This is a genomic window from Rufibacter sp. JT20002 (genome assembly GCF_056491185.1).
In genome coordinates, this window is sequence record NZ_JBSZJY010000001.1 from 519,044 (window position 1) to 576,714 (window position 57,671).

Here is a 57,671-nt window from a genome sequence, read left to right on the forward strand (position 1 = left end):
GGCTGTTCGGTTTCCAGTATCTCGCTTAGGTTCGCTAGTTTGCTTACCAGCGTCTCATAGCCTGCAATGGCGTTTTTGCCTTCTACCAAACGCACGTATAGCGCCAGCTTTTTAGCCGGAGAGATATTCTTGCTGTTCCGCTGATTCCTGATTTGCCCTACTACGTTCAGCACGTAATCGGTTTGCTTGAGCAAGTCTGCATCTACGCGGCCTTTTTCTGGCCAGGCAGCAACTACCAGGCAGTTTTTAGGCGCACGCTCTGCCATGGAGTTCCAGATTTCCTCGGTGATAAACGGCATAAACGGATGCAGCACTTTCATCAGCTTCTCCAAGAATTCATTGGTGGCCTGCAACGTAGCCGCATCAATGGGTGACCCGAAGGCGGGTTTAATCATCTCTAGGTAATTGGAGCAGAAATCATCCCATACCAGTTTATACACTGTTAGCAACGCATCCGAAATGCGGAATTTGTCAAAGTGGTCTTCCAATACGTTCAGCGCCTCGTTGAACTTAGAGTCAAACCACTTGATAGCTTTCTCGTTCGGGTTGGCCAAAGTCTCGTCTACTTCCCAGCCGTTAATCAAGCGGAAGGCATTCCAAATCTTGTTGCTGAAGTTACGGCCCTGCTCGCAGAGTTTCTCGTCAAACAACAGGTCATTACCGGCCGGTGAGCTGAAGAGCATGCCCGCACGAACGCCATCGGCGCCGTACTGCTCAATTAACAGCAGCGGGTCTGGCGAGTTACCCAGGGATTTGGACATTTTGCGTCCCTGCGCATCACGCACGATACCGGTGAGGTAAACGTTCTGGAACGGCAGCTCCTTGCGGAACTCATAGCCGGCCATGATCATACGCGCTACCCAGAAGAACAGAATTTCAGGAGCCGTTACCAGGTCATTGGTAGGATAATAATACAGGATATCCTCGTTGTCCGGGTCTTTGAAACCGTCAAATACTGAGATAGGCCATAACCACGAAGAAAACCAAGTATCCAGCACGTCTTCGTCCTGGCGCAAATCAGTTATTTGCAGTTCTGGGTTGCCGGACTTGGTGCGGGCTTCTTCCAGGGCTTCCTCAGCGGTGCGGGCTACTACAAACGTGCCATCGGGCAGGTAGTACGCCGGAATCTGTTGTCCCCACCACAGTTGGCGCGAGATACACCAGTCGTGCACGTTCTCCATCCAGGAACGGTACATGTTCTTGAACTTGGCCGGGTGCAGCTTGATGGTGTCGTTCATCACGTTTTCCAGTGCGGGCTTGGCCATCTGGTCCATTTTACACCACCACTGCATAGAAAGCTTGGGCTCAATCACGGCATCGGTACGCTCAGAGAAACCAACGTTAGAAACGGAATCCTCTACTTTCTCTAACAGACCTTGAGCATCCAAATCTTTGGTGATTTTCTTGCGCACCACGAAGCGGTCTTCGCCTACGTAGAGGCCAGCACGCTCATGGATGGTTCCGTTGTCGTTGAGTACGTCAATGCTAGGCAGGTTATGTTTCTGGCCCAGTTCGTAGTCATTGATGTCGTGTGCCGGGGTTACTTTCAGCACCCCCGTTCCGAACTCGCGGTCTACGTATTCGTCAAAAATGATAGGAATGGCCCGGTTCACCAACGGAATAATGGCTTTCTTGCCCGCCAAATGCTTGTAACGCTCGTCTTCGGGGTGTACGCAGATGGCCACGTCGCCCATGATGGTCTCGGGGCGCTTGGTAGCTACCGTTAACACTTCGTCAGAGCCCTCAACCCCGTAGCGCAGGTAGTACAGTTTGCCGTTTACTTGCTTGAAGTTTACTTCCTCGTCAGACAGCGCGGTGAGCCCTTGAGGGTCCCAATTCACCATGCGTACTCCGCGGTAAATCTGGCCTTTGCGGTACAGGTCTACAAATACCTGGATTACGGCATCGGTCAAGGCAGGCTCCATGGTGAAACGGGTACGATCCCAGTCGCAGGAGGCGCCTAGTTTTTTCAACTGCTCCAGAATGATGCCGCCGTATTTCTCTTTCCACTCGAAGGCGTATTGCAGGAACTCCTCGCGGGTCAAGTCACTTTTGCTGATGCCTTTTTCCTTGAGCATGGCTACTACGCGAGCCTCCGTAGCGATGGAGGCGTGATCCGTACCAGGTACCCAGCAAGCCTCTTTTCCTTGCATCCGGGCCCGGCGTACCAATACATCCTGAATGGTATTGTTGAGCATGTGGCCCATGTGCAGCACGCCAGTTACGTTGGGCGGCGGAATTACCACGGTATAAGGCTGCTTTCTAGGGTTGGGTTTGGACTTGAAAAAGCCGCGCTCCAGCCAGGTGGCGTACCACTTGTCTTCTACTTCTTTGGGGTTATAGGTCTTCGGAATGGACATCTTAGATACTATGCTAATGTGTTAATGTGCTGATGTGCTATGCTCACAGCACCGGCACAAATCACGGGTAGCTGCAAAAATAGCAAATTAGCCGATGTGAGTTATCAGTTATTGGTCGGCTCTGCGGGAAAGCTCCTGTTTTCAGGCGGTTTTCGGAAAAACAGGGAAGAAACGTAGAAGTTGAAGTCATTCGAAGGACCTTCGGACACTACGAAGTCTTCTTCCGCTTGCGAAAATGCCGGCAAGCGTTTCGGCCTATTTTTGGTAAAACAGCCACATAAGGCAAGAAAACAAAAAACCCGCACGAGGCGGGTTCCTGAATAGCTTTCAAGAAAAGATTAGCTTGCGGCGTGCAACCACTCTTTCTTGGCTAACAAGGCTTCCTCGGTCTCGCGGTAGTCCGGGTCATCGACGCAGCAGTCTACAGGGCAGACGGCCGCGCACTGAGGTTCCTCGTGGAAACCGCAGCACTCGGTGCACTTGTCAGAGACTATATAATAGAATTCGTCGGAAATGGGCGGTTGCGGGGCTTTGCCGTCTACCGTTTCTCCACCGTCAATTTCTACCTTGGTCAGAGATGTACCATCACCCCAGGTCCACTGAACACCACCTTCGTAGATGGCCGTGTTGGGGCACTCCGGCTCACATGCGCCGCAGTTGATACACTCATCCGTGATCATTATTGCCATAATCGTATCTCCTGTTTCTTTTTTGTAATTTTGCACCTCTATATAGGTACGCCATTATACGCGCAAAAGTAATACGTAGCGCGCATTGTATCAAACGTTTCTCACGCACCCACTGTTACCTCTTCATGCTAACTTTAGAAAATAGACTTTCCGCATTCATAAAATTAGGCGATTACCTCCGGAATCTTCCGCAGGAGGAGCGCGAATACCTGGCCCGCCGGGCGGGTCAGCACAATAACTTCTTTGACTTACCTAATGTTTCAGCGGCGTTGGAAGGAATTGCCAGCATGCTGGAAGAAGACCAACTGACTGCTTGGGTAGCCCGCTACGACTTGCCTCAGGTGAACGATGCTCATAAAAAAGTAGGCGTAGTGATGGCCGGGAACATTCCGGCGGTGGGTTTCCATGACGCGCTGTGCATTCTGCTGGCTGGGCATATTCTGCAGGCAAAACCAAGCTCCGATGATCCTTTCCTGATGCCCCACCTGTTGAACAAGCTGACCGAGATTGAGCCCGGCTTCCAGGAGCAGATTCAGTTGGTGATGATGCTGAAAGAGTCAGATGCCATTATTGCTACTGGTTCTGACAACACCGCCCGCTATTTTGAATACTACTTCGCCAAGCGTCCGCACATCATCCGGAAGAACCGCACCAGCGTGGCCGTGCTCACCGGAAAAGAGACCAAAGAAGAATTGACCGCCCTGGGCGATGACATACTGCGCTACTATGGGCTAGGCTGCCGCAATGTGGCCAAGGCGTTTGTGCCTGCCGAGTATGATTTCACGCCGTTCTTTGAAGCCATGGAGTACAAGAAAGAGGTAGTGAACCACCACAAATACCAGAACAACTACGACTACAACAAGTCTATTTACCTGGTGAACGGCGTGCCGCACCTGGACAACGGCTTCCTGATGGTGACCGAAAGCCAGCAACTGGTCTCCCCTATTTCGGTGCTGTTTTATGAAACCTACGCCAATGACGAGGACCTGACCCAAAAGTTGGAGACCATCCAGGAGAAGCTACAATGTGTGGTTTCGCAGGAGGCGCTTTGGCCCAACAGCTACGCCTTCGGGCAGGCACAATGCCCGTCCGTAAGCGATTACGCGGATGGCGTGGACACCATGGAATTCCTGAAGAACCTGTAAATTATTTTAGGGCTATTTTCCAGAAAATAGCTTTATAACACCATTTTGGACTCGGTTAACTGTTTTTACGTAGACTTATTGTGTTAAATACCGTTTGTAGATGTAAGAAATTCTTTCTTCATTGGTCCACAGACTAACACCAAACACGCGTACCATGGAAAATAACACCGTGCTCCATTATCAACTGATTGAGAAGGAAAGTATTCCGCAATTACAATTTGGTCATGATGATGTCTTACAGAGTAAAGAGTTGAAAGTAAAACGCCAACATGACCTGGACCGGGCCAGTAGGCTAGGAAACGGCTACCAAGGCAAAGTGGAACTTACGTTTCAGGTCGCTACCGGCGATATTCTGCGCGTACAAACCACTATCTGGCAAGCCGACAAGGAATTCACCACCATCAAATCAGGGGTCACTTTGCCTACCCACTCCATTCTAGGGGTAGAATTCTTCTAGAGGAGAAGTACCTGGCTCCCGTAGGCAGGTTTATCACTTTCTCTTAAAGCGATCAGTTTTTCTCTAACCTCATACATGCGAAAGGCCTTTGGTGCAGAACCAAAGGCCTTTCGCATGTATGAGGAAATGCATTAAATCCGGTCCAACACTTTCAGGATCAAATCATCAATCACCTGGTCGGCGTTTTGGGCAAACTGATGCGTGATGCGGTTGGCCACGATGGCGTTCAAGGACAACACCTCATGGCCCAACAAACGGCCCAGGCTGTAGATGCCGGCGGTCTCCATCTCAAAGTTGGTGAACATTACATCTTCAAACCGGAAATTGCTCAGTTTTGAGATCACATCCTCAATTTTGGGCTGTAACCGCAGCAACCTTCCTTGTGGCGCATAGAAGCCGGGGCACGTAAAGGTGTTTCCGTGGATCATGTCAAACCCAATCTGCTCCCGCAGGATGTCAGAGCCCTTGGCGCAGTACGGTAAAAACCCTAGACCCAAGGCTAACTGTACGTTCACCGCGATCTCTGTTTCGTAGCCAGTTTCCATGAGCGGGTAAAACTGCATGAGCGTGTCCAGTCCCAGCGCATACTCTGTGGCCAGATGGCTCCCCAGCGGAACATCTTCCTGCAGGGCTCCGGAGGTACCAATACGCACAATCTTCAGGGAAATGCGATCATCATGCTCCAGCGGCTCCCGATTCACAAAGTCAATGTTCACCAACGCATCCAGCTCGTTCATGACAATGTCAATGTTGTCGGTCCCGATGCCGGTGGAAACTACCGAGATGCGTTTGCCTTTGTAGTAGCCGGTGTGGGTCACGAACTCGCGCTTGGCTACCTCCACCTCAATAGAATCAAAATGGTGGCTCACGCGGGCCACGCGGTCCTGGTCACCTACGGTGATGATGGTATCAGAAATCTGCTCAGGCAACAGGTTCAGGTGGTAAATGCTGCCATCGGCGTTCAGGATCAATTCAGACTCAGGAATTCGGGCCATAGTTTCATAGTTTAAGGTGGGACAAAAGAACAATGCGTTCTATTCAAGCAACCGCTTTTCAGCACCGCCGCTTTAAGTAAATGTATAAAAAAAGCGCCACTTGAGCCTTGCAGCAATAAGTGGCGCTTTCCTATAAAGTAGTATCGTTTACACGGCCTTTGGTTGCTCCGTTTTGCGGCGGTTTAAGCCTTTGTACGGGTTGTAGCCGTTCGTGTTCTTCTGGTAATAGCCCGTTCCGTCATACGGACGCTTATCTGGGTGCTCCTGGCAGGTAGTAGAGCAGGCACCGTCCATTTTGGTACCGCAGCTCTCGCAGATGGGCACGTGCAGGTTACAGTGTGGGTTGGCGCAGTTCACCATCCTGGCCGAAGGCGTGTCACACACGTGGCACTTGGAAATCACCACGGGGTTCACGGTATTCACATCCACAGCTACGCGGTTGTCAAACACGTAGCACTTGCCCTCGAAGTCTTCTCCGCCGGCTTCCATGCCGTACTTGATGATGCCGCCGTGCAGCTGGTACACGTTCTCAAATCCTTTCTCCAACAGGAATGCGCTGGCTTTCTCGCATTTGATGCCGCCGGTGCAGTACGTCAGGATCTTCTTGCCTTCGTACTTCTCTTTCAGCTCATCAATCTTCTCCGGAAACTCCCGGAAGTTCTCAATGTCCAGCGTGACGGCGTTTTTGAACTTGCCCATGCTGTGCTCATAATCTGAGCGCACATCCAACACCACTACGTCTTCCTGGTCTTTCATCTCTTTGAACTCCTGAGGCGATAGGTGCACACCGGTACGTTCTGTTGGGTCGATGTTGCGAAGACCGGCATGCACGATCTCAGGCTTGTGGCGCACGTGCAGCTTGGTGAAAGCGTGCTCATCGGCGTAGTCCACCTTGAAGTCGATGTCGTCAAAACGGGGATCAGCTTTCACAGCCGCCATGTAGGCTTCGCAGTCTTCTACCAGGCCAGACACCGTTCCGTTTAACCCCTCTGGGGCGACGATGATGCGGCCTAACAAATTCAGTTTAAGACACAGCAAGTGGTGCTCCTCGCGGAACAACTCTGGGTCTTCAATCTTAGTGTAGTGGTAATAGAGTAAGATACTGTACTTTTTCATACGGCTTAGTTTCAGACTAAGTGTAAACTGGATGTTATTGGATACTTGATACTAGACGTTAGACTTTGTCATTATAGTTCCTCCGTCATTTCGAGGCAAATTTAGGGAAACCACTCCTAAACAGAAAATGACGAAAATCAGTCCTAAGTTTATCCTTTCAGAACTGCAGGAATCTAACAACGACCGTCCCATTTAAACAGGCTTGGCAGGATTACCGAAAACGGTTTGCTTTGCAGCGACATCCGCTATCACCACGGCTCCGGCACCTACGCGAGCGTTTTTGCCAATCTTCACGCCAGACACGATCACCGCTCCGGTTCCAATGAAGGCTCCCTCGGCGATGGTCACTCCGGCGTTTACCATTGCCCCAGCGCCTAACTGCACATGGTCTGCTAACTCGGCATTGGCATCTACCACGGCCCGTGCCCCAATGATGCAGTTATCGCCTACTTTGGCATTGGAGTTGACGATGGCACCTGCCTGAATGAAGTTTCCGTGCCCTAACCATGCGTGTTCTGAGACATAGCTGAACTTATGGATGGCATTCACCGGAACCACTTTGTAGTCTTCCTTCAGCATGTTGGTCAGACTTTTGCGGGCGGCGTTATCCTCGGCGGCCACAAATACATCGCACTTCTTCCCTAACAGTTTCAGGATATTTTCATCCTCGGTGTTGCCCATCACGGTGATTTCGTTCACCTCCTTCTGCTGCAGGGCTACCTGATCATCCAGGAAACAATACACCACTACGTCGTTGCTCTGAAAGGCATCCAAGGCCAAAACTCCCAGTTCCTGGGCACCTAATATGATTACTGGATTTTGCATAAGCTTCTTTTACAAATCGATTATTCTTCAAGGCGAATTGCCCTCCCCTTCTATACTTAAGAAGAGTACCGCTTTTGTTTAGAGTTCGTTTTGAAGAAACCGCGCTGAAAACAAAAGGATTGCAAAAATAGGCAAAGAAAACGGAATAGCTTACCCCTAGCGTTTGTCCAACCGACCTATCCACCCTGGCAATGGTCCCCAGGTTAAAACCACCACAAACAGGAAAGGAAGCAGCGGGGCCCTGTACCGATGCAAGGAACCCAAGTTGGGCGTGGGCAAGGTTACCAAAACAGCCGAAATACAGAAAAACACCAACAAAACCGCCAGAAAAGAAGGAAGCGCAGGAGCCTTCCTGGTGCGCAATAAATGAAAGATGGTCAGTAGAACCAACAGAAACAGAACCAGGTTTTCCGCTCCCATCAGTTTATACACCAACGGACCATTTTCCCACAGAAACGGCCTGAAGAGCATTTGCCACACAGCTTCAGGAGCATGCTGAATGACGGAGAACACAGAAGGCTCAAGATCAGGAAATAAAAGATGTGGTTTAGTTGGATCTGAAATGGCTACTATGTTTCTGTAATTCCAGAGAATATGCCGGGTAAAAAAGCTGAGATTAAAGGTAGGATGCGCAAAAGAAGCCACAAACGCCCCAATGCCAAGAGTGCTTATCCAGGTCATTAGTTGGGCTACTCTGGACTGAAGCAAAGGAATTTGGCTGGCCAACCATTTGGTGAACAGGAAAGCTCCTATCAGAACAATGAGCACTGCCGCTAAAAAGAATTTAATACGCCAAAGCAGGTAAAGGCACGGGAGCAGGAGCAAGCACCTTTTGATTGCTTCAGAGCTTTTAGTGGATTTATAAAGCTGAAGAAACAAACCGATGGAAAGACAAAGGCTGCCCATAAACACCGTATCTTTCAAAAGGCCGCTTGTCCAGAACAACACCGAGGGAAAGAAAAGAAACACCGTGGCCGCTGTCGTACCATACGCCGGATAATACGATTGCACTTGCCGCACCAAGAACCAGCAACCCAAAAAACTGAACAAGGATAAATAGGCTCCTGTCCACCAATAGGAATTATGGGTAAGCAGATAAAGCAAACTTAAGGGTTTCAAGAAAAAGAGCGAGTTAGAGTACTCACTTCTGAAGGTGACAGGGATTCCGTTAACGTCATTAAAAAGCAAAAATCTCCCAAACCAGCCCGGGTTTTGCTTTGCTGCTTCCACTACCTTCAACGTCTCGGCATGAAAGCCCCAGGTATCTCCAAAACCTAAATAGTTCTGGTAAGCCCACCCCAGCAATACTCCACTAGCCAGTTTGAATATAAGTGCAAACCAAAAGACAAGCTTGAACCGAGAATCATTAACTGGTCGCCAGAGCAGGTAAATGAAATATAGGAAAACCGGGAGATGCAGCCAGTTTAGGGGATTCATGCAGGAGAAAGGTTCTGTTTTATCAGGCGGTGCCCAATGACGCAATGTACGCATTTTCTGGGAGCACAGTAGGTTTGGTACAACCCCAACAAGGCCTGCGAATCTGCCGCATTGGAATTAGGAAAGCCAAGCCCCGGATACAACCGTGTAATCCTGTTTTGCTCTTTAGCAAGGTCTTCCAGGAGCTCCACCGCTTTCTCTTGGTAGGCAGCATTATCCATGCGGCGGCTGTAAGCTACCAATAGCGGGGCCACCACGTTGATCAGCAAGCCTTGGATACTCTCATCCCCAATTTTGGAAAAGGGCTGTGCCGAGGATTTCTGCGGACTGTAGTGTTGTTGCCAATACGCGGGTGGGGTTTGCCGGAAAAAGCTGAAGAAATATTCTTTAGTTGTGCAAGAAATCATACCCGACCACAGGTGCGGATGGGCCTGCAGTATAGCCAACAACTGCCCTAGCCTAACCGCCGGAAAGTTGGAGGGCCGGAGCCGTAGGAAGTTCCAGGCACTTTTAGGCAGAGGCTCTGGCAAACTATGTTTCTGGGCCAGGTAATGGTGCTCTTTTGCTAGATCTTTGAGGTATTCCTCCTTGCACTCCTCCGCTTTTTCGATCAGCATACCGGCCTGCCCAAATACCAAGGCTTCCAACTGCCTGGAATTAGACCGGTATTTCTGGACTATGCCCCAGGGAAGCACCTTCGTGAGTTGCAAAAAACCTTCCTGATTGATTTTGAAGCCGAACCCTGCCGCCAAGGTCTGATAGACGGTGCTTTCCCAATCTTGTCGGTTTATCTCTAAGCGCTCCAATACCAGATCAGCTTTGAGGGCCAGGCGTTCCAGCAAAGTCCTGTCCATCATCGCCGATTTATAGATAGTGTCCACCTGTGGGGCCAAGGAAGCACAAGGCAAAATGTCTTTGCTCCAAACCAGCTCCTGGTACTGCGCCTGTACCGACAAAGCCACCCGGCCTTGCAGTTCTAACGTGGGCATTGGGCTTCCCTCCTCCCGCAGGACAAGTTCATCCTCCTCCCAGACCACATGAAGCACCACCTGGTTGTATTTGGCATCGTGCTGGTGCTGGTGCCGGCGCCAGTCAGAGCTTTTCCAGTGAATTTCCACGCTGCCCACCCATTCTGTCTGGTTTATTTTTATCCGGGCATTGGAGAAGTCCGGTCCAGCATCTAAGCGGTTATGAAAGCCCGGGTGCAGAATAAGGATTTCCTCACCTTCTGGGGTAAGTAAGTTCTCTTTCCGGAAGTTCTGATATTGCCAGATGTAGTGCAGGAAATCCTCTTTCATAGATAAACCAGAACAGCCTTTCACGTCTCCTGTGCACATACGCAGGAAGACGCGAAAGGCTGTTCTGGTTTAAAGTAGAACCATTGATTTTAAGCCATTTCTAATAAAACAGGTCCTAAAATTAATTTGTCCTTTGTATTTGTAGGAGTCCGGTTATTTAGGCAGGTATTCATTTAGGTATTGTTCCATTTCCTGCTGCACGGTTAAAGCGGCGGCACGGGCTTTCTCCGCGAAGTCTTCGCCTTGTGATGCATAGATGATCTGGCGGGCCGAATTCACCAATAATCCGCACTGCTTGTTCATGCCAAACCTGGATACCTCCTCCAGATTTCCGCCTTGCGCCCCAACGCCAGGCACCAACAGGAAATGGTCTGGTGCTAATTCGCGCACGCGTTCAATGTAATCGTGGCGGGTAGCGCCAATCACGTACATCAGGTTATCAGCGGAACCCCAGGTTTGGCTATTCTGAATTACCTTCTCAAACATGAAGTACGATTTACCCTCAGATACCACGCTCAACAACTGGAAATCGTCATGGCCAGGGTTGGAGGTCAAAGCCAGCAGAATCACCCACTTATTGGGGAACTGCAGAAAAGGAGTAACCGAATCCACGCCCATGTACGGAGCCACCGTAAGGGAATCAAAGCTCAACTGGTCAAAGAAAGCCCGGGCATACAGTTCAGAGGTGTTCCCGATATCCCCGCGTTTGGCATCGGCGATGGTAAAGACATCTTGCGGGATAGCGCTCAACGTGCGCTCCAGGCTTACCCAACCTTTAGGGCCATGGGCCTCATAGAAAGCGATGTTTGGTTTATAGGCAACACACAGATCAGAAGTAGCTTCAATAATCTGCCGGTTAAACTCAAAGATGGGATCTTCAAATCGAAGCAAGTGCTGGGGGATCTTTTTTATGTCCGTATCCAATCCGATGCAGAGGTAGGAACGCTTGCGTTGGATCTGTTCAAAAAGTTCGTGTCTGGTCATGAGGCAGTAGGGTAAGTAGACACAAAACTAAACTGTTTTCGGATTGTTTTCGGGAAAACAGGCAAAAAATGGCGGTTTGTGTCTGACCCATTCGAGGCGGCTTTTGGGGCGTTCTTAGGAAAAGAGCCTTAAAATGTAGAAAACAAAAAAGCTCCTGCCAAGCAGCAGGAGCTTTCAATAACTGAGGTTTACTGGTTACCGCAGGTCTACCACTTTCAACCCTTTGTATTTTGCTTTGTTGAAAACAAAGGTGTTGGCGTCTACCGGCGGGTTAGGAGTAAACTTGTTTATTTTGTAAGAATAGCGGTTTCCATTTTTCCGGAACATCTTCCAGGACTTCAACGAATTATCCTTCTTGCTGATGTGCAAGCGCACTTTAAAGATCTGGTTCTCACGGTCATTAGGCGTTAGGTCCACCACGTGCACCGCTTCGCCGCCTTCTTTTTCTTCACCGGCATACACGTAACGGTAGCCTTTTTTGTACAGGTTGTAAATCTGGTTAGGCGTCATTTCCTGCTCATCCGGGTCATTGTCTGAGATGGTCACTTCGCCTTCTTTTCGCATGATGGTCCAGACAGTGGCTCCGTTGTTGATGATCTCCTGGCCTGCTACAGCCAAGCGGTATTTGTTGCCGGAAACAGTGATATCGCCGTTAATGGATTCCTTCGCTTTGGCCGACGGGCTTTCAATAGTTTGCGTGAAACCAACCTTAAACGCGTTCATGGCCTGGTATTTCTTGCTCATGGCATCCAGCACCTTTTCGGCTTGGGGGTCTTTCTGCACGTTTTGGGCGTTGGTGAGTTGCACCACCATCAACAGCGCGAGCAGAAATGAAAAGTATCGTTTCATGGGTTTGTTTTTAAGTTTAGATAACTGCAAGTATACGCTTACGGTTGCATGTTATTCAATAACTGTTCCAAACTGTATTCATCCGGAATTAAAACTTCACGGGCTTTACTTCCTTCAAACGGCCCCACTACCCCAGCAGCCTCTAGTTGGTCTATTAGACGACCCGCGCGGTTATAGCCCAGTTTCAAACGACGCTGTAGCAAAGAAGTACTTCCCTGCTGGTGGGTCACCACTATGCGGGCCGCTTCCTCAAACATGGCGTCCTTGTTGCTTGGGTCGAAGTCTGCTTTCTCGTTTCCGCTTTCATCACCTAAGAACTCAGGCAGCAGATAGGCATCTGAATAGCCTTGCTGCTCACCAATGAAATCACAGATGCGGTCCACCTCAGGGGTATCCACGAATGCGCATTGTACCCGGATCAGGTCTGAACCCAAGGAGAACAGCATATCCCCCTGACCAATCAACTGGTCGGCCCCGCCGGTGTCCAGGATGGTGCGCGAGTCAATTTTAGACGTTACTTTGAAAGAGATACGCGCCGGGAAGTTGGCCTTGATAATACCCGTGATCACGTTCACCGACGGACGCTGCGTGGCTACCACCAAGTGAATCCCAATAGCACGGGCCAGCTGAGCCAGACGCGCAATTGGCGTCTCCACCTCTTTTCCGGCAGTCATCATCAAGTCAGCCAACTCGTCAATCACCAGCACGATGTACGGCATGAACTTGTGGCCCTTCTTGGGGTTCAGGCGGCGCTCAACAAACTTCAGGTTGTACTCCTTCAGGTTGCGGCAACCGGCGTCTTTCAAAAGATCATAGCGCTGGTCCATCTCCATACAAAGCGAGTTCAGCGTATTTACTACTTTCTTGGTATCGGTGATGATGGCCTCATCCGTGTCGGGCAGCTTGGCCAGGAAGTGCCGCTCAATCTTGTTGAACAGCGACAATTCCACTTTTTTAGGATCCACCAACACGAACTTCAATTGCGAAGGATGCCGCTTGTACAGCAGCGAGGTCAGGATAGCGTTCAAACCAACTGACTTACCCTGACCCGTGGCACCCGCCATAAGCAAGTGGGGCATTTTGGCCAAATCGGTGATAAAGACTTCGTTGGTGATGGTTTTCCCGAAGGCGATAGGCAACTCCATTTCGCTCTTCATGAACTTCTCGGTGCTCAGGATGGACTTGATAGGCACCATCTCTTTTTTCTTGTTCGGCACCTCAATACCAATGGTTCCTTTGCCCGGGATAGGGGCAATAATCCGGATACCCAAGGCGGCTAAACTCAAAGCAATATCGTCTTCCAAACTCTTGATTTTGGAGATACGGACCCCAGCCTCTGGCACAATCTCGTACAGGGTAACGGTAGGCCCGATAGTGGCTTTAATGCTGGCGATGCCAATGTTATAGTTACCAAGGGTTTCTACAATGCGGTCTTTGTTGGCTTCCAATTCTTCCTTGGTTACCTGCACTTTTGCCACGCCGTAGTCGGTGAGCAGTTCTATGGAAGGGTACTGGTAGCGCGGGAGATCCAAAGTAGGGTCGTAGTTTTCGCTTACTTCCAGGTTGTCTACTTCTTCCTCTACGGCCAGATTAGCAATATCCAGCTCTACTTCCTCCTCGGGCTCTTCCAGCAAAACATCATCGTCTTGTTCTACTTCCAAGGCCAGCGGAACGGAAGTCACGGGAACGGAGGCTCTAGGGGTAACCGGCAATTCGTTCACTGCAAACAGATCTTCCTGTGGTTCCTCTACCTCCTCCTCGTCGTCATATTCTTCCTCCTGGAAATCGTCTTCCAGGGGTTCGTCATCCTCAAATTCGTCTTCCTCTGGTTCTTCTTCTTTCTGATGCACCAGGAAAGGAGCCGGGAAAGCGGGTTCTTCTTCGTCTGATTCCAGAGAGCCAGATGGATTGGTCAGGTGGTTCATACCCGCCGAAGGGGAAGCGTACATAGTTGGCTCTGGTCGCTCTATGGCAGCTGCTTTAGGCGCCGCAGCTTCCATTTTAGGGAATCTTGGCCGGCCCAAGGTGGTGATATTGAAGAAAAACATCACAAAGGCAATCAAGGCAAAGCCCATCAAAAGCCCGGTTCCCCAACCTAATAGGCTTTGCAGCCAAAGCGCAGTTTCGTAGCCAATGCCACCGCTCATAAAACCGTAAGTATCCGTGGCTTTATACAAAAGCACCAAATAACCGGCAGTTACACAGCCCCACAAAAGCCCGAATAAGCAAAGAGTCACCACGGAAGACAGGGTGATAGAGGTGCGGCGGAAAACGATTTTATACCCGATGTAAAACACCACTGGCACAAAAAAGAAGGAGGCAATCCCAAACCAGCGGTTGATAAAGTAATCAGAGATCCAGGCGCCAAACAGCCCCAGCCAGTTCTCAGACTCCAACCCGGCGGCTTTCACGTCCTCGGTGGTCACCGACTCCACAATGCTTTGGTCGGCGGTACCGGTGAACAGGAACGAAACGAAGGCGATGGTCAGGTACAGCGACGACAGCAGGAAGAAAAACCCGATGAACAGTTGCAGCCGTCGGTCTTTCAGAAAGTTAAAAGAAAGCTGCGGTTTGGGAAGCGACCGCTTAGGCTTGGCCTCTTTGGGCGCCCGCGTCTCTGTCTTTCCCTTTGGCTCATTCTGCTGCACCCGAGGCGCATTTTTAGGCCGCGGACTAGTCCCTACATCCCGTTTATATGTGTTCGTTGCCATGCTGTCTCCAAACTTCAAATCTACACTATTCCGTTCAATAAGCCTTGAACAATTTACCTGTATATGGTTTTCTAAATATAGTATTTACCTGAGTAACCGTTGGTTAATCTGCTTGACTAATCCCGGGCCTTCGTAAATAAAACCGGTGTATAATTGTACCAAATCGGCACCGGCCTCTAGCTTCTCCACTGCGTCTTCAGGAGTCATAATGCCCCCAACCCCTACTAACCTGATCTCTTCCGGGAGCTGCTTTCTCAGGTAACGCAGTACCTCGGTGGAGGCGCTGGTGAGGGGCTTTCCGCTTAAACCGCCGGCCCCAATCTCAGTGACCCGGTTACCGGAGGTCTGCAAGCCAGCCCGGCTGATGGTGGTATTGGTCCCGATGACGCCAGAAAGTTGGGTCTGGGCCGCGATTTCCACAATGTCATCCAATTGCGCCTGGTTCAGGTCTGGCGCTATCTTCAGCAACAGGGGCTTGGGGTTCGCTTTGCCTTGGTTTCGGTTCTGCAGGTTGCTGAGCAGGTCACGCAGCGGTTCCTTTTCCTGTAACGCGCGCAGGTCTGGTGTATTGGGCGAGCTTACGTTCACCACAAAATAATCTACCACGTCATACAGGGCGTCAAAACAATAGAGGTAATCCTGCAGGGCCTGCTCATTGGGCGTGACCTTGTTTTTGCCGATGTTTCCGCCCACAATCACGTTGCTTTTGCGGTTCCGAAGACGCTCCACGGCCTGGTCTACCCCCTCGTTGTTGAACCCCATGCGGTTGATGATGGCTCCGTCCTGCGGCAGGCGGAATAGACGCGGCTTGGGATTACCGGTCTGAGGCTTGGGCGTAAGCGTACCGATCTCAATGAACCCGAAACCCAGCTCGGCGTACTCGTCAATCATGCGGGCATCTTTGTCAAAACCAGCCGCCAAACCCACCGGATTTGGGAAAGTGAGCCCAAAAACCTTCCGCTCTAGCCGTTTATCAGTGACCTGGAACATCCCCCGGCTGAAGGATTTAGCTAAAGGCAATTGAAAGCCCGTTTTCAAGGCAGAGGTGGTGAAATGGTGCACCTTTTCAGGATCTACCTTAAAAAGCAACGGACGGATGAGATTTTTATACACGGCAAAACAGGTTTAGGCAAAGATAAAAAATAGCCTGCTTCTGGTGTTAAATAAATAAGCTTATCTGACCACTGCTCTTATTGAGCCTAAGCTGTAATCAAAGTCAACTAACATTGGGCTGCTTTCCTTATCCTTCTGACTCCACAATCCTCCGGCTTCACTTCTCTCAGTAGTTTCCAAGCCATTTTCAAGAAAGTAGCTTCAAAATCCACAGGAATTACTGAGCACTACGCAAAATCAACCTTGTCAAAATGGCTCTTGATTAGTTTTGAATTTACTTCTGTTTTTCGAGCTTAAAACCCCAAAACGGCCCTTAGAAGGCATGACTTTTGCTTTTTCTGTGGAGGATAATAAGAGCAAGGCAATGTTAGATACCTGGAACCGCAGATTAGATGTAGCCTGGAATACCGATGAGAAATCGGTGCTGGATGCCGCCGTGTTACTGACCCAGCGTTCTGAGCAACCCTCCTACGCCACAGAGGTTCTTTCATTCCTGTACCAGCACTCGGGGGCTGATGTGGTCATGATCTGCCATAAATCGGAGGAAGCGGGCCAGATGAAAATCTTGCGGCTTCTGTTAAAAGGCCAATTGCTGCCTACGCAGGCGACGTACGCTCTGGAAAACACGCCTTGCGCCAATGTTACCCGCCACGGAATTCTGTATTTTGCCTCGGGAGTGAAGGACCGTTTCCCGTATGATCCTTATCTTCGTGAGTTCGGGATTGAAAGCTACTTTGGGGCTCCGCTCCTCAGTTCCTCAGAGGAGCTGATTGGGGTGGTGGCGTTGCAGCACCAGAAGCCTTTGCCTAGCCCCTATTTGCTTGAACTCCTGCTTACCATTATTTCTCCGTCATTGGAGACTTTGCTGGATAGGTTTGTTCCGGCCACTACTTCATGAAAGCCACTAAAAAATGCCCCCACTGCGGCCAATGGTCTGGCTGGAACCAAGACACCACTGACCGATGCGAGTTCTGCCAGGGCTTGCTAGACCCCGTCGCCTTTGAGCGGCAACAAGCCCAGGATGAGCGAAAGGAAGAAGAGAAAAAGCGGTTCACCATAGACTTCATCCAAATCAACCCCACTGATTCTGCCTTCACCAAAGTCTGGAAAGGCATAGGCTTAGGGTTTCAGCTGGCTTTTGCGGGCATTATCTCCTTTATCCTATGGCTGATCGCGTTGCTGGCCGGGTAAACTGGTCTACCTTCTCCCCTCTTTTCTGGACTTTGGCCGCCCTGTACCTGACCCATCGAGGCCTTGCGTGGCTAGAGACACCCCGCCCCGACTGGATGCGGTTTTACCTGGATGATCTCCTCTGCCTGCCCCTGGTGCTTACCGTCACCCTGTTTTTGATGCGGCTTTTCTACGGACCTCAGGTTCGGTTTACGGTGTACCACGTCGGGTTTGTGGTGCTTTACTTCTCCCTGGCGTTTGAGCTGGTCTTTCCCTGGTTTCTTCCCCGCTACACCGGCGACCTGGTTGACGTGGCCCTCTACGCCCTTGGCGGATGGTTCTTTCACCGGTTCCTGAATACCTAATCCCTCACCGATTTAAGGCTACTTTCCTTGAAACCCAGCGTAAACGCCTTTTACCTTCAACCTGGGCTGAACCCTTCGTATAAGGAGGGCTATGCAGGAAATTGGAAGCATTTACATCGGTACCTCGGGGTGGCATTACAACCATTGGAAGGGTAACTTCTATCCGGAGGGGGTTACCTCTAAACAGTTCACGGAATACTATCTGCGTTTTTTCAGGACGGTGGAGATCAACAACTCCTTCTACCGCTTACCTACTGCCGAGACTTTTTCCGCCTGGAGGGCCAGCGTTCCCGAGGACTTTCTCTTTTCGGTGAAAGCCAGCCGCTTCATCACGCACATGAAGAAATTGAAAGACCCGCAACAAAGCCTCGCTCAGTTTCTGGGCAATGCCCAGGCGCTAGAAGAGAAACTCGGGCCTATTCTGTTCCAGTTACCGCCGGCCTGGCGCCTCAACTTGGAGCGTTTTCAGGACTTCCTGCGGGTTCTGCCGCCCTATCACCGCTACACCTTTGAGTTCCGGGACCAAAGCTGGTACTCCCCAGAGGTGTACGCGTTGCTGCAACAGCACAACCATGCCTTCTGTATTTACGATCTGGCCGGCCACCTTTCTCCCCTGCAAGTCACCGCCGATTTTGTGTACGTGCGCCTACATGGGCCCGAGGGAAAATACGATGGCAGCTATTCAGAAAGCACCCTTCAAACTTGGTCCGACCATTGCCGCTCCTGGGCCCAGGAAGGAAAAGACGTGTACGTTTACTTTGACAACGACATGCACGGGTACGCCCCTGTCAATGCAATTCGGCTGCAGGAATTGTTGAAAGGATAGTTCTGAGTCTTTATGCCGCTGCGGCGAGATTACACGAACCTTCATCAGCTTTCCACCTACTTTCCGGAAAATAGCCTGAAATCGGGCCTCAATCCATTTGAACAGATTAGCTTCTGGCCTCCAATCCGTACGCCTGAGCCAAGAGTTCGTAGCTGCGCAGGCGGTCCTGAAAATCATAGGTAATTGTCACGACCACAATTTCATCCACGTTGTACGACTCCGCGAGTGCGTCTAATTTTTCCTTTACTTTATCGGGGGTGCCCACCACCATGCGTTGGCGGTTGTATTGGATGTGGGCAAGTTCATCGGGCTCTAGGTCTTGGTAGAAGGCTTTGGCGGTTTCCAGGGAAGGCACCCCGCTGCCTTTGCCCTGCCGGATGTGCAGCATGAGCATGTCCATGGAGAGTTGCAGTTCCTCGGCGCGTTCCTGGGTATCGGCACAGATCACGAAGATCCCAAAGTTACCGGCGGGTTGCTTCAATAAAGCGGAGGGCGTGAAACGGGTTTGGTAAGAGTGCATCATTTCCGGACCACCATTGGGGTTGATGAAATGCGCAAAAGAGAAACCCATGCCAAAATGCGCCGCAAACACCCCGCTCTGGCCGCTAGAACTCAACAGCCACCGTTCTGGGGTGGTAGCCGACCGAGGCGTTACCTTTACTTCAGCTGCCTCAGTGCCGTTGAGGCCATCTTGAAGGTAGCGGTCCAGGTTGATGAGCTGGTCTACAAAATCCTGTTCATTGAATTGGTTGTAAGGGTTAAGCAAAGCGGCCGTTTTGCGGTCGGTGCCCGGGGCCCGGCCAATGCCCAGGTCAATGCGGTTAGGGTACAAGGCCTCCAGCAACCGGAAGTTCTGCGCCACCTTCAGGGCACTGTAGTGCGGCAACATGACACCTCCCGAGCCAACCCGCAGGTGTTTTGTGTGGGCTGCTAGGTACGGAATAAGCACCTCGGGCGATGGACCGGCCAAGCCTAGCGAGTTATGGTGCTCAGAAACCCAGTACCGATGATAGCCCAACCTATCGGCCAATTTGGCCAGTTCTAGGGTTTCTTTCAACGCCTGCTCTGCCGTGCCCCCGGCTCTTACCGGCGACTGGTCTAACACGCTTAATTTTATTTTTTTCGCTTCGGCCATGTGCGTCTATTCTGTTATAAGTCAACTACTCAGCTGGTGTATCAGCCTTTTAGGTTCTCGGTTTTACGGCCAATTCGAAGAAATCGACCCAAAAGTGGCGTAACCTTTGCGGTATCCTGGAGGTAAGCATAGCCTTTGCTTACGTTTATACGTTCTTAGCGCATGCCCCTTTTTAACTCGTACTTCGGAAGCTTCTCAGACTGGATCAACACCCGGCGGAAACGGTGGAGTGCCCGGCATGGGCAAAAGCTAAGCCTCAGCTACTGGAAATCCCTGGACAAGAGGGGTTGGTTTCGAATTTTAAGCAAAGGGGTAGCGGCGGGCTTACTGGTGCTTTTTGTGTTCTACCTGGCCGTATACTTTGGGGTGTTTGGCTGGTTGCCTACCAAAAGGCAACTCAAGGCCGTGCAGAACAACATGCCCTCAGAAGTCTACACCGCCGATAGCGTTTTGATTGGCCGCTATTTCATTCAGGACCGTACCAATGTGGCTTATGACAAGATTGCGGAGCCCGCCATCAAGGCCCTTATCGCGACGGAGGATGTCCGGTTCTATGAGCACGATGGTGTGGATTACCGAAGTCTGGCCCGTGTGCTCATCAAAAGCTTGCTCTTGCAGGAAGAAAGCTCCGGCGGAGGCAGTACCCTTAGCCAGCAATTGGCCAAAAACCTGTTTCCGCGCAAAAGCTTAGGGTTTCTTTCCATGCCTGTGAACAAATTGCGCGAAGCCATTCTGGCCCGCCGTTTTGAGGCCATTTACACCAAAGAAGAGATTTTGGGTCTGTACCTGAACACCGTACCTATGGGCGGAAACGTGTACGGCATTGAATCAGCGGCCCGGCGTTTCTTCAATACCTCGGCAGACTCGCTGAAGACCGAGGAGGCGGCTGTGCTCATCGGCCTTCTGAAAGGAACCACGTATTACCATCCCAAGCTTTATCCAGACCGGTCTTTGCAGCGGCGCAACGTGGTACTGGCTCAGATGGCCAAATACGGCTATCTCACCCCAGCCCAGAAAGACTCTCTGCAGAAGCGCCCGCTCAAGTTAAGGTACAACCCGTATTCGCACCACAGCGGCCTGGCTCCTTACTTTAGGGAGCACCTGCGCGAGGAACTAAGCAAATGGGCCGCAAAACAGAAAGACAAAGACGGCGAACCCTACAATCTCTACAACGATGGGCTAAAGATTTACACGTCCATTGACAGCAAGATGCAACGCCACGCCGAGATAGCCCTTCGGCAGCGCATGAAAACCCTGCAGGTAGACTTTGACAAACATTGGGGCAAAAAAGACCCTTGGTCAGGCCAACCTGATGTGTTGAAAGCCGCTAAAGAACGTTCCCTCCGCTATAGACGCCACAAAGCCGCTGGCCTCTCAGACGACGAGATAAACGAGATCTTCAACACCCCGCGCAAGATGCAGATCTTCCGGTGGCGGGGTGAGGTTACCCGCACCATCAGCCCCATGGACTCTTTGCGCCACTACCTCCGGTACTTGAACGCCGGTTTTGTTGCCATGGAACCCAACAGTGGGTACGTACGGGCCTGGGTGGGCGGCATCAGCCACAATTTCTTCCAGTATGACCATGTGCGCTCACGCCGGCAGGTAGGTTCCACGTTCAAGCCCATCGTCTACGCCACGGCCCTGGAACAAGGGGTTGCGCCTTGCACATATTTTCCAAATGACCGCCGGGTTTTCCCGGAGTATGAGAACTGGTCACCCCGCAACACCGATAACCAATACGGCGGGGCTTATTCCATGCTAGGGGCCCTTACCCACTCCATTAACACGGTATCGGTGAATGTGGCTTTGCAGGCGGGCTTACCTAATGTGATCCAGACGGCGCACAACCTGGGCATCACCGGCGACTTACCCACCACGCCTTCCCTGGCTTTGGGCACCGCCGATGCCAGCCTGCTGGAGATGGTGGCTGCTTACGCGGCGCTGGCGAATGGGGGCTACCAGGTAAAACCCAGGTACATCCTGCGCATCACCGATCGGGCGGGTACGGTTCTGTTTGACCAAACCAACCCCAATGGCCAGGGCCAGCATGTTTTGTCTAACCAAACCACCGCCCTGCTACGCCCTATGTTGGAGAGTGTGATTAATGAGGGTACTGGTATTCGGTTACGGCGTGATTATGGCCTGAATATGGGCATTGCGGGCAAAACCGGTACCACCCAATCGCACGCCGATGGTTGGTTTGTCGGGTTCACGCCTGATTTGGTGGCCGGAGCCTGGGTGGGCGGGGAAGACCGCCGGATCCGGTTCCGGGATCTGGAAAAAGGAAGCGGCTCCAACACGGCGCTCCCTATCTGGGGCAGTTTCTTCCAACGGTTGGGCTCAGACCGGGCATACCGGAAATACGCCAATAGCCGCTTTGCTCCACTTCCTTCCCACTTCCAAAGTTATCTCAATTGCCCACCGTACCAGCCCCCATATGAGGAGGCTCCCATTGTGGAGGTAGAAGACAAAGGAATTGAGCGCTTCTTTAAACGCCTTTTCAAACGGAAAGACAAAGAGGATAAGGACCGAGAAAAAGATAGAGAGAAGGAAAGAGATCGGCAGAAAGACTGGCAGAAGGAGTTGGAAAAAGAGCTGGAGAAGAGAAGGGAACGAGGAAATGGCCGAGGCCGCTGGGGAAGGGAAGATTAGTCACGGCCAACCACCAAGGATTGCTCTTACAAAATCCTGCACAGAAAAATACATGTAAAAAGCCCCACCTATTCTTAAATAGGTGGGGCTTTTTACATGATCAGTTTATGAGTTGTTTCTTCAAAACAGCCTTAAAAAGGAAGTCAAGAATTTGAACCTCCACTTCTCTCCAACGTGATTTTGGCCTTGTGGCAGATTCCTCCTAATGGCGGGTTGAACTTGGAGACGCTTACTTTCACCTGCTGCACAAATGGGAACTCCTGCAGAATGGCTTCCATGATGCGATGCCCAAGATGTTCCAGGAGACGGGCCGGAAGGCTCATTTCATGCAACACCAGTTTGTACAGCCTCTCGTAATTCACCGTCTCGTCCAGGTTGTCTGAGGCGGCCGCCGAGTGCAAATCGGTTTGGATGTAGAGGTCTACTCCGTACTTATTGCCTATTTTCTGCTCCTCGTCATAAAACCCGTGAAAGGCAAAGAACTCCATGCCTTCCAGTGCAATCTGGCCCATAAACTACGGAACTAGATTTCGTCAAAGAAAGAGCCGCCACCAGCTGCCATCGCAGGGGCTGGCTTGGCCTGGCTGGTTCCCGGAGGCTGAACCTCTGGCGTAGTAGGTACCGGGTTTTCACGCTCTGGCTCTGGTTCCTCAACCGGAGTTGGGCTTGGTGCTGGCGGAAGATCTGGTTTAGGTTCCTCTCTTCTAGGAGGGTCAATAGACGGCGTAGGGATATGCGGAGGCACAATCTCTGGGGTACGCGGATGTACGTCTGGGGCTGGGCTTGGCGTATGCACCGGCGGAATAGTGCCTGGCGTTGACGGAATAGACTCACGGCTTCCGCCGCCGCCAATTTCGTATCCGCCGGCCTGTGGCTGGTCAGTAAAGGCCGAGGCCGGTACATCTGCCAGTCTGGTAGCCGGGGTTATGGGTGCTGAGGTAAATGCGTTCATAGTAGTATCTTTTTCGTCATCGGGCCGCTGCGCTTTGATTTGGGCGGCTCTTTGTAAGATACTGGCAAGTGAGGCTTTAGGTTTTGACCTGGTTTTCTCCACCTTGTCCAAGGCGTCAGAAGCCAGGTTCTGCAGGTCACGCACCATGTTTTCCAGGTAATCTTCCAGGCGCAGGTAATCCTGTTCCAGGTTTTTCACCTCGGCGTGCATTTCGGCCACAGTTTTATCGGCTTGCATGTAGGCACTTTCCAAAACGCTGCGGGCTTTCTGGCGGGCAGCCTCCAACACCTGGTCGGCCTTAAGCTGGGCTTCGCGAATCTGAAGATCAGCGGCTTTGGTGGCTTGGTCCACAATGCTGGTGCTGGTGTCTTCGGCGGTCTTGAGGGTCTTGTAGAGCGATGATTCCACCTCCCGTAGTTTCTGGACTTCGCGGCCGGCCACTTCCAACTTCATGCGCAGGTCTTTGTTCTCGTCCTGCAGTTTTTCCCATTGCTGGGAAAGCGTGAGCAGAAACGCATGCACTTCTTCCTTGTCCAAGCCCCTAAACGCTTTTTCAAACGTCTTCTGTCTGATTTCTAACGGTGTAATCTTCATATTTCCTTCAAGGTTAATGCCCAAACCGCAATGCTGCGGTCATCACTACACGAAACTAACTGATTCCAATGAGCCGACCAAAACAATTTGTTCACCGAGGTGCCGTGCCCCGCGTGCCGGGCTTTGTCTATCACTTTCAATAATTTGAACGTCTCGGCATCCCATACCTTCACGCTTTTGTCCATGCTGCAAGTAGCAAAAAGCCGCCCGTTGGGGCTGAAAGCGATGTGATTTAAGGTAAACAAATGCGCGATGATACTGGTGTGTTCCTGGTATTGGTTTTCCGCCTGCCACACCTTTAAGTGGGCATCGCGGCTGCCGCTGAGCAGGTATTTCCCGTTGGGGGTGTAGGCCACCGTGAACACAGAGCCGGTATGCCCTTCTAACGCGTGCCTTACCTGCAACGTGTCCTGGTCTAAAATTAAAATCCGGTGATCGCTTAACCCCAGGGCAATTTTGCCTCGCTCAGGATGCAGGGCCAAGCTGCGGGCGCTCTTTTCTGAGAAGCGGATGATCTTATGCACCTCCAGCTTTTCCAGATCAACCACTGCCAGTGAACCGTCCCCTAAGGCCAGGAAAGCCCGTTGCGAAGACCAGGAATACTGGATGTCAAAAATGGCCGTGGGTGGCAAGGAAATGGTTTTCACCACTGTTTTCGCATTCAGATCCAAAACCTCCAGGCTGTTGTGGTTATGCCCAATCAGGAGCCAGTCTTTCTCGGGCACGTACTTAAGTGCGTACACGCTGGAACTCACTTTGGCCACTAACTCGCCATTCTCGGGTTGGGTCAGGTCCCACTGCGCCACCATGCCATCGGCCCCGGCCGAGAAGAACTTCTGGGGCTCGGGGGCCCGCTCCAGCGTGTAGACGCAGTCCCGGTGACCGGTAAGGGTGGTGATTTTCTGAACCTGAAACGGGCTGGCCATGCTGTTGGGGAAAAGGGACGGAAGCTATTTTTGCCTAAATTTACCAAAATCAGCCCAAAAACCTGTTCCCTCCTCTCGCTTCTATGCCCCTGTACCAAGTCAACCCACTCGCTTCTTCCTCTCTTCTAGGGCTTTGGCGGGTAGAGGAAACCATTGAACAGCTTAGTTCTCAGCTGCTTACTTGGCGGCCAAACCATTCTTTTCCGGAGTTTAAATCAGAGACCCGCACCCGGGAGTGGCTCGCAGCGCGTATTTTGGCGTACACTTTACTAAACCAATACAACGCTGCTTCTGATCTATTCCTTCAATCTTTGGAAACCGGCGTTCCGGTCTGTTCAGACCATGCGTGGCGGGTGTCACTCACGCACTCCGGGCCATGGGTAGGGGCCATCGTTTCCAACGCACACCAAGTTGGCATAGATATTGAATTGAAAGGAAACAAGGCGCCGCGGTTGGCTCCACGGTTTTTAAGCGAGGAAGAACTGCTTGCCTCCACCGATGATCCCGAAAAAATACACCTTTACTGGAGCGCCAAGGAAACGCTTTACAAAGTGTACCAAAACAAAAAACTGGATTTCAGGGAGCATTTACGGCTGCAGGATTTTGACCGACAGTTGGCCGGGACTTTTGCTGGACGCGTGGCTACCGATACTTTTGAGCAAAGCTATACCGTTCACTATGAAGTACACCCTGAGTTTGTATTGACGTACGTTCTGGCCCCGCTTTCGTAAAAACGTTCTTTAAACCCAAAGCTAAAGAAACCGAGTACCTTTAGAATATAGGAACCGGGTTCAATTAAAATTGATAATCTCCTTCTGGACCCAACGTATATGAAACTTTTTTTTACTTTTTTACTCGCCCTCTTCATCACTAGCGCTTCTTTTGCACAGACCGGCTACCGGGTGGGAGCCAAAGTGGACAATTTCACGTTGAAAGACGCCCAAAACCAATCGGTGGAGCTGAGTAGCTTCAAAGATGCGCCTCTGCTAGTGGTAGTCTTCACCAGCGTGAGCTGCCCCTACGCCAAGCTGTATGAAAACCGCCTGCAGAACCTTTCCCAAACCTATTCTGGCAAGGGAGCCCGTTTTGTGTACGTGAATACCAACATCGGTCTGGAAGAGGGTACCCAAAACGTGAAAGCCCAACCTGATACGCCTAGTGCTGGCAGGTTCCCGTACCTGGTAGATGAAGGCCAGAGACTAAGCAAGCAGTTTGGCGCCACCAAGGCTCCCGAGGTCTTTGTGCTGCAAAACTCCACCGATGGCTTTTACCTCCGTTACAAGGGTGCTATCGATGACAACCCCCAGGCCGAGAACTATGTGAAAGAGCGCCACTTGGCCGCCGCCCTGGATGCGCTTTTAGCCGGCCGGTCAGTGACTAATGCTGAGCGCCGCGCCACCGGCTGTTTGATCAAAAAATTCTAAGCTGCCTTGTTTTGGGGCTGATTACTAGAAAAGGCCTGTAAACCATACTTCAGGAGCCTGCCCATTTGCGGCAGGCTTTCTTTTTGCCTCGTTTTCTGAAAAGTGGCCTGAAAACTGCAATCCTGCATCTGCGGCTGTACCTTTGGCCTGAGATTCTATCCTATCTCCTACTTCATACCTGAACCCATGGATTTCCTTGACCCAGACCTGAACGCCTACTCTGAGGCCCATACCACTCCCGAATCGCCCTTGTTGCACCGCCTCAACCGCGAGACCCACCTGAACGTGATGAAACCGCGCATGCTCTCAGGGCACCTGCAAGGGCGCACCCTGGCCATGTTTTCCCAGATGCTTCGGCCCCGACGCATTCTGGAGATTGGCACCTATACCGGGTACTCGGCGCTTTGCCTGGCAGAGGGCTTAACGGAGGATGGCGTGCTGCACACCATTGACGTGAACGATGAGCTGGAAGATATGGTGCGCGGCTACATCTCAGAGGCTGGCCTGGAACAGAAGATCCAACTGCATATTGGGCAGGCTGCCGACGTCATCCCCAACCTGGATGAGGAATGGGATTTGGTCTTCATTGACGCCGATAAAAAAAGTAACGGCCTTTACTATGACATGGTGCTGGACAAAGTGCGTCCCGGTGGCTTCATTCTCACCGACAATGTGCTTTGGAGCGGCAAAGTAGTGGAGAAGTTTCGGCCTAAACTGGACAAGGATACCGAGCTGGTGCTGGATTTCAACCGCAAGGTACACGAAGATCCTAGGGTAGAAAACCTGCTGTTGCCCATCAGAGACGGCATTTTGGTGGCTCGCAAGAAGTAATCCACAACTTGTGGACAACCCCGTGGAAAAGCGGGTGGATAAATTTTTACCTGCCTTGGGCTTCCATTGCGCCCTCAAAATCACCTACTTTGTAGAGCCCCTTTTTGTACAACCCTTTACCAGATAGCCATTTAGATGGTGGTAATTCCAGTTTTACAAGAACATAGGTTTTCTGCTATTCTTTTACCAATCCCACGATAATCAGATGAAAAAATCATTATCGCTCCTGTTACTCAGCCTGTTATGCCTGGTAGCGCAAGCCCAACGTCCGGTAGTTCCTAACAATATGTACTTTGCAGACATGCACCTGCAAATCCAGGAAAGCGCCCGGACCGAAATCCAGAAAGTAGTGGATGCCCTGACCAAGCACCCTGGCTACTTCCAGAAAAAAGTAGACCTCGCCGATGCCTATTTCCCGTTTGTGGAGCAGGCACTTAAACAAGAAGGCGTTCCCGTCGACTTTAAATACCTGGTTCTGCAGGAAAGCGGCCTGGTGTCTGATGCGGTGTCTACCTCCAATGCCGTTGGGTTCTGGCAATTCAAGGAAGGCTCTGCCACTGAGTTGGGAATCAAGGTAAACAGCATGGTAGATGAGCGCAAGCACATCATTGAATCAAGCCGTGGGGCGGCCCGCTACATGCTGCGCAGCAACGCCTACTACAAGAACTGGTTTAACACCCTGCTTTCTTATTATCAGGGTCTGAACGGCACCAAAGCCCTCACCAAAACCTCAGACATTGGGGCGAAGAACATGGAGGTGACCAACCAGACAAACAAGTACCTGCTCACGTTTCTGGCGCACAAAGTGGCCTACGAAAACGCCATCGGCAAGAACCCTAACCCGACTATCACCCTGCAGCCGGTAAAAGCTACCCCAGGCCAAACCCTGACCGAGATTGCTATGGCCGCCCAAGCCGATGCCGCTGAAGTTGAGCGCTACAACAAATGGCTGATGGCTTCTACTGTGCCTTCTGACAAAGAATATACTGTAATGGTACCTTACGCCGCAGGAGCTCCTCGTCCGGTATTCGCGAGCGCAGGGCCGGTGAAAAGCACCAGCACACCTACTACCAGAACTGCTGCCACCAGATCACACGATAGCGTAAGCAGAATCAAAGGCTTCTTCCAAACCATCAAGGCGAAACTTAACAACACCTATACTCCGCAAGCTGTGGTAGCCCAGCAAGGTGATACCAAAGACATGCTGGCCTTACAGGGGAATATCTCTACCGGCAAGTTCTTGCGCGTGAACGAACTGAACAGCACCGATGAAATTGTGCCGGGCAAAACCTACTACCTGCAAGGAAAACGCGCCAAAGCCAAAGACACGGAGTTCCACGTAGCGCAGCGCGGCGAAACCATGCATGACATTGCCCAGAAGTATGCTGTGAAGTTGAACAAGCTTCTTTCTAAGAACCGCATGCAGAAAACTGAAAGCCTGGAGCCCGGCCGCGTGGTTTGGTTACAGCAAACCAGACCAACCAGCATCCCGGTTGAGATTAGACCTTTGGAAGAAGAAGCAGCTCCTGCCTCAACCGAGGTTTTGGCCCAGAAATCTGCCTCTACCCCGGCAGCAGCAACCCCTAGAACTACTCCTGCTACGCCTAAACAAGGATCTATCAGCGTGGAAGTGGAAGACTCAGCTGCTGCCCCGTACGTTCGCAAGACCCCGCAGGCAGACGCTCCGGCGCCAAGCACGTACCCAGCCAAAAATCCAGCGGCGGGCACCGCTTCCAAACCATCTCCGGTTCTTGAGCGCAAAGCCCCTTCTGAGACAGTGGTTTCTGATGTGAAAGCAGCCCCTACTACCCCAATCCCGGTTCCGGCTTCTGGTCAGCACGTAGTAGAGAAAGGTGAGACCCTGTATTCTATTTCCCGGAAATACGGCATCTCTATCCAGAACCTGCTTGCCTGGAACAACCTGGATGGCAGCGCTCCGTTGGCCTTAGGCACCGAGCTTTTATTAACCGGCTCCCCTATCGCCACGGCCGCTCCTGCTGCCACCACTACTGCTGCAGCCCCGGTAAAAGCGACACCAGCTCCAACCGCAACCACCACGACAGCAGCTGCGGCTTCAGGCACAGAACACACCGTAGCCCCAGGCGAGACCCTATACGCCATCTCTCGCAAATACGGCGTATCGGTGCCAGACCTGCAGACCTGGAACAACCTGACTGCCGGCTCTATCTCCATCGGCCAGAAGCTGGTAGTTTCCGCTCCAGCCTCTACCCAAGCCACCCAGACCGAGACTACTACCAGCGAAACGGCAGCCGCTACCGCCACTATTACCCACAAAGTAGCAGCCGGCGAGTCTATGTATGCCATCTCCCGCAAATACGGCGTGACCATCCAACAAATCATGGAATGGAACAACAAACCCGATCACAACGTGAGCATAGGCGAAAACCTGGTAATCAAACCAAAACAATAAGGGTAACCCTAAAACAGAAGAAGCCAGCTATTCAGCTGGCTTCTTCTGTTTTAGGGGATTTATAAAGTAAATTCAATTGTAAGTGTAAGAAAGGCATCTCACAAAAAAAGCTTTATGGCTGTTGGTGATGATTGTAACAAAGAAGGTTTATTTTGAAGCTAGCGCCCCACTGCAGTTGCAAACTGCAGATCATAATAGGTCCAAGTCACAGACTTGAACCATAAGAAGAAAACTTGAAAACTTAACCCATGACCAACTACTTGGCTATGCAACTATAAGTTTGAAGATGCCTTTTCCAGTCTTTCGGTTGAGCGCCTTTGTTTTAGACCTGGTGCCGCAGGCAGACCTACTGGCCAAGGCTAAAACACAGCGCGAGGCCGGAAGACGAGGCCCCGCGGCCTTGAGCGCACCAAAGCAGTGATGAAACAGCAAAGCCCATAAACCCCAACGAACAGCACCCCGTCAGATAGAAACCATTCTTTAAGCCTAATTCCCTAAAAGCACCGCTAATTCACATTTTCCCTCCCTCGGGCGGAGAAGAAAGAGTAGAAGCCGTTTGCAACCCACTGGCAATCTCCGGCAGAATACCCAACCGCTGATAAATTGGCCGCACCAACTGCCTAGACCGGGGAAGGCTCAACACAAAGGGAACGATACTGACCAGGCAGATGATGCCGCATCCCAGCAAAGTATACCCAACCCCAATCCGTTCTGCAAGCCACCCAGCCAGCAAACTTCCAATAGGGGCCATTCCCATAAACGCCATAGAGTAGAAACTCATGACCCGCCCCCGTTTATCTTCGTCCACAATGGTCTGGATCAAAGTGTTGCTGGAAGCCATGCGCAGAATCATGCCCAAGCCCACTACAAAAATGCTCATCATGGCTAGCAGTAGGGTGTTCGCAAAAGCGAAGGCGATCAACCCCAAGCCAAACAGCACCGAGGCCACTACAATCACCCGGGCTAAACCAAGTACGCTCTTACGGGAAGCCAGATACAAAGCGCCCAGCAGCGCGCCAACTCCCGAGGCCCCCATCAGCAAACCTAAGGTACTGGCATCTCCGTGCAAAACATCGCGGGCAAAGGCAGGCATGAGCACGGTGAACGGCATCCCGAAGAGACTCAGAGTGGCAATCAGGATCAGGATGTCCCGGATGGGCGAAAAACCAAAGGCATACTTAAACCCTTCCCCCAATGACTTCAAGACTTGGGTATTCTGCACTTTTTGTTCAAACTGGGGGAGTCGCATCATGACCAGGGAGGCCAGGACGGCCAGGTAACTGATGGCGTTAAGCAGGAAACAAGCCCCCTCACCTACCGCGGCTATAAGTCCGCCCGCTACCGAAGGTCCTACCAATCTGGCCATGTTGAACATAGAGGAATTGAGGGCGATGGCGTTGCTCATGTCTTCGCGTTTCTCCACCAGTTGCACCACCAACGCCTGCCGGGCACTCATGTCAAACGCGTTGACAATGCCCGCAACAACCCCCAACCCCAGAATGTAGTGAATGGTGATGGTATTGGTAAGTACCAGGGCAGCCAGGGTGCTGGCCTCCAGCAGAAACAGAAACTGTGTAAGCAACAACACCCGATGGCGGTTGAACCTATCTGAGATAACTCCGGCAAATGGGCCCAGCAAGAAAGAGGGAATCTGATTCGCGAAACTCACCATCCCTAGCAGAAAAACAGAATCGGTGAGGCGGTACACAAGCCAACTCATGGCAATCTGCTGCATCCAGGTGCCGATGAGGGAAATACTTTGCCCCATGAAAAAGAGGCGGTAATTGCGGTACTGCAATGCCCGGAACATGCCGCCCAGGCGCGTAGGTTTATCAACAGCTAACGTTTCTTCCATTTCTATCCAACTCCTATTGGCCGAACCTTGTGTACGAGGAGCGCTTAACCTATTGTTCAGGTGAGAGGCTACGTTCTTCCAGGAGCAAAGGCCTTTTGGGGCTTTGTTTTGGAGAAAAAGCCCCAAAAGCCACGTCTAATTTTTAAATAATTATTCCCGCTTTCCCCTTCCTTTTTCAAAAACGAGGTTGAAACAGATAGCAAGCACCTCCCGTTTCTGGCAAAAACTCGGACTTCTTTGGTTTACTTGGACCGCTTTAAACCGCTTCATTTTGAAAAGAATCGCTTCCTTCTTACATGTTGAAACTGGTCAGACGTACTTAAAAGACAACCCTTGTATTAGTTCTAAGTAAAATTCAAGGAAGCACAAAACAAGCGTTATGGAAATCCTGAAATTCAAAACCAACATCTCCGACGAAACCGGAGTAACCAAAATTGCTTCCCACCTAGATGCCTTAAGCGGGGTAGAAAACTGGCAGGTAGACACCTCCTCAAAAGAAAATATCCTGAGTGTCTCCGGTAAAGACCTTGACCCGCAGAAAATTGAGAATGCCATCACTGAGGCTGGCTTTACCTCAGAAATCCTGCGGGTACTGGGTATTGGCGGGGAGGACTTATAACCTAAAAGCTGCTTCTACCCTACCATCTTACTAGTCTAGAGGCACCCTGAAGATATTGAACTCCAGGTCTGAGATATCCCCAACCGCCTCATGAATCCGTGAGGTAGTGAAGTAGAAATTGTTTTTGGAATCGATGGTGAAGGTGTCTGGCCACTTGATTTCGTCGCCTTGCACAAAGGTTTTGAGGTCGCCTTCTGGGGTCATGCACATGATGGCGTTCTTCTCCAGATCGCCCAGGTAGAGGTTGCCGTTCCGGTCAAAGTACATGCCGTCTGGTGCAGTGGTTTTGCCCAGGTTTTCCACTTTTGCCTCCAAAGCGCTCGCATCCAGATTTTCATCATTCAAGGCTTCGGTGGGTACACGGTACAGGGTATAGCCGGTGAGGGCGTGGTAGTAGAGGTACTTCTTGTCATTGGAAAGGGCAATGCCATCTGCGTGCATGCTGGGCTTCTCGCCGTCTTTCACCCATTTCTCGCCTTCCACTGTAAGCCAGACATCTTCAGACTTGGTAGAGGCATGGTTATCCAGCAGACGTCTGGGCACACCCGTTTTCAGGTCCAGCACAATGATGGCGCCTACGCCAGATTCGGTGATGTAAATTTTGCCCGCTTCCCGGTCAATCCGGAGATCGTTCAGGTAAGACTTCTCGGGGGCGATGGTTTTGTCAAATTCCCAGCGGTTCAGGAGCTGGTCGGTGGTAAGGTCAAACTCGTAGAGCATGGCATTGCCCACCACGCCTTTCATCATGGGACTTGCGGGGTCAAGCACAAACAAAGAGCCGCCGTGCGCCACCACTGACTGTACGCAGGTAAAGCGGTTTTCCTTCGGTTCCCCGTCCCAGGTGTTCCAAAGGTCATCGGGGTAGGGCCTGTGGTTTCCGTTGGGCATGATCTCCAGCACGGAGAAAGGCAGGTTTTCGTGCCACCGCGGGAAGTTGGCAAACAACCTTCCGTCCTGGCTAATGGTCACTCCCGTAATCTGAACTCCGTTAAACGAGGCTACTTTCTCTGGCTGTCTTGATGGCATGGCGTTGTGTTTTTATAAACCTCCCCTTTTTACTTGCCCTGCGCCGGTTTGGTTTTAAAGCCTCTGCCACGCCTCCCCTCTTGCTACGGCCAGCCCGGTCTTTCTCACTTCTTTTGTATCTTATGGGAATAAGCCTCGTAAAAAATACCTATTGCTTTATGAATTAATTCAATCATCACTAACTAAAAGGTATGAAATATTCATTGAAACCGCTCAACGAGCAGGTGATCGTGATTACAGGAGCTTCCAGCGGCATAGGCTTGGCGACGGCCCAGGCTGCCGCCAAAAAAGGTGCCACCGTTATATTGGCTGCCCGCAACCGGGAGGCCTTGGTAGAAATTGAACAGCAGATCAGAAACGAAGGCGGCAAGGCTTTCCATTGCGTTGCCGATGTGGGCCGGAAAGAGGAAGTACAATGGATTGCCGATGTTGCCATTCGCGAGTGCGGCGGTTTTGACACCTGGGTGAACGATGCCGGGGTATCTATCTATGGGCGGATCTCAGAAGTGAGCGACGAGGACAACCGCCGTTTGTTTGACACCAACTTCTGGGGTATTGTGTATGGTTCGCAGATTGCGGCGCAGCACCTGAGAAGCAAAGGCGGCGCCATCATTAACCTGGGCAGCGAGGTGTCTGACATTGCCATCCCTTTACAGGGCATGTATTCAGCCAGCAAGCATGCCGTGAAAGCCTTTACTGATGCCCTCCGGATAGAGTTGATGGAAGACAAAGCACCAGTTTCAGTGACGCTTATCAAGCCAGCCGGTATTGATACCCCTTATCCGCTGCACGCCAAAAACTACACCGACCGCGAACTGACCTTGCCCGCCCCGGTGTACACGCCAGAGGAAGTTGCCAACGCCATCCTGCACGCCGCCGTTCATCCGCAACGCGATATCATGATTGGTGGAGGAGCGAAAGTTATGAGCGCCATGAACAAGCGTTTCCCAGGGGTAATGGACTGGATCAGCTCCAAAGTGATGACAGATGAGCAAATGCGCGAAGAACCAGCCATGCACCGCGAAGGCTCTTTACACCGGCCTACTTTGGGCGGCCAGGTACGCGGAAACCACCAGGGATACGTGATGAAGACGAGTCTGTACACCCGGGCCAAGTTGCACCCGGTAGCCACCAGCGCCATTTTCGTGGCCGCCGGTGCCGCCGTTTATGCCCTGATGAACAAAAACTCCTTGAAAAACATCAGCCTGCCTAAGAGAAGCAAAAAATCTGAAAGCAATTACCAGCCAGAAGACGAAGTGCTGATCGTAACCACCACCACGTATCTGGAGGATGATTCCTTTGCCGGAGGAGCCCCTAATTTGGGAGATGATATCTATACCGGCGGAGCCACCCGCACCGATAATGACCGCTATACTGCCGGCGGCAGAAACTTGGGCGATGACACCTTCTAAGCTCATTGGTAAGTTACCTTAGCAACGCCCCTAAAGCGTTTCAGAAATAAAGGGTACCTCCGGTCCTGATTCTTCAGCCGGAGGTACCCTTTTCCTTTTCTCTGCCCTGGTTTCAGGTGGTGGAAGGACGTATTTTCCTGCCTAAGGCTTTCCAAAAAAACAGGCATTCTTTCCTCCTCTCTCAGCTCGGCTCAACAGAAAAGGGTTTGGGGCTGTTTACATAAAACAGTCCTCAAACCCTTTTAAATATTCAGAAAGCAAACTACTACTTCAAAGCAAGTCTTCTTCTGCTACTCCAAGCCAAGGTGACGCTTTTAGAGTTTTCGCCCTTTTCAGCTAAAAGCAACAGATTCTCCTCCTCCTTTACAGGATATAGAAACTGGCTACCTGCTTTTGAGGTTTTGGGGCTTCTACCCCATAGTTCTCCCGCAGCATCTGCTTCAAGTCACGGTCAATGGTTTTGGCGATGGAGGTCACCGGGGTATCGGTAGGTTTGTTCTCGAAAGGATCCTGCAGGTGAATGGCCATCTTCTCTATCAGCATGAAAGAAGCCGAAATGGCTACCACCAAAGGCACCATCATGATCCCAAACTCGGTAATCAGGCCGTAGGGTAACAGCAAGATAAAGAGGATGAGCGCCAGGTGGGTGTACAGGCTGTAGGTGGCAGGGAAAATGGTGTTCTTGATCCGCTCGCAGCCACCCATGGAGTTGGTGAGACGGGTAAGGGTGGCGTCTATCTCCACCTGCTGGTATTTGTTCACCCACCCTTCTTTGTAGGCGCGCTTGAGGTCCTGCCCATGCAGTTCCAGCAGCCCCACGGGTTTATTGGAAAACTCTTTCAGAAGTGCCCGTTGCTCAGAAGAAACCAGGCCTTCCGTTTCTTGCAGAGGGTCTAATCCGCGTAAAGACTGCCCCAGGCTGTAGCACCAGGCAATTTGCCGCTTCACAAACATCTCTTTGAAATACAGGGCCTCCACCGAGTTATACGGGGTCTCCACAAAGTTCAGGACTTGCCGGGTAAGCGAGCGGGAGTCGTTCACAATGGCCCCCCACAGGGTACGGGCCTCCCACCACCGGTCATACGCCTGGTTTGACCGGAAAGCCAGCAACAGCGAAAGAATGGTCCCCAACATGGTAGGCACCGCAATAGGAATGGTGATGCGGGTGAAATGCAAGTTCAGGTACGCTACTTCCACCAAAATGGCATAGATCACGACCATCACCACTTCTGTCTTTATTTTCCCAAACACATACCGAATGGGGATATTCTTCTTTAATAACATAAGCTTTTACTTCAAAAGTGAAAAAACAGTGAAAGAGCCCTCTTAGCGCATGGCCGCCATCTCAAAAGCCGGAACCGACGGGGTTACCGTGATGACAGGCAAACCGCATTTCTGCAGAAATAACCTAGGGTCTTGGCTAAGCTTCGCCAGGGGCTGGTACTGGTAATTGGCCGGATTCACGATGAACTCCACACGGTGGGCATGGAGGAAATTCCTGAAAGCCACCAGGGTGGTGCCGTAGAAAGGAACCGGTTCAATAGCCTGGATCAACTCCTGTTCCCGCACCAGCCGTTGGCACTGACGCTTGAACTCAAGTGACACCAGTTCCTCTTCCTTGCTTCTTCTGGCCAGCATAAGCAACTCGGTGATGGAACTGGATAACCCGAAGGCATGAAACAACACCACCTTGAGCGGCAGCCCAGGAAAAGTCTCTGTTAATTCGTGTATGCAGGGAGATAGATCTTCTGAGAAATTGGAGGGAATCAATACACTGGTCATAGTAATTATTGGTTTATGATTCTGACTTTCACAAACCTACGTTGACCGTATTAACCTCCTGTAAGAGGGAGATTAGAATGCAATTAGAATACTTACTCGCATTTTAATACTACGTTCATTCAATTGATTACCAACTATTTACATCACAAAAATAAGCTAAGTTTTTAGCTATTATTTGGGTAAAAAGGGCAGAAAACCCAACGCTTATAAGAAGAGATTAGAAGGGAAAGACCAGTATTAAAAGCCGACGTGGAGCTTGCCAGCGTTTGTCCTGGCGGTCAGGAAAAGCATTGGTGGAGAGGCTTCGTTTTAAAGGAATTTTCCTGAAACAGGGCGAAAACAGGAAGGTGCGCAAGGAAAGAGTTAGCCCAAAGCCTCAGTTTCGGGCTTAGCGAGAGGAAGGAGAATCCTGATCTCGGTACCGGCACCTTCGCTGGTATTAATGCCAATGCTACCTTTATGCAGCCTGATGATGTTGAGCGCCAAAGGCAGACCTACCCCGTGCCCCTCAAACTCAGAAGTGTTGGAAGCCCTGAAAAACGGCACAAACACGTACGGAAGCTCCTGCTCAGGAATACCAATGCCCTGGTCTTGCACCATCACGGTCAACATATCCCTTTCTACCTGCAGGCGCACCATCACCTCCTGGTTGTTGGAGTACTTGCAGGCGTTCATGACAATGTTACTGATGGCCAGTTTAAGCAGGTTCACGTTCCCGGCCACCTGCAGATGGGTTTCCTCAGTAGGCAGCGTGCTGTAATCTAGCTGGATGTTGTTTTCGGGGTAAAGCTGGTCAGCCGACTCTTTCACCAACCAGAGCAACTCGTCTACCCTGATCACCTCCCAGTTCTGTTTCTTCCCGTCAAATCCGCTTTGGGCCATCCCCAGGAGACTGGTCAAGATATCGCGCAGCACTTCCGCCTCCTGCAGGATCACTTGCAGAGATTGCCGCTGCTCTGAGGTAAGTCCCTCGGTGGCCAGGGTCAACTCAGCTTCGCCTTTGATAATGGTCAAAGGGGTCCTGAGCTCATGCGAGGCGTTACTCACAAAGTTGTTCTGGGTCTCAAAGGCCGTTTCCAGGCGGGTAAGCATGTCGTTAAAGGTCTGGGCCAGTTCTGCCAACTCGTCTTTGTTGGGCCCCGTGGAAAGGCGCAGGTTCAGGTTCTCGGCAGAGATGCCCTTCACGTTTTTGATAATGTCTCTAATGGGCTTGAAGGTATGCCAGGTAAAGCGGCGGCCCATAAAGTACACTACTCCTACCGAGAGCAGAAAGCCCATCAGCAGAATTCGGGGCAGGTTGGAGACCTCCTCCAACCAGTAAGGCTCCTTCGCCGAGACGGCCACCAGGTAGGTTTTTCCCTTCACTTGTTCAAGCTGACCAGCATAGAACGTTCCGTCTGCGTGGAATCTGGCAAACCCCTCGCGCAGCACATCGCCCACAAAGGCTTGGGGCAGTTCGCTGCTTTGCAGGTTTTCTGGCGAAACTTGGGGAGGTATTTCCACCAGGTATTCTTTTTCTCCGGGCAATTTCTCCAGGTAATCTTGCCGCAGCTGGCGGATCTGCTCAGTGCTGGCAGAGGAATTTACCTGCAAGTGGATATCTGTGGCCAGGTTCACCCGGGTTTCCAGCCGTTGGTAGAAATCCTCAAAGGCATAATGGTTCGTGAAGAAGTAGATGAACCCACTGAACAGCAAAATAACCAAGGAGGTAATGGCCGAGAAAAGCAAGGTAGCCCGGGTCTGGATGTTCATGCAGTCTCCCCTTCTTTAAACATGTACCCCATGCCAATGACGGTATGAATCAACTTAGGAGAGTAGTCACGGTCTATTTTTTTACGCAAGTAATTGATGTACACATCCACCACGTTGGTGCCCAGGTTGAAGTCAATGTTCCAGACGTTCTCCAATATCTCAATGCGAGACAACACAATGTTCTGACGTTGGGCCAAAAACTCTAACAATCGGAATTCTGTGGCAGTGAGCGTAATGGGCTTGCCGCCGCGGGTAACGCTTTTGCTTTGGGTATTTATCTCCAGGTCTGCCAAAAGCAGCAGGTGCTTGGCAGGCGTAACGCCATTCTGCCTCCGGCGCGTAAGGGTTCTGATACGGGCTCCCAGCTCCCCAAAATCAAAAGGCTTGGCCAAGTAGTCGTCTGCTCCGCTGTCCAGCCCAGTGACAATATTCTCAGGAGAGTCCAAGGCAGTCAGCATGAGAATGGGGGTTTCCACCTCTTCCTGCCTCAGTTTCTGGCAAATTTCCAGGCCGCTTATCCCGGGCAGCATGAGGTCCAGAATGATCAGGTCAAAGGTAAATTCACGCGCCATCTGGAGGCCGGTGGAACCGGTAAGCGCCACGCTCACTTGGTATCCTTCCTGTTTTAAGCCCCTTTGCAGCATGTCTGCCAGTTTGGCTTCATCTTCCACCAAAAGTATCTTCAGCCCCATAAAAATTTGGTTGTCTGTTCTTCAAAAGTAGTAGCTGAAGGACAACAACCCAAAACAAGCATTGTTTACCTCCTTGCTTTCTTGCCCTGAGAGCTCCCCTTTATGCCCACAAAAAAGCCGCAGCTGCCTTTGTTTGGCTACTGCGGCTTCTAAAATTTCTACAACCTTGGCGTTGAAGCGGAGCGTTCAGAGGCTGTTTTTATGAAAACGACCCCAAAATGCACTTAGCGAGCCGGCTTGTCGTGGGCAATTTTTTTATCAAAGTAAAAGGTGCCGAAAGGAATAAGCGACCAGACAAAGGCGGCCACCGCTTTCTTAAACGACCAGCGGTACTCAATCCACACCTGCAGCAATAAGAAGGCGAACAGCACAAACAATACCCCGTGCACCATGCCCGGATACCGCACCGCTGTTTCCATGCCGCCCAAATATTTCATGGGCATGGCAATGAACAACAGAATCAAATAAGAAATACCTTCAATAAAGGCGATGAGCCGAAACCGGCCCAGGGAAGTATTCAAAGGAAAACTCATAAACATATCAGAATTAAGATACACAAAGGTACGGCACAGGCGGTTAACCCCAAGGCTTTTCTGCTTTCCACTCGTCAAAAAGGGCATAGATTCGCCGCTTTTCTGGAGAACAAAAAATCCTTTCTGGGTTTAAGCCTGACTTTCAGAAAAGAAGCTTTAAACGGCATTTGCAAGCGCAACTTTTAAGCCGTTCTCCAGTGTTTTCTTTGTATCTTCGTAGTCCGTTTCGGGTCCATTTTCAACGCCGGGCCCAAGACTCAGAACTCTAGACTTTTTACCGCTGTGCCAGATTTTTCCCACCTCCATACCCATACCCAGTACTCGTTGCTAGACGGGGCCGCCAGCATTGGTGCGCTCATGAAAAAGGCCTCGGCCGATGGCATGAAAGCCATTGCCATGACCGACCACGGCAACATGTTTGGGGCGTTCAACTTTGTGGCCGAGGCCAACAAGTACAACGTGAAACCCATTGTGGGCTGCGAGTTTTATTTAGTGGCCGACCGGCACCAGAAAACTTTCTCCAAGGAGCAGAAAGACGTGCGCCACCACCAATTGCTGCTGGCCAAAGACCAGGAAGGCTATCAGAACCTGGCCAAGCTTTGCTCCTACTCCTACATTGACGGCTTGTACAGCAAGTGGCCACGCATAGACAAGGAGCTTTTAATGAAGTACTCCAAAGGCCTCATCGCTACTTCCTGCTGTATTGGTGCCGAGCTGCCGCAAGCCATTCTCTGGAAAGGCGAGGAAGAAGCCGAGAAACTGCTGAAGTGGTGGCTGGATTTGTTCGGCGACGATTACTACATTGAAATTCAGCGTCACGGCCTCATGAACATTGATGGCACCGGCCTGAGCCAGGAAGACGTAAACCAGGTGCTTCTCAGATTTGCCATCAAGTATAACGTAAAGGTCATCTGTACCAATGACTCCCACTACGTGGAACAATCTGACTGGAACGCGCACGACATCCTGCTGTGCGTAAACACCGGCGAGCAGGAAACTGTACCCGTAGGTGATTTCCAGACGCAGTACTTCCGGTTGATGTCCGGGCAAGGTGAGGTGATTTATGATACGCTCACCAACATCCGGAACTCGTACGGCCACGACGAGAACGTGCGCCGCATGCTATACCGCATTGAGGAAGAACAGCAGAAGCCTCGTCCGCAGGACCGTTTCGGGTTCCCTAACGACCAATTCTACTTCAAGTCGCAGGCCGAGATGAACAAATTGTTCGCCGATGTGCCTTTTTCGGTAGACAACACCAATGAGATTGTAGACAAGATTACGCCGCCCAAACTGCAGCGCGATATCCTGTTGCCCAACTTCCCGCTTCCTCCGGAGCACCCCACCGCCGATTTGTTTTTGCGCCACCTTACCTTTGAAGGAGCCAAGAAACGCTACGGTGAGATTACCCCAGAGATTGAGGAGCGCCTGAATTATGAGCTGGGCATCATTGAGACCATGGGTTTTGCGGGTTACTTCCTCATTGTGCAGGACTTCATCAACAAAGGTCGTGACATGGGTGTGGCCGTGGGTCCGGGCCGGGGTTCAGCGGCGGGTTCTGCCGTGGCGTACTGCGTAGGTATCACCAACATTGACCCTATCAAGTACTCGCTGCTGTTTGAGCGTTTCCTGAATCCTGAGCGGGTATCCATGCCCGATATTGATATTGACTTTGATGACGTGAACCGCCAGCGCGTGATTGACTACGTGGTAGACAAGTACGGCAAAACACAGGTGGCCCAAATCATCACCTTCGGTACCATGGCCGCCAAATCGTCTATCAAAGACGTGGCCCGTGTGCTTGACTTGCCTTTGTCTGAGGCGAACGAACTGGCCAAAATGGTACCAGAAGCCCCGGGCACTACTTTGGCAAAAGCCTTTATTGAGTCCCCGGAACTGGCGGCCGTGCGCGATGGCTCCGATTTAAAGGCCAGAACCCTGAAACTAGCCGAAAAACTGGAAGGCTCCGTGCGGAACACGGGTATCCACGCGGCAGGGGTTATCATCGCCCCAGATGACATTACCAATTACATTCCGGTGTCTACCTCCAAGGACTCTGACCTGTTGGTGACGCAGTTTGACGGGAAAGTGATTGAAAGCGCGGGCATGCTGAAGATGGACTTTTTGGGCCTAAAAACCCTGTCCATCCTGAAAGACGCCATGGCACTCATCAAGCGGAACCACGGCGTAGAGATTGATATTGACAATATTCCGCTGGACGATGAGAAAACCTACGCTCTCTATCAGCGGGGCGACACGATAGGTACGTTCCAGTTTGAGTCTGAGGGCATGCGCATGTACCTCAAAGACCTCAAGCCGACCAACATCGAGGACTTGATTGCCATGAACGCCTTGTACCGTCCGGGCCCGATGCAGTTCATCCCGAACTTCATCAACCGGAAACAGGGCAAGGAAGAGGTGGAATACCCGCATATCCTTTTGGAGCCGCTTTTGAAAAACACCTACGGAATCATGGTGTACCAGGAGCAGATCATGCAGACGGCGCAGGTACTGGCGGGCTACTCCCTGGGTGGTGCCGACTTGCTGCGCCGCGCGATGGGTAAGAAGGACATGAAGAAAATGGCCCAAGAGCGCGAGAAATTCGTGGCTGGTGCCAAGGAGATTCATAACATTCCGGCCAAGCACGCCTCTGAGGTGTTTGACGTAATGGAGAAATTTGCGCAGTACGGCTTCAACCGCTCGCACTCCGCCGCTTACTCCGTGGTCGCTTACCAGACCGGTTACCTCAAAGCGCACTACCCTGCCGAGTACATGGCTGCGGTGTTGACCCACAACATGAACGACATCAAGAAGGTGACGTTCTTTATTGAGGAAGCGCGCAAGCAGCAAATCCAGGTACTGGGACCCGATGTGAATGAATCCATCCACCAGTTCAACGTGAACCAGCAAGGCCAAATCCGTTTCGGGATGGGCGCCGTGAAAGGCACCGGCGAGGCCGCGGTGGAAGCCATCATCGAAGAACGGGAGAAGAACGGGCCTTATACCGATATCTTTGACTTCGCGAAACGCGTGAACCTGCGCGCCGTGAACAAAAAGACGTTTGAAAGTCTGGCCCAGGCCGGTGCCTTTGACTCGTTTGAACGCTACCACCGCGCCCAGTACCTGGAAACCCCGGAAGGCGAAAGCATCAACCTGATTGAAAAGGCCGTACGCTTCGGGAACCAGTTCCAGGCCGAGAAAAACGCTGCCCAGCAGTCGTTGTTTGGCGGTGGCGGAGCCGTGGACATGCCATTGCCGAAAGTACCAGACGTACAGCCCTGGACCTTGACCGAGATGCTTCGCCGCGAGAAAGAAGTGATTGGGTTCTACCTCTCCGGTCACCCGTTGGACCAGTTCAAGCTGGAGATTGACTCTTACTGTACCTGTAGCTTAGACCGGATTGCCGAGTTTAAGAACCGTGACGTGAACGTGGCGGGTATCATCAGCAACGTAGTGATGCGCACCGGTAAAAACGGCAACCCGTTCCTGCTGTTCTCGCTAGAGGATTACGATAACACCATGGGGCTGGCACTCTTCGGGGAAGATTTCGTGAAGTTCTCGCCGTACGTGAAAGAAGGCATGTACCTGTTCATAAGAGCCAAGGTAACGCTGCGCTACAAATCTGAAGACCAGTGGGAGTTGAAACCCCTCTCCATGCAGTTGCTTTCAGACGTAGCCGACAAAATGGCCAAAGGCGTGCGCATGGACATAGACATCCGCAACATCAACGCCATGCTGATTGACCGCTTGGAAGAAGCCGCCATCAACAGCCCAGGCCAGAAGAAACTGGAATTAGTGCTCACTGAGCCCGGCGAACGGTTAACTGTGGAGCTTTTCTCTAGGCGTTACCGCATTGACCCGAAGTCGTTTTTGCAGAACGTGAAGGATTTGGAAGTAGCGACTTGTCAGTTAATTTGATTTGGCCTAAAAGCAGAAAGCCCAACTATATAACTTATATAGTTGGGCTTTCTGCTTTTAGGCCATTTTTGCAAAAGGAGCTCGAATTAAAAAGCGACTATATTCCTATGCCTAACTGCACACCATACTTTCTTTGATAGTTTAGATAATTATCATTTACTATGCTTGCAAACTCTTTTGTTACTTTCTCTTTTATCTCATGAATCTCTTTAGTAGATAAGTTTCTATCTACAAAAGGAACAACTTCAAGAACCTTATATTCGAACTCTTCTTTTTTGCTTCTGTCCGTTAAGAGGTCAGGAAAACCGTATTCAATTTTAGCATCTCCTTCGTAGTCATCAATCTTAAAATGGAAAATAGATGTTATGTTGGCAAATACAAACATCTCCCGGTATTTAGGATTGCTAACGTACTTTATGTCTTGCAAATTATTTCCTTCAAAAATTGAATGCTCAACTTTATCTTTTAGAGATGCAATATCTTCTGGTAGACTTACCCTATCATTTGGTTTGAAATCAATGTGAATAGTACTCTTGAATTTCAACCTCTTAGAAGGCTCAATTTCCATGAAACTGAACAAGAGGCTTGCGAGCTGAAGCTCATCAAACTCATCAGAGGTAATTTTCTTTGAGGTCTCAGCCTTTTTGACTGTTCCTATCTCCTTGAGATGCTCTATAACATTCGCAGCTAATTTCTTATTAATGTCTTTTGTTTCTTGTGAGGTTGAAATTCTATCTATTCGATAGCCTTGAACACCACCCTCGAATTGCTGTTTCACTATAACGATTTCACCTGCATGCTCACTTTTAATTGAAGCCCAGTCTTTTGTTAAATCTTGTCTTTTGATCTTATATCTATATCTTATATTCCCTTCATAATCATACTCGCGGCTAAAGTCTAAAAGCTCACACCCATTATTATTTTTTTCAATTATTTCTTGAACGGGCATTTCATAGTCATTCAAAGCTTCATCTGCTTTTTCTAAATTTGCAACACTTACTTTTTCATTAGTTATTTTCTCAGATGACTCTTTAGTTGACTGCTTCATCTTTAAAAACTCAAACTCATTAGGACTAATAAGGGTTTTACAAAGCTTTGGCACCAATGTTTCTTTAGAAGAATCAGCACCAACATACACTCCTCTCCTTCTAAGTAGCAGCAACAAATCTCCTTTATAAATGTAACTTTGATTCAAAAGTTGCCTTAACTGGTCTCCATATGGAAGTAGAGTTTCCACATTGAATTCTGGCTTAGTGCCACCAGAATCAATCATCGGCAATAAAGCACTTTCATAACTTCTAAATGATTGCTTATAGCATTGCACATCAATCATTTCCGCAAACCCACTTTCATTGAACATCAGGAGAACAGATTGCTTTATCCCATTATGCTTTAAATGTTGATAATCTGGATAAGCAATAATGATTTTATTACACCAGCCATCTGTTAGATTCTGAGCAAGACCAATTATCCTTTTAAGGTTTTCATCATCAAAAGGCTCATTTACAGAAATAACTAATACTTTTTTATTTTCCCCAGTAACAATCTTAAAAGGCAAAACTGGTGAATTAAGCATATTTACAGGCAAGATTTTACCATCCAGTTTTCTTCCTCCTAAAGTCTCATTGTAACCAGTCCTTGGATAGACAAAGGTGACTTCAGCATTTTTAAACAAGCTATTTGCATAATCAATAGAGTCAATTAAGAATGTTACTCTTTGGTTATCAACAAGAACAATTTCCTCTTTAGATATAGCAGCTATTTCTGATACATCACCTATTTCGGTTATAAAATCTTTCTCCGCAGCCTGGCTATGATTTAGCCAAAAGAGCACATGGCAAGATTTCCTACTCTTAGAAAAAACTCCACGTGACAGTTCATTATAAATAGTATCTTTCTTGAAACAAGAAAGTGCCTTCACTAGGCTTTCGGCGTATTTTACAAACTCTGACTTGTAACCTGTTGTTTTATCGTTGTATTTTATTGAAACTGCAACGTCTACTATCACATCATTTTCGAGAGGGCAGCGATAATAAGTATACTTATCAATATCATGTGTTCTTTGAGCATGCTTTTTATCCTTACAAGAGAATTCAAGGTTATCTCTAAAACTCCAACCTAAAAGACTAAAAATTCTTTCAGCTACATCTTCCCCGACTTCACCTATAAATCTTGATTTTTCTCCCATTTGCGTTATATAATTTTAGATTCCTAGTTTAAGGCGTAAAATAAAGAAAAAGAGCAAAATAACTCCATGCGCCTCTCCCTCACTCTGAAAAACACGATTGCCTTTCTGGCGCTCTTGTATATTTGCCATGAACTCCACGAGCTGATTCATATCCTAACCGGGTATTTTTTGTGCGGCTGTTTTGGAGAGCGGGATTTTGAGGGATGGGAGGTTTGCACGGCTTGTCCGCCCTCCGTAACCATTGCCTGGATTACGTTTGCAGGGCCTTTCCTCACCTATGGGCTTATGTGGGTGGCTTTCTGGCTGATGTCTTCCCGAAAAACGGCCGAGCAACGGGCATTGGGTTGGGCGTTGCTGTTTGCTAATCTGCCACTGGGACGCATTCTTCCGGTGCTGGACCGGGAAGGGGATGAATCGTTTATTACCCGCCAGATTATCCAGAAAACGTCAATGACGGTGATGTCCTGGGGCACGGAGATAGCTATTGTGTTCTTGCTTACCCTTCCGGTGCTTTTCAGGGCCTGGCAATTGCTTCACCCTAAGCACCGCTGGCTACCGTACATCGGCTTTCTAACTGTTCCCCTGCTAGCCGAATCGGTGATGTTAGACAAATTGGCTAACCAAGTCTTAAAAATGGGGGTTTTAGCGGGTGGGGGAATTTTGGGCAGCCCTCTGCTGGTAAACCTTTGGAACGCGCTGTGGCTGCTGGTTTTGGTGCTTACGTTCAAAGAATTGCCTACCCTACTTACCGCGCCTGAAGAGAGGCCGGTAGCTACCAAAAACGTGCTGGAGAAGACATACTAAAGAGTTAAAGTCTTATCGTACCCACGTTGAGCCCAGCCATTCTGTCATTTCAGCTTCTTTCTTCCTCAGCCCCAACCTTTTCCTTATGATTCAGTAGATATACTACGTTTCTGCCTCGCTTTCTGGGAAACGGCCCCTAAACGGTATCCTTTAGGATAGTGACAAACCTGACACAAATGCGTTAGTTTTACTGTTCAAAGGGAGTTGGTTCTATTTTTGAACGGCATCTTTCATCATTTATGATACTTATATAAACCGAAAATTATGGCACATAAAGCAATCGAGCTCACCGATGCGAACTTCGAGGAGATCATCAATTCAGATAAACCTGTTCTGGTAGACTTTTGGGCAGAGTGGTGCGGACCTTGCCGCATGGTAGGTCCGGTAGTAGAAGAACTGGCCGGCGACTATGAAGGCCGTGTGGTAGTGGGTAAAGTTGACGTTGACGCCAATCCGCAGACTTCTGCCAAGTTTGGTATCCGCAGCATCCCTACCCTGCTTGTTTTCAAAAACGGACAAGTGGTTGACAAACAAGTAGGCGCCGTTCCTAAGAATGTATTGGCTCAGAAATTAGATGGCCAGTTAGCCTAATATAAATTAGTCATTTTAGAAACAGAAAAGCCTCTCCCTTACCGGAGAGGCTTTTCTGTTTTAGGGCTCTTTCTAGGAAAAGGACTTGAAAAGAGGAAGCTGATAGTTATGTGGCTAGTCGCAGCCGCAGAGGTTCTTTTCGGCGGTGCAGATATCGGCGTAGCCTTGGTCCAGGCGGCGCATTAAGCCGTTGAGGCGCTGGTTATGCTCTCTAACCTCTTCAAGTTTCGGCTCTTTGGGTGGTGCTTTGTATAAGGCATCCAGTTCTCCTACATGCTTTCTGAGTTCCAGTTTCTTTTCGTAGAGCCGTTGCACGTACTCGGGTAAAGATTCTGCAGGGTATTGCGTTTTGAAGGCGTTTTCCATGCAATCGTCCTGTTTGAGGTAGGTTAGGATTTTGCGCTCCACCTGCCCATTCAAGTCCAGAAGGCGGGCTTTTTCCTTTTCCAGTTGCTGTTCATCCAAGCGCTGGTTGAAAAGGCGGGCAGCTTGTTTCACTTCCTCGCGACAGGTACGGCACTTGGTGGCGTTCGCTTTCTCCAGCAGATTGTTCCTGAAGTTGATGTTCTCCTCGGTGGGGGCCATGTCGCGCAGGCGGGAGACCTCTTTGGCGTACACCTCATTATAGAGGGTAGACTCCAGCCTATTCAGGTGCCGTGACAGTCCCTCGCCCTCCAGCGTGCTGGCCAGAAACTCGGGGTTAGGTAACTCCACCGAGTACAATTTGTTCAAGTATTGCTCGCGCTGAGCGATGGAGTAGGTTTTGGCTTGCTCCTGGTCTAGATCCAGCAGGGTATTGACCATTTCCTTGCCGTTTTTCAGGTTGTAGTCAGATTCCATGTAACTGTCGGCGTTGGCCAAGATGGAGTTGTACTCGCCTTTGAAGATGCGCTGGTAGGTATGATTGCGGGAGAACTCGCGGTCACGCTGGTAGGCAAGGGTTTTCAGCCGTTTGTAGTCCTGCACCACGGTGAACAGCGTCTTGGCATTGGCCTCGGGGCTGTTGTTTTTGTAGTTGAGGCGGTAGTTGTTCAGGTTCTGCTTCAGGTCGCTGAAATTGCGAAGGAACTCCACGAACAGCTTTTCCTGCTTGTAGGCATCGTCGGTAACCAGGCCGGCGGTATAGGCCTGCTCAATGCGCACGCGGCGTTTTTCAATGGTTTCGGAGGTGATGTCGCTACCCGTCAGGGCATCCATCTTGTAGAGCGATTTGTAGTTGGCTACCACCAGCACCGGGTAGTCTTTAAAGTTGAGGGCCGCCTCCAGTTTCTGGCGTTCAAACCCCTGCGGGCTGTTGCTCAGCAGCTCAGTGAGCCGCACGGTGCGTAAAGCGGGCAGTTTCGCGAAAGAAGGCACAAACACGTACACTCGCACTGAGTGCAGCCGCGTGTCAAAATTCTGACCCTCGTAGAGCCTGATGGTAGAGCTGAACTTGTACTCCTTGCGCTGTGCCGAGTTCCTGATCAGGTTCCCGAATTCCCCCACCAACGACAACATGGCGGCCTGGGGCGTCATTAGCTTGGAGATGTTGGTGAGCTGGTTTGCGATGAGGCTGAAGAAGAGCTCGCGGCTGTCTGAGGTGAACAGTTTGGCTTCTACCGTGGCGTCTATGTTGCGCTCATCAGCGGCCAACGGCAGTTTGTCAATAATCCGGATGGCCTCAATGTTATCTGAGATGCGCGAAGAATAGTTTTTGTTATTGTTGGCGGGCTCCAGGGCGAAATTGTACAATGGATACACGACCGGCTCCTGCCCAAACAGCTTGGCGTTCTTCAACTGCGCCGAGATAAACAGAGACTCCAGGTTGATGTAATCACGGCGGCGGGCTTTGGTGGTGCCTTGCTCTAGCTCGTTAATCACCTTGGTGAACTGCCCGGGGTTAAACAAGTACATGTCGGTGGTGAGGTACTGCCACTCGTCTGTAAACTCAAACTTGTCAAGGTAGTTGTAGCCCAATCGGGTTTGGATCATGTCCTGTGCCTGCCCCGTAAAGGTGCACAGCAGCAGAAAAAGCAGGAAGGAGCGGGTAATGCTTGTCTTCATGTAGGCACTTGTTTTGGTATCGGTTCCCGGAATAACGCAACTCTGCGTAAACCCGTGTGCGGTTTCACAAAGTTCGTTCCTAAAATGCCCATTCCCAAAGGAATACCCATTGCTTTGTGTAAACTTTCTCCCGACCTTCCGGTTTTTTCAAGACCTTCTGGCCTGTGCATTCTTTTATTTCGGTACTTCCCCGGGTTTTCTCTTCGGCCCGCTTCTGGTTTCTGGCAGTCTGCGCCTTTACGCTGCTGTATTTCTTTCTGGAACACGAGGGCTTCTACTTCGGCGACGATTATTCTTACAGCCTCTACGCCCACCAACTCCTGCACGGTGGTTTTCACTTTGATGATTACTCCTTTTGCCACCGATTCATGGTGTTTGTGCCCACTGCCTTGTTTTACTGGCTCTGGGGAATGAATGTGTACACCACCACCCTGTGGCCGCTTCTGTGCACCCTGGGCACCTTGCTCTTGCTGTATCTCACTTTCCGGAAAAACCATCCCATTGCTACATCCTGGGCCTTGGTGTTGCTGGGCCTCTACTATTTCCAGCTGAACACTGTCAATTACCTCTACCCAGACAACATCCTGCTGTTTTTTACCACGGCCTGCCTTTTGGTGCTGTACAAAGCCAGAAAGCCATTTGCCTCTGGGAAAAAGGAATTTTTCTGGGGAATCGGGTTTGCCACCCTGAACCTGCTGGCTTTTCTCACCAAAGAGACCATTGTCTACACGGTTCCTTTCTACTTGGGCCTATTCCTGTACCATCTGCTCCGGCGGGAGAACTTGCGGTTTTGGGCAGCGGCGGTTCTCATGGGAATTCTGCTTTTAAGTGGGTACTTTCTTTTGTACAAAATCTTTTCCGGCGATGCCTTTCAGCGGTTTTATGACATCAAGGCCACCAACACCGCCGAAACAAAGCAGGCCTATTTAGACACTAGGTCGGCCACGCTTCTGCCCCGTCTTACCTATGAACCATTGCTTTTCTTTATAGGCTCTGGCTTGGCGATTCCGTTGGCTTTTGTTCTTATGTCTGGTTTTCGCAAAACGAAAGGACAATTCTTTCTCCTAAGTTCACCTCTTTACTTCTGGCTTCTGGCCTTGGTAGGTATGTTGCTGCCCATCTGGTTTGGAACCGCTACGGTGGATTTCTACAAGCCCATGCCTCTGGTGCCGCGCATGTTTCACCCGCTGCTCCCCACCTTCTGCTTAGCGGCGGGCCTGGCTATAGAACAATCCTGGGGCAAACGTTTTCATTATCTTCTACTGGCCCTGTTTTTTGGAATTTGCGCTTTGCTGACCGATAAGAACATGATGGTTATGTATTTGCCACTGGCGGCCTTTTTTGCAGGGTTGTTTCTCCTGAGCCGGAACTGGCCCCATTGGTTGGGATTAGCCGCCGTAGCTGTGGTACTCTGCATCAGGCCGGTTTATTTTATCATAAAGCCCACCGTTTCCTATTACTTTGAGCAAAAGGGAATCGTAGACCAACACCTCCGCCACAAGCAGGGCCGCTATGTTGTCCTGATGGATTCCACCATGCTTAATCGGTATAATTACTTTTATGGCTTTGACGTACCCCAGAACTACTCTTTCCAAGGATATTCGGAGTACCCAAAAGTAACCCCTGAGGCGGCAGACACGGTGTTCCTGCTCATCAACAACGGAGTACTGGAACATCCTGAACTGATGATCACACAAAGAGAAAAGGACATTCTACCCATTTTTCCGAAGGCTGCACTCATTGATCAAAAAGGGAAGGTAAAGCTCTTTGCTCTCCCCAAAGACACTCTCCCGTAAAACAAACGAGGCCGGAAACGTTTCCGGCCTCGTTTGTCTAAAATAGGCTTTAAAAGGTAGAAGCGAGTAGGTTCAGGGGGTATGCTTTGCCCCAACTTTATCGTATTTATCCCAATCTTAAACTTCCACCTCTTCCAATTACTGTCCAGCCTGCTCTTTCTTGATGCGTTGGTAGTCTTTGAGATCGGCTCTGTTTTCCAAGGCAACGTACTCGGCTTGCAGGGCTCTTATTTTAGTGGCGTGCCGAAGAATGATATCATCATGCAGGGCTTTTTCGCGTTCGTTCAGGCGTTTGTAGATGCCGTTGGCGTAGTCCCAGTCTTCAGAGGTCCAGACTTCTTTCCGGTCACGCACCTGTTGCAAGAAATGCACATAGGCATCGCGGAGGCTATCAGCGGGAACCTGGGATAAGTTACGGTAGTCACCCAGAAGCTCTCTTTCCATCTGGGCCTGTTTACCGGCTACCGGACCACGGGCTTCGCGGCGTTTGCGCTCTTCCCGTTGGCGGGCCAGGGCTCTGCCGGCTTCTTTCAACTCATCTTTTGTTTTAACGGCGGCCTCACTGGCCTTTTCGTCTAGTTTATCTAGTTCCCTCCCTACTGCTTCTTCCCGCTGGCGGGGTGTAGTGTCACAGGAAGTTACCAGAAGCGCCACTACCGCTAAAGGTAGCAGCACTTGGCGTATAGAAAACTGATTTGCTCTTTTCATAGTAGTAAAGGGTTGTAAACACCTCGCATACGCAAGCTATGATAGATTGGGTTCTTTCTAAGCCTTCGTATAAATAACCATGGCAAAAAACGGCTTCAACTATTCCCTCGATTTCAAATCCACCGATTTCAGGCAACACCCCGAACTGTACCGGGTGGGCGTGGGAGAACAAGGCGTGTTGCTGGTGGAGCCTTACAAAAGCGAGATTCTGCCGCACTGGCGGTTCAAAAACGTGGAAGTAGCCAAAGCATCTGCTGAGAAAATCTATGGCTTGTTTGAGGAGTATTTGGCGCAGCAGGATTTTGTAGGTGCCGACATGGCGCGTAAATTCCTGCAGATGGGCTTCACCCGCGCCCGCCGCTACGCCAACCACAAAGGGGGTAAAAAGTACCAGGACTCCCCAGAGGCAAACAACAAAGGGCTCCCTTATCCTTATTCCTCGGGTAGCGCCAACAAAGGCAACGCCATCCTTCCGCAGGAAGCAGATGCGTTGACCAATGAGAAAGCGCGGGCAGCGGCTATCTTTAAGGAATATTGGTTCAAGGCCAAAGACAACCCAGAGTACCTGCGGCAGAAGCAGCGGTTCAGGGAGCAATATCATGAGCAATAGCGTTTACGGGCCGTTCTTCAGAAAAGGGCCTAAAACAAGAAAGCCCCGGCAAAACCAGGGCTTCCTTGTTTTAGGTTAGGCTTACAAGGCTTGTTGTTTGGCTTTAAAGGCCGCCACCCCAGCGTCTAAGAACTTGATGAAATTCTGCACGTTGGGCTCATACGCAATGGGCGTCACCAGGGAGTTCTCGTTCGCATCCATCAGCACATAATACGGCTGCGCGTTTACATTGAACTTGGTAATCTGGTAATCGGCGTACTTCTTGCCAAGGGTGGTTTTCTGCTTGCCGTCGTAGGTGCTGGTGTAGTGCTCGCTTTGGGGTAGTTCGCTTTTATCATCTACGTACAGTGCCGCAATCACGAAGTTCTCGCGGAGGCGTTTCAATACTTCGGGATCAGACCAGACGTTGGCTTCCATCTCGCGGCAGTTCACGCAACCGTGACCCGTAAAATCAATGAAGATAGGTTTGCCTTGTTCCTGAGCGCATTTCTTGGCTTGTTCTAAATCAAAGTAGCCTTGCAGGTTATGGGGCAAGGTCAAGAAATCGGTGTACTTGGGTGGCTCGCAGATGGTGTTGGTGGCTCCGGCGGAAGCAGAAGAAGCACCTGAGGCCAAGTCGAAATCTTGCGTGGCTTGCGGAGGCAAATAACCAGATAATGCTTTTAAAGGAGCACCAAACAAGCCCGGGATCATGTACACCACAAAAGAGAAAACCAACACGGCCAACAAGGTGCGTGGTACGCTCAGGTACGGCAGATCTGAGTCGTGGGAGAATTTCAGTTTGCCCAACAGGTAAAAGCCCATCAGCGTGAAAATCACAATCCACAGGGCCAAGTAGATTTCGCGGTCCAGGATGCGCCAGTGGTACACCTGATCGGCCATGCTCAAAAACTTCAAGGCCAACGCCAGTTCAATAAAGCCTAAGCAAACCTTCACGGAGTTCAACCAGCCGCCAGACTTTGGCAACGTACTCAACCAGTTCGGGAAGATGGCAAACATGGTAAACGGCAGCGCAAACGCCATGGAGTAGGCAAACATGCCCGAAATAGGCTTCAGGGTCTCGCCCCCAGCAGACATCACCAGCAAAGAACCTACAATGGGGCCGGTGCAGGAAAAGGAAACCAGCACCAGGGTAATTGCCATGAAAAACACGCCGTAGTAGCCGCCTTTATCAGCTTGGGCATCGGCTTTGTTCACGAGCCAGTGCGGCAAGGTGATTTCAAACATACCCAGAAATGACATCGCGAAAAGCAGAAAAACGGCAAAGAACAGCAGGTTAGGCAGCCAGTGCGTGCTCAGGAAATTGGCCACTTCGGGTCCGGCCAGTTTAGCCACCAAGGTCCCGATGAGGGTGTAAAAAGCGATGATGGACAATCCGTAGACCAAGGCCTTGATGATCCCTTTCATGCGGTTAGAGCTTCCGCCGGTAAAAAACGTTACCGTCATGGGAATCATGGGGAACACGCAAGGCGTCAGCAAGGCCACTAAGCCCGAAAGAAAAGCGCCTAACATAAACTCCCAAAGGCCAATAGGCGCCACCGGAGAGGAAGCAACAGGCATTCCAGCTAAAGAGCTCTCGGGCTGGATCTCGTTATTAATGGCAGCGCGTCCGCTATCCGTGGCTTGCGGGAAAGCCGTCACAGGAGCATCGGCCGTAATCAAGGAAGTATCTTCGGTTACCGCAACGGCAGAAGCTGAAATGGGAGCAGCCGAGGTGGCACTTGGGGCAGCTGGGTTTATGCCGCTGGCCGCAGCGCCGGGCGTGGGTGTGGTGCCTCCGCCATTGTTGGTTCCTGTGCCAGTTCCGGTAGCGGGAGCAGGCGTGGTCGCAGGAGCAGCCCCGGGCAACACTTTGATCTGGGTGAAATTGAAATCGCCTTCACCTGGAATACACTGGCCATTCACCTCAGAACACACCTGGTACTCATAGCTTCCTTTCACCACCAAGGTAGGCTGCAGTACTTTGATCCGCTGCCGGAACTGGCCGGTTTTCACAAAATACGTGTACTCGCCGCCCCAAGTGGCATCATACTTCTTCTTGGGGTTTACGGGTTTAATCTTACCCACCAGTGCATAGGAAGGGTGCTTCTGAAAGGTGAACGTGGTCACAATGGGCCCCAGATCCGGGTCGAAGTCTGAGGAGTACAGGTACCACTCAGGGATGATTTTGGCGTTGAAGATCAGGTCAACCTCCTCGCCAACTTTCACCTCCGTCGCCGATACATCATGGCTCCAGGAAGATGGTTTGAGCACCTGCGCCTGCGCCGTCAGCACGAAAAAGAACAAGGCTAGCAGAATTCCCCAGCCGCGTTTCCAATCTATTGTCATTTGATTTTTTTAGCTTCTATATAAAGAGAGGCAAATTACTACAAATCCCTCGTAAACCCGAACATACCCAACCAAAGCAGGTCCATTATGTTTTGTAACAGCTTACTTTCTCGCTTCGTTCACGTACAGGAAACGAGCCTGAACACTTTGATAGTGCTGATAAACCATTAAATTTGATGCAAGCGACTCTTTCATACCCCTGAAGAGACGCCTCTACCTATGATCCTTAACATCTTCCTTACCATTCTGCTGGTTGCCCTGAATGGTTTTTTTGTGGCCGCCGAGTTTGCCCTTGTAAAAGTCCGGGCCTCGCAGATTGAGCTTCGGGCGCAGGCCGGAAACCAGCTGGCCAAGATTGCCTACCACATGATTGGGCACCTGGATGCCTACCTTTCGGCTACCCAGTTAGGAATAACGCTCGCCTCCCTTGGTTTAGGTTGGATTGGCGAGGGTGTAGTATCAGAGATCATCATTGAGATCATGCACGCTTTTGGGGCGGCCCCAGACCCCGAGTTGGCCCACAAGATTGCTCTTCCGGTTTCTTTTGCGGTCATCACCGTTTTACACATTGTTTTCGGAGAACTGGCTCCAAAATCACTGGCCATCCAACGGCCCGAAGCTACCACCCTGGCCGTAGCGGTTCCCCTCCGGATTGTCTATTATATTCTGCTGCCCTTTATCTGGATTCTGAACGGCTTTTCTAATTTCATCCTGAAACGGGTGGGCATCACGCCTATGCACGGCTCTGAGGTACACACCGCCGAGGAATTACGCCTGCTGTTTGAACAAAGCGCCGAGAGTGGGGAGATTGGCGGCAGCCAGCAGGAGTTAATTGAGAACGTGTTTGAGTTCAATGAGCGCATGGTCAAGCAGATCATGGTGCCCCGCACCAAGTTGGTAGCCTTGGACATTGACTCTACCGAAGAAGAAGTCTTTGAAGTGGTCTTCAACGAAGGTTATACCCGCATGCCTGTCTACCGCGATACCATTGACAACATCATAGGCATCATGTATGTGAAAGACTTGTTGGTGGTACTGCGGGCCGGCGAAAAGGTGAACCTGGAGAAACTCATGCGCCAAGCCTATTTTGTGCCCGAGACCAAAAAAATCAGCCGTTTGCTCAAAGACTTCCAGCGTAACCGCATGCACATTGCCGTGGTGTCAGATGAGTTTGGCGGCACCTCAGGTATTGTCACCATTGAAGACATCATTGAGGAACTGGTAGGCGAGATCCAGGACGAGTACGACGAGGAAACGCCGCTGGTGGAAAAAATGAACGACTTCGAATTCAAAGTCGATACCTCGGCCTCCATTCTGGACGTAAACGATGATTTGCCTTATCCGCTTCCCGAGGGCGAGGATTACGAGACCGTCGGCGGGTACCTCAACATGATCTACGGCCGCATTCCCGAGATTGGCGAGACGGTGGTGCACGGGGTCTATGAATTCAAGATTCTGGAGAAAACCGAGCGCAACGTAGAATCGGTGCTGCTCACCGTAACCGAAGACAAACGGGACGATATCTTGTAACAGCTTTAGGGCTGATTTCTAGAAATTAGTCCTGAAACAGAATCTATTTGATAAGGGTACCCTTCATGATCACACAGCACAAGGCCCGGCTAGTATCTTTTGGGGCAGCAGTGACCTTGCTGGTGGTCTTTTACTTCTTCATCAGCAGTTTCCTGAACGCCAACTTTTCTCACCAAGGCGAGTCGTTCATGAAAGGTTATGGGCAAATCCTGAGGGAAAACTTTGAGAAAGGATTGGTGGTCGTGATCACGTTCAATCTGATTCCCGCCATCCTGATAACGCATCTATTCTTCCTGCTTCTGGAACGAGAAGTACAGGTTGTCGCCTTCAAACTCCTTAGAATGGCCGCCTTCTTTCTGTTGGCTCTGCTGTTTCTTTACCTCTGGGATCAAGCAAGGACTAGCGATCCATACGTTATCCTCGAAAATGAAAGGCTTCTTGAAATTACGTTCACTTGGGGGTTGAGAGTAGCAGGGTTCTTTCTTGGGTACAGGCTCACCAAACTGGTGTGTACTCTTCCCCGCTTTTCTAACTAATTGTCCTAAAAAACCAGAGTCTGATTAGCAGCAATCCATAGCTAACCAAGGAGCCCAATTTGCAACCTTGTTTTTTGGCCTTTTCCCTGAAAACAGCCTAAAAACAGGTTTCATTTACTTTTCTCCTTGAATTTTTTGCAGCATCTTCTTCTATTACTTCTTCTTCTTTCCTTTCAGTCCTAAGATACAGGCTGCAAAAGTACACCTCCTCAATAATTCAATTTAAAAACACATTATCAGACCCTAAGCCTACACAAACAACATACAAACCAACAACTTACAACCAGAACCGTATTTAACACCTATACCTTCAAGTTGAATAGTACAATTACCTGCCTCAAACTCCAACTTTTCAGTTCAAAGACGCTCTTTGTACTTTAAGCTTCTTTGTTGCCCGGCTAAATCCAAAGGCATTGTAGGCTCTATAACCTTTGTACCTGTTATCCCGTTTCGGGTATAAAAACAAAAAGCTATATATTAATTCTGCAGCATCATCTACTATGGTTAAACTGCCTGCCCACCTTCAACCCTCCGCAGCCCTTAGGAAGGGCGGAGCGTCAGGATTTGGGAAGGTTGCCGCAGAATTGGATAGCGCCTCGGGCCAGACAAGCCCTAACTTCCCTGAAAACACAATCCCCAGCTATAACACTGTTGAAACTATTGGGTACGGAGCCCTGCGCACCGATGAGAAACTCGCGACCATGCCGCAACTCCGCTTCCCTTCTAACCCCCTAATATAACACCCACTGACAACTATGAAAAAGAAAGTCTTGATTACCGGCGGTGCAGGCTTCATTGGGTCTCACCTGGCAGATGAACTAATCAACTTCGGATATGAGGTACGCGCGTTGGATAACCTTTCTGAGCAGGTGCACGGCAAAGACTGTGAGCGTCCAGAATACCTTCACCCTGAGGTTGAACTGCAGGTAGGCGACGTGCGCGACAAAGCGGCCGTATTGAAAGCCTTGGAAGGCGTAGATGCCGTGTTCCATTTCGCCGCCATGGTGGGTGTGGGCCAGAGCATGTACGAAATCAAGGAATACACCGATGTGAACAACATCGGCACCGCCGTTCTGTTGGAGTGCTTGATTGAAAAACCAGTAAGCAAACTGGTAGTAGCCTCCAGTATGAGCATCTACGGCGAAGGTTTGTACCATTCCGGCACCGGCGAGAAAGTGATTGCCGCCGAGCGTGGTTTGGAGCAACTCAAAGCCGGTGACTGGGAACTGAAAAGCGAAAAAGGCGAAGTGCTTACTCCGGTAGCTACACCTGAATCTAAGATTCCGTGCTTGTCATCGGTGTACGCCCTTTCTAAATATGACCAGGAACGCCTTTGCTTGATGGTGGGCCGGGCCTACAACATCCCGACGGTAGCCATGCGCTTCTTCAACGTTTATGGTACGCGTCAGGCATTGTCAAACCCATACACTGGTGTACTGGCTATTTTTGCCTCACGCTTCCTAAACAACAATGCTCCCATGATTTTCGAGGACGGAAACCAGCAGCGCGATTTCGTACACGTGCGCGATGTGGCCTTGGCGTGCCGTCTGGCTATGGAAAAAGAAGAAGCGGCCGGAATGGTTTTCAACGTGGGCAGCGGCAACAATTACACCATCAAAGAAATTGGCGAGCGCCTGGCCGAAGTAATGGGAAAACAGGA

General features: G+C 50.5%; 49 protein-coding genes (2 of these 49 running past the window's edge). 23 read left to right on the top strand and 26 right to left on the bottom strand.

Features of this window, described 5'->3' with window-relative positions; translation table 11 throughout:
- Positions 1 to 2,360, bottom strand: the 5' portion of a protein-coding gene (locus tag ACW9SV_RS02105) for a valine--tRNA ligase (protein WP_479555083.1). It extends 274 nt beyond the left edge of the window; only the first 2,360 of its 2,634 coding nucleotides appear in the window; the start codon lies at positions 2,358 to 2,360; its stop codon lies beyond the left edge, outside the window.
- 338 nt (positions 2,361 to 2,698) lie between these two features.
- A complete protein-coding gene (locus tag ACW9SV_RS02110; RefSeq protein WP_149089117.1) occupies positions 2,699 to 3,049 on the bottom strand; it encodes a 4Fe-4S binding protein in 351 nt (116 codons plus the stop codon).
- A 125-nt stretch (positions 3,050 to 3,174) separates the two neighbouring features.
- Between ACW9SV_RS02110 and ACW9SV_RS02115 the strand changes: the two genes are divergently transcribed.
- Both ACW9SV_RS02115 and ACW9SV_RS02120 read left to right on the top strand, forming a co-directional pair.
- Positions 3,175 to 4,194, top strand: a complete 1,020-nt coding sequence (locus ACW9SV_RS02115) for an acyl-CoA reductase (RefSeq protein ID WP_479555084.1) — start codon at positions 3,175 to 3,177, stop codon at positions 4,192 to 4,194.
- 154 nt (positions 4,195 to 4,348) lie between these two features.
- On the top strand, positions 4,349 to 4,651 hold the full coding sequence (locus tag ACW9SV_RS02120; RefSeq protein ID WP_479555085.1) for a hypothetical protein: 303 nt from the start codon (positions 4,349 to 4,351) through the stop codon (positions 4,649 to 4,651).
- A gap of 131 nt (positions 4,652 to 4,782) precedes the next feature.
- Here ACW9SV_RS02120 and ACW9SV_RS02125 read toward each other — a convergent pair whose 3' ends face one another.
- The 9 genes from ACW9SV_RS02125 to ACW9SV_RS02165 all read right to left on the bottom strand — a co-directional run bounded on the left by ACW9SV_RS02125 (position 4,783) and on the right by ACW9SV_RS02165 (position 15,979).
- Entirely contained in the window at positions 4,783 to 5,646 is an 864-nt protein-coding gene (locus tag ACW9SV_RS02125) for a nucleoside phosphorylase (protein WP_479555086.1), read from the bottom strand.
- Between the two features lie 147 nt (positions 5,647 to 5,793).
- Complete coding sequence (gene trhO / locus ACW9SV_RS02130; protein WP_479555087.1) at positions 5,794 to 6,762, bottom strand: oxygen-dependent tRNA uridine(34) hydroxylase TrhO; 969 nt, start codon at positions 6,760 to 6,762, stop codon at positions 5,794 to 5,796.
- 192 nt (positions 6,763 to 6,954) lie between these two features.
- Entirely contained in the window at positions 6,955 to 7,587 is a 633-nt protein-coding gene (locus ACW9SV_RS02135; protein ID WP_479555088.1) for a NeuD/PglB/VioB family sugar acetyltransferase, read from the bottom strand.
- Between the two features lie 156 nt (positions 7,588 to 7,743).
- Positions 7,744 to 9,024, bottom strand: a complete 1,281-nt coding sequence (locus tag ACW9SV_RS02140; RefSeq protein WP_479555089.1) for a hypothetical protein — start codon at positions 9,022 to 9,024, stop codon at positions 7,744 to 7,746.
- Positions 9,021 to 10,322 (bottom strand): DUF2851 family protein, encoded by a 1,302-nt coding sequence (locus tag ACW9SV_RS02145; RefSeq protein WP_479555090.1) that lies wholly within the window; start codon positions 10,320 to 10,322, stop codon positions 9,021 to 9,023. Before ACW9SV_RS02145 ends, ACW9SV_RS02140 begins: the two co-directional genes overlap by 4 nt.
- A gap of 153 nt (positions 10,323 to 10,475) precedes the next feature.
- Entirely contained in the window at positions 10,476 to 11,306 is an 831-nt protein-coding gene (gene pyrF / locus ACW9SV_RS02150) for an orotidine-5'-phosphate decarboxylase (protein WP_479555091.1), read from the bottom strand.
- 195 nt (positions 11,307 to 11,501) lie between these two features.
- The gene (gene lolA1 / locus ACW9SV_RS02155) at positions 11,502 to 12,155 is read right to left on the bottom strand and encodes an outer membrane lipoprotein periplasmic chaperone LolA1 (RefSeq protein ID WP_479555092.1); all 654 of its coding nucleotides are present in this window, start codon (positions 12,153 to 12,155) and stop codon (positions 11,502 to 11,504) included.
- Positions 12,156 to 12,193: 38 nt separating this feature from the next.
- Positions 12,194 to 14,866: a DNA translocase FtsK gene (locus ACW9SV_RS02160; RefSeq protein WP_479555093.1), complete on the bottom strand. Its 2,673-nt coding sequence runs from the start codon at positions 14,864 to 14,866 to the stop codon at positions 12,194 to 12,196.
- A gap of 84 nt (positions 14,867 to 14,950) precedes the next feature.
- Complete coding sequence (locus ACW9SV_RS02165) at positions 14,951 to 15,979, bottom strand: quinone-dependent dihydroorotate dehydrogenase (protein WP_479555094.1); 1,029 nt, start codon at positions 15,977 to 15,979, stop codon at positions 14,951 to 14,953.
- Between the two features lie 322 nt (positions 15,980 to 16,301).
- Between ACW9SV_RS02165 and ACW9SV_RS02170 the strand changes: the two genes are divergently transcribed.
- From ACW9SV_RS02170 to ACW9SV_RS02185, 4 genes are all read left to right on the top strand, one after another.
- Positions 16,302 to 16,877: a GAF domain-containing protein gene (locus ACW9SV_RS02170; RefSeq protein ID WP_479555095.1), complete on the top strand. Its 576-nt coding sequence runs from the start codon at positions 16,302 to 16,304 to the stop codon at positions 16,875 to 16,877.
- Complete coding sequence (locus tag ACW9SV_RS02175; RefSeq protein WP_479555096.1) at positions 16,874 to 17,170, top strand: hypothetical protein; 297 nt, start codon at positions 16,874 to 16,876, stop codon at positions 17,168 to 17,170. Before ACW9SV_RS02170 ends, ACW9SV_RS02175 begins: the two co-directional genes overlap by 4 nt.
- Entirely contained in the window at positions 17,143 to 17,514 is a 372-nt protein-coding gene (locus ACW9SV_RS02180; protein WP_479555097.1) for a hypothetical protein, read from the top strand. Before ACW9SV_RS02175 ends, ACW9SV_RS02180 begins: the two co-directional genes overlap by 28 nt.
- Positions 17,515 to 17,605: 91 nt before the next feature.
- Positions 17,606 to 18,340 (top strand): DUF72 domain-containing protein, encoded by a 735-nt coding sequence (locus ACW9SV_RS02185; protein ID WP_479555098.1) that lies wholly within the window; start codon positions 17,606 to 17,608, stop codon positions 18,338 to 18,340.
- Between the two features lie 106 nt (positions 18,341 to 18,446).
- Here the strand turns inward: ACW9SV_RS02185 and ACW9SV_RS02190 are convergent, their stop codons facing one another.
- Positions 18,447 to 19,475, bottom strand: coding sequence for an LLM class flavin-dependent oxidoreductase (locus tag ACW9SV_RS02190; RefSeq protein ID WP_479555099.1), 1,029 nt, complete (start codon positions 19,473 to 19,475; stop codon positions 18,447 to 18,449).
- Between the two features lie 162 nt (positions 19,476 to 19,637).
- Between ACW9SV_RS02190 and ACW9SV_RS02195 the strand changes: the two genes are divergently transcribed.
- The gene (locus ACW9SV_RS02195) at positions 19,638 to 22,130 is read left to right on the top strand and encodes a penicillin-binding protein 1A (protein ID WP_479555100.1); all 2,493 of its coding nucleotides are present in this window, start codon (positions 19,638 to 19,640) and stop codon (positions 22,128 to 22,130) included.
- Between the two features lie 143 nt (positions 22,131 to 22,273).
- Here the strand turns inward: ACW9SV_RS02195 and folB are convergent, their stop codons facing one another.
- Genes folB through ACW9SV_RS02210 form a run of 3 tightly spaced genes read right to left on the bottom strand, consistent with a single transcriptional unit; the run spans position 22,274 to position 24,602 of the window.
- The gene (gene folB, locus ACW9SV_RS02200) at positions 22,274 to 22,642 is read right to left on the bottom strand and encodes a dihydroneopterin aldolase (protein ID WP_479555101.1); all 369 of its coding nucleotides are present in this window, start codon (positions 22,640 to 22,642) and stop codon (positions 22,274 to 22,276) included.
- An 11-nt stretch (positions 22,643 to 22,653) separates the two neighbouring features.
- Positions 22,654 to 23,676, bottom strand: a complete 1,023-nt coding sequence (locus tag ACW9SV_RS02205) for a DivIVA domain-containing protein (protein ID WP_479555102.1) — start codon at positions 23,674 to 23,676, stop codon at positions 22,654 to 22,656.
- Positions 23,673 to 24,602, bottom strand: a complete 930-nt coding sequence (locus ACW9SV_RS02210) for a WD40 repeat domain-containing protein (protein WP_479555103.1) — start codon at positions 24,600 to 24,602, stop codon at positions 23,673 to 23,675. The genes ACW9SV_RS02205 and ACW9SV_RS02210 overlap by 4 nt, the downstream gene beginning before the upstream one ends.
- A gap of 83 nt (positions 24,603 to 24,685) precedes the next feature.
- On the opposite strand from ACW9SV_RS02210, the gene ACW9SV_RS02215 reads away from it, so the two are divergent.
- From ACW9SV_RS02215 to ACW9SV_RS02235, 5 genes are all read left to right on the top strand, one after another.
- Positions 24,686 to 25,333 carry a 4'-phosphopantetheinyl transferase superfamily protein gene (locus tag ACW9SV_RS02215; RefSeq protein WP_479555104.1) on the top strand — a complete coding sequence of 216 codons (648 nt, stop codon included), beginning with the start codon at positions 24,686 to 24,688 and terminating at the stop codon, positions 25,331 to 25,333.
- Positions 25,334 to 25,432: 99 nt separating this feature from the next.
- Positions 25,433 to 26,026 carry a redoxin family protein gene (locus ACW9SV_RS02220; protein WP_479555105.1) on the top strand — a complete coding sequence of 198 codons (594 nt, stop codon included), beginning with the start codon at positions 25,433 to 25,435 and terminating at the stop codon, positions 26,024 to 26,026.
- 186 nt (positions 26,027 to 26,212) lie between these two features.
- The gene (locus ACW9SV_RS02225; protein ID WP_479555106.1) at positions 26,213 to 26,857 is read left to right on the top strand and encodes an O-methyltransferase; all 645 of its coding nucleotides are present in this window, start codon (positions 26,213 to 26,215) and stop codon (positions 26,855 to 26,857) included.
- A 205-nt stretch (positions 26,858 to 27,062) separates the two neighbouring features.
- Positions 27,063 to 29,288: a LysM peptidoglycan-binding domain-containing protein gene (locus ACW9SV_RS02230; protein WP_479555107.1), complete on the top strand. Its 2,226-nt coding sequence runs from the start codon at positions 27,063 to 27,065 to the stop codon at positions 29,286 to 29,288.
- A gap of 286 nt (positions 29,289 to 29,574) precedes the next feature.
- Positions 29,575 to 29,709: a hypothetical protein gene (locus tag ACW9SV_RS02235; protein ID WP_479555108.1), complete on the top strand. Its 135-nt coding sequence runs from the start codon at positions 29,575 to 29,577 to the stop codon at positions 29,707 to 29,709.
- Positions 29,710 to 29,799: 90 nt separating this feature from the next.
- On the opposite strand, the gene ACW9SV_RS02240 is transcribed toward ACW9SV_RS02235, so the two are convergent.
- Positions 29,800 to 31,143 carry an MFS transporter gene (locus ACW9SV_RS02240; protein WP_479555109.1) on the bottom strand — a complete coding sequence of 448 codons (1,344 nt, stop codon included), beginning with the start codon at positions 31,141 to 31,143 and terminating at the stop codon, positions 29,800 to 29,802.
- A 379-nt stretch (positions 31,144 to 31,522) separates the two neighbouring features.
- Between ACW9SV_RS02240 and ACW9SV_RS02245 the strand changes: the two genes are divergently transcribed.
- Entirely contained in the window at positions 31,523 to 31,762 is a 240-nt protein-coding gene (locus ACW9SV_RS02245) for a heavy-metal-associated domain-containing protein (RefSeq protein WP_479555110.1), read from the top strand.
- A 30-nt stretch (positions 31,763 to 31,792) separates the two neighbouring features.
- Here the strand turns inward: ACW9SV_RS02245 and ACW9SV_RS02250 are convergent, their stop codons facing one another.
- On the bottom strand, positions 31,793 to 32,788 hold the full coding sequence (locus ACW9SV_RS02250) for an L-dopachrome tautomerase-related protein (RefSeq protein WP_479555111.1): 996 nt from the start codon (positions 32,786 to 32,788) through the stop codon (positions 31,793 to 31,795).
- 191 nt (positions 32,789 to 32,979) lie between these two features.
- On the opposite strand from ACW9SV_RS02250, the gene ACW9SV_RS02255 reads away from it, so the two are divergent.
- Positions 32,980 to 34,200, top strand: coding sequence for an SDR family oxidoreductase (locus ACW9SV_RS02255; protein ID WP_479555112.1), 1,221 nt, complete (start codon positions 32,980 to 32,982; stop codon positions 34,198 to 34,200).
- Positions 34,201 to 34,563: 363 nt separating this feature from the next.
- Here ACW9SV_RS02255 and ACW9SV_RS02260 read toward each other — a convergent pair whose 3' ends face one another.
- From ACW9SV_RS02260 to ACW9SV_RS02280, 5 genes are all read right to left on the bottom strand, one after another.
- Positions 34,564 to 35,484 carry a bestrophin family protein gene (locus ACW9SV_RS02260; protein ID WP_479555113.1) on the bottom strand — a complete coding sequence of 307 codons (921 nt, stop codon included), beginning with the start codon at positions 35,482 to 35,484 and terminating at the stop codon, positions 34,564 to 34,566.
- A gap of 42 nt (positions 35,485 to 35,526) precedes the next feature.
- Positions 35,527 to 35,982: a hypothetical protein gene (locus ACW9SV_RS02265; RefSeq protein ID WP_479555114.1), complete on the bottom strand. Its 456-nt coding sequence runs from the start codon at positions 35,980 to 35,982 to the stop codon at positions 35,527 to 35,529.
- Positions 35,983 to 36,345: 363 nt separating this feature from the next.
- Positions 36,346 to 37,734 (bottom strand): HAMP domain-containing sensor histidine kinase, encoded by a 1,389-nt coding sequence (locus tag ACW9SV_RS02270; protein ID WP_479555115.1) that lies wholly within the window; start codon positions 37,732 to 37,734, stop codon positions 36,346 to 36,348.
- Positions 37,731 to 38,426: a response regulator transcription factor gene (locus ACW9SV_RS02275; protein WP_479555116.1), complete on the bottom strand. Its 696-nt coding sequence runs from the start codon at positions 38,424 to 38,426 to the stop codon at positions 37,731 to 37,733. The genes ACW9SV_RS02270 and ACW9SV_RS02275 overlap by 4 nt, the downstream gene beginning before the upstream one ends.
- A gap of 224 nt (positions 38,427 to 38,650) precedes the next feature.
- Positions 38,651 to 39,046, bottom strand: coding sequence for a DUF3817 domain-containing protein (locus ACW9SV_RS02280; protein WP_479555117.1), 396 nt, complete (start codon positions 39,044 to 39,046; stop codon positions 38,651 to 38,653).
- Between the two features lie 195 nt (positions 39,047 to 39,241).
- On the opposite strand from ACW9SV_RS02280, the gene dnaE reads away from it, so the two are divergent.
- Positions 39,242 to 42,877, top strand: a complete 3,636-nt coding sequence (dnaE, locus tag ACW9SV_RS02285; protein WP_479555118.1) for a DNA polymerase III subunit alpha — start codon at positions 39,242 to 39,244, stop codon at positions 42,875 to 42,877.
- Between the two features lie 97 nt (positions 42,878 to 42,974).
- On the opposite strand, the gene ACW9SV_RS02290 is transcribed toward dnaE, so the two are convergent.
- A complete protein-coding gene (locus ACW9SV_RS02290) occupies positions 42,975 to 45,065 on the bottom strand; it encodes a PD-(D/E)XK nuclease domain-containing protein (RefSeq protein ID WP_479555119.1) in 2,091 nt (696 codons plus the stop codon).
- Positions 45,066 to 45,131: 66 nt separating this feature from the next.
- Here ACW9SV_RS02290 and ACW9SV_RS02295 point away from each other — a divergent pair, with 66 nt between their 5' ends.
- Together ACW9SV_RS02295 and trxA are read left to right on the top strand one after the other, a co-directional pair.
- Positions 45,132 to 45,869: a hypothetical protein gene (locus ACW9SV_RS02295; RefSeq protein WP_479555120.1), complete on the top strand. Its 738-nt coding sequence runs from the start codon at positions 45,132 to 45,134 to the stop codon at positions 45,867 to 45,869.
- 264 nt (positions 45,870 to 46,133) lie between these two features.
- Complete coding sequence (trxA, locus tag ACW9SV_RS02300; protein ID WP_123125220.1) at positions 46,134 to 46,460, top strand: thioredoxin; 327 nt, start codon at positions 46,134 to 46,136, stop codon at positions 46,458 to 46,460.
- A gap of 114 nt (positions 46,461 to 46,574) precedes the next feature.
- Here the strand turns inward: trxA and ACW9SV_RS02305 are convergent, their stop codons facing one another.
- Entirely contained in the window at positions 46,575 to 48,503 is a 1,929-nt protein-coding gene (locus ACW9SV_RS02305; protein ID WP_479555121.1) for a hypothetical protein, read from the bottom strand.
- A 164-nt stretch (positions 48,504 to 48,667) separates the two neighbouring features.
- Between ACW9SV_RS02305 and ACW9SV_RS02310 the strand changes: the two genes are divergently transcribed.
- Positions 48,668 to 50,299, top strand: a complete 1,632-nt coding sequence (locus ACW9SV_RS02310) for a hypothetical protein (RefSeq protein WP_479555122.1) — start codon at positions 48,668 to 48,670, stop codon at positions 50,297 to 50,299.
- A gap of 138 nt (positions 50,300 to 50,437) precedes the next feature.
- Here the strand turns inward: ACW9SV_RS02310 and ACW9SV_RS02315 are convergent, their stop codons facing one another.
- Positions 50,438 to 51,007, bottom strand: coding sequence for a hypothetical protein (locus ACW9SV_RS02315; RefSeq protein WP_479555123.1), 570 nt, complete (start codon positions 51,005 to 51,007; stop codon positions 50,438 to 50,440).
- A 79-nt stretch (positions 51,008 to 51,086) separates the two neighbouring features.
- Between ACW9SV_RS02315 and ACW9SV_RS02320 the strand changes: the two genes are divergently transcribed.
- Entirely contained in the window at positions 51,087 to 51,617 is a 531-nt protein-coding gene (locus ACW9SV_RS02320) for a DUF4385 domain-containing protein (RefSeq protein WP_479555124.1), read from the top strand.
- Between the two features lie 81 nt (positions 51,618 to 51,698).
- Here the strand turns inward: ACW9SV_RS02320 and ACW9SV_RS02325 are convergent, their stop codons facing one another.
- Positions 51,699 to 53,945: a protein-disulfide reductase DsbD family protein gene (locus ACW9SV_RS02325; protein ID WP_479555125.1), complete on the bottom strand. Its 2,247-nt coding sequence runs from the start codon at positions 53,943 to 53,945 to the stop codon at positions 51,699 to 51,701.
- Positions 53,946 to 54,164: 219 nt separating this feature from the next.
- Between ACW9SV_RS02325 and ACW9SV_RS02330 the strand changes: the two genes are divergently transcribed.
- The 4 genes from ACW9SV_RS02330 to ACW9SV_RS02345 all read left to right on the top strand — a co-directional run.
- Positions 54,165 to 55,475 carry a hemolysin family protein gene (locus ACW9SV_RS02330; protein WP_479555126.1) on the top strand — a complete coding sequence of 437 codons (1,311 nt, stop codon included), beginning with the start codon at positions 54,165 to 54,167 and terminating at the stop codon, positions 55,473 to 55,475.
- 65 nt (positions 55,476 to 55,540) lie between these two features.
- Positions 55,541 to 56,011, top strand: coding sequence for a hypothetical protein (locus ACW9SV_RS02335; RefSeq protein ID WP_479555127.1), 471 nt, complete (start codon positions 55,541 to 55,543; stop codon positions 56,009 to 56,011).
- Between the two features lie 500 nt (positions 56,012 to 56,511).
- A complete protein-coding gene (locus tag ACW9SV_RS02340; RefSeq protein ID WP_479555128.1) occupies positions 56,512 to 56,751 on the top strand; it encodes a hypothetical protein in 240 nt (79 codons plus the stop codon).
- Positions 56,752 to 56,766: 15 nt separating this feature from the next.
- A protein-coding gene (locus ACW9SV_RS02345) for an NAD-dependent epimerase/dehydratase family protein (protein WP_479555129.1) crosses the window boundary here: on the top strand, positions 56,767 to 57,671 show its 5' portion. 214 nt of this gene lie beyond the right edge of the window; the window shows 905 of its 1,119 coding nt (coding positions 1-905); the start codon lies at positions 56,767 to 56,769; its stop codon lies beyond the right edge, outside the window.

Bases quoted from the DNA above. Each gene is read 5' to 3' on its own strand.
- ACW9SV_RS02320 (WP_479555124.1), top strand. From the start codon at position 51,087: ATGGCAAAAAACGGCTTCAACTATTCCCTCGATTTCAAATCCACCGAT.
- ACW9SV_RS02145 (WP_479555090.1), bottom strand. From the start codon at position 10,322: ATGAAAGAGGATTTCCTGCACTACATCTGGCAATATCAGAACTTCCGG.
- ACW9SV_RS02180 (WP_479555097.1), top strand. From the start codon at position 17,143: ATGGCTGATCGCGTTGCTGGCCGGGTAAACTGGTCTACCTTCTCCCCT.
- ACW9SV_RS02250 (WP_479555111.1), bottom strand. From the start codon at position 32,788: ATGCCATCAAGACAGCCAGAGAAAGTAGCCTCGTTTAACGGAGTTCAG.
- ACW9SV_RS02215 (WP_479555104.1), top strand. From the start codon at position 24,686: ATGCCCCTGTACCAAGTCAACCCACTCGCTTCTTCCTCTCTTCTAGGG.
- ACW9SV_RS02245 (WP_479555110.1), top strand. From the start codon at position 31,523: ATGGAAATCCTGAAATTCAAAACCAACATCTCCGACGAAACCGGAGTA.
- ACW9SV_RS02210 (WP_479555103.1), bottom strand. From the start codon at position 24,602: ATGGCCAGCCCGTTTCAGGTTCAGAAAATCACCACCCTTACCGGTCAC.
- ACW9SV_RS02330 (WP_479555126.1), top strand. From the start codon at position 54,165: ATGATCCTTAACATCTTCCTTACCATTCTGCTGGTTGCCCTGAATGGT.
- ACW9SV_RS02220 (WP_479555105.1), top strand. From the start codon at position 25,433: ATGAAACTTTTTTTTACTTTTTTACTCGCCCTCTTCATCACTAGCGCT.
- ACW9SV_RS02260 (WP_479555113.1), bottom strand. From the start codon at position 35,484: ATGTTATTAAAGAAGAATATCCCCATTCGGTATGTGTTTGGGAAAATA.
- ACW9SV_RS02265 (WP_479555114.1), bottom strand. From the start codon at position 35,982: ATGACCAGTGTATTGATTCCCTCCAATTTCTCAGAAGATCTATCTCCC.
- ACW9SV_RS02275 (WP_479555116.1), bottom strand. From the start codon at position 38,426: ATGGGGCTGAAGATACTTTTGGTGGAAGATGAAGCCAAACTGGCAGAC.
- ACW9SV_RS02135 (WP_479555088.1), bottom strand. From the start codon at position 7,587: ATGCAAAATCCAGTAATCATATTAGGTGCCCAGGAACTGGGAGTTTTG.
- ACW9SV_RS02160 (WP_479555093.1), bottom strand. From the start codon at position 14,866: ATGGCAACGAACACATATAAACGGGATGTAGGGACTAGTCCGCGGCCT.
- ACW9SV_RS02185 (WP_479555098.1), top strand. From the start codon at position 17,606: ATGCAGGAAATTGGAAGCATTTACATCGGTACCTCGGGGTGGCATTAC.
- ACW9SV_RS02195 (WP_479555100.1), top strand. From the start codon at position 19,638: ATGCCCCTTTTTAACTCGTACTTCGGAAGCTTCTCAGACTGGATCAAC.
- lolA1 (WP_479555092.1), bottom strand. From the start codon at position 12,155: ATGAAACGATACTTTTCATTTCTGCTCGCGCTGTTGATGGTGGTGCAA.
- ACW9SV_RS02280 (WP_479555117.1), bottom strand. From the start codon at position 39,046: ATGCCCTTTTTGACGAGTGGAAAGCAGAAAAGCCTTGGGGTTAACCGC.
- ACW9SV_RS02315 (WP_479555123.1), bottom strand. From the start codon at position 51,007: ATGAAAAGAGCAAATCAGTTTTCTATACGCCAAGTGCTGCTACCTTTA.
- ACW9SV_RS02140 (WP_479555089.1), bottom strand. From the start codon at position 9,024: ATGAATCCCCTAAACTGGCTGCATCTCCCGGTTTTCCTATATTTCATT.
- ACW9SV_RS02170 (WP_479555095.1), top strand. From the start codon at position 16,302: ATGACTTTTGCTTTTTCTGTGGAGGATAATAAGAGCAAGGCAATGTTA.
- ACW9SV_RS02235 (WP_479555108.1), top strand. From the start codon at position 29,575: ATGCCTTTTCCAGTCTTTCGGTTGAGCGCCTTTGTTTTAGACCTGGTG.
- ACW9SV_RS02230 (WP_479555107.1), top strand. From the start codon at position 27,063: ATGAAAAAATCATTATCGCTCCTGTTACTCAGCCTGTTATGCCTGGTA.
- ACW9SV_RS02295 (WP_479555120.1), top strand. From the start codon at position 45,132: ATGCGCCTCTCCCTCACTCTGAAAAACACGATTGCCTTTCTGGCGCTC.
- ACW9SV_RS02225 (WP_479555106.1), top strand. From the start codon at position 26,213: ATGGATTTCCTTGACCCAGACCTGAACGCCTACTCTGAGGCCCATACC.
- ACW9SV_RS02115 (WP_479555084.1), top strand. From the start codon at position 3,175: ATGCTAACTTTAGAAAATAGACTTTCCGCATTCATAAAATTAGGCGAT.
- ACW9SV_RS02335 (WP_479555127.1), top strand. From the start codon at position 55,541: ATGATCACACAGCACAAGGCCCGGCTAGTATCTTTTGGGGCAGCAGTG.
- ACW9SV_RS02125 (WP_479555086.1), bottom strand. From the start codon at position 5,646: ATGGCCCGAATTCCTGAGTCTGAATTGATCCTGAACGCCGATGGCAGC.
- trhO (WP_479555087.1), bottom strand. From the start codon at position 6,762: ATGAAAAAGTACAGTATCTTACTCTATTACCACTACACTAAGATTGAA.
- ACW9SV_RS02325 (WP_479555125.1), bottom strand. From the start codon at position 53,945: ATGACAATAGATTGGAAACGCGGCTGGGGAATTCTGCTAGCCTTGTTC.
- ACW9SV_RS02240 (WP_479555109.1), bottom strand. From the start codon at position 31,143: ATGGAAGAAACGTTAGCTGTTGATAAACCTACGCGCCTGGGCGGCATG.
- pyrF (WP_479555091.1), bottom strand. From the start codon at position 11,306: ATGACCAGACACGAACTTTTTGAACAGATCCAACGCAAGCGTTCCTAC.
- trxA (WP_123125220.1), top strand. From the start codon at position 46,134: ATGGCACATAAAGCAATCGAGCTCACCGATGCGAACTTCGAGGAGATC.
- ACW9SV_RS02270 (WP_479555115.1), bottom strand. From the start codon at position 37,734: ATGAACATCCAGACCCGGGCTACCTTGCTTTTCTCGGCCATTACCTCC.
- folB (WP_479555101.1), bottom strand. From the start codon at position 22,642: ATGGGCCAGATTGCACTGGAAGGCATGGAGTTCTTTGCCTTTCACGGG.
- ACW9SV_RS02255 (WP_479555112.1), top strand. From the start codon at position 32,980: ATGAAATATTCATTGAAACCGCTCAACGAGCAGGTGATCGTGATTACA.
- ACW9SV_RS02205 (WP_479555102.1), bottom strand. From the start codon at position 23,676: ATGAAGATTACACCGTTAGAAATCAGACAGAAGACGTTTGAAAAAGCG.
- ACW9SV_RS02305 (WP_479555121.1), bottom strand. From the start codon at position 48,503: ATGAAGACAAGCATTACCCGCTCCTTCCTGCTTTTTCTGCTGCTGTGC.
- ACW9SV_RS02340 (WP_479555128.1), top strand. From the start codon at position 56,512: ATGGTTAAACTGCCTGCCCACCTTCAACCCTCCGCAGCCCTTAGGAAG.
- ACW9SV_RS02120 (WP_479555085.1), top strand. From the start codon at position 4,349: ATGGAAAATAACACCGTGCTCCATTATCAACTGATTGAGAAGGAAAGT.
- ACW9SV_RS02290 (WP_479555119.1), bottom strand. From the start codon at position 45,065: ATGGGAGAAAAATCAAGATTTATAGGTGAAGTCGGGGAAGATGTAGCT.
- ACW9SV_RS02110 (WP_149089117.1), bottom strand. From the start codon at position 3,049: ATGGCAATAATGATCACGGATGAGTGTATCAACTGCGGCGCATGTGAG.
- ACW9SV_RS02190 (WP_479555099.1), bottom strand. From the start codon at position 19,475: ATGGCCGAAGCGAAAAAAATAAAATTAAGCGTGTTAGACCAGTCGCCG.
- ACW9SV_RS02175 (WP_479555096.1), top strand. From the start codon at position 16,874: ATGAAAGCCACTAAAAAATGCCCCCACTGCGGCCAATGGTCTGGCTGG.